General features: G+C 67.4%; 51 protein-coding genes (2 of these 51 cut by a window edge). 28 read left to right on the plus strand and 23 right to left on the minus strand.

What is annotated here, in order from left to right:
- The 3 genes from PKKP23_RS12530 to PKKP23_RS12540 all read left to right on the plus strand — a co-directional run.
- Positions 1–515 carry the 3' portion of an amino acid ABC transporter substrate-binding protein gene (locus PKKP23_RS12530; protein ID WP_017775688.1) on the plus strand. Its footprint begins 265 nt before the window's first position, so the window shows 515 of its 780 coding nt (coding positions 266–780); its start codon lies beyond the left edge, outside the window; it ends in the stop codon at positions 513–515.
- Positions 516–606: 91 nt separating this feature from the next.
- On the plus strand, positions 607–1,281 hold the full coding sequence (locus PKKP23_RS12535) for an amino acid ABC transporter permease (RefSeq protein WP_017775687.1): 675 nt from the start codon (positions 607–609) through the stop codon (positions 1,279–1,281).
- Positions 1,281–2,048, plus strand: coding sequence for an amino acid ABC transporter ATP-binding protein (locus tag PKKP23_RS12540; protein ID WP_126877129.1), 768 nt, complete (start codon positions 1,281–1,283; stop codon positions 2,046–2,048). The genes PKKP23_RS12535 and PKKP23_RS12540 overlap by 1 nt, the downstream gene beginning before the upstream one ends.
- 186 nt (positions 2,049–2,234) lie before the next feature.
- On the opposite strand, the gene PKKP23_RS12545 is transcribed toward PKKP23_RS12540, so the two are convergent.
- Positions 2,235–3,710 carry an RNA polymerase factor sigma-54 gene (locus PKKP23_RS12545; protein WP_026121640.1) on the minus strand — a complete coding sequence of 492 codons (1,476 nt, stop codon included), beginning with the start codon at positions 3,708–3,710 and terminating at the stop codon, positions 2,235–2,237.
- Positions 3,711–4,043: 333 nt separating this feature from the next.
- Here PKKP23_RS12545 and PKKP23_RS12550 point away from each other — a divergent pair, with 333 nt between their 5' ends.
- A complete protein-coding gene (locus PKKP23_RS12550) occupies positions 4,044–4,388 on the plus strand; it encodes a BON domain-containing protein (protein ID WP_126877130.1) in 345 nt (114 codons plus the stop codon).
- A gap of 185 nt (positions 4,389–4,573) precedes the next feature.
- Here the strand turns inward: PKKP23_RS12550 and PKKP23_RS12555 are convergent, their stop codons facing one another.
- The 4 genes from PKKP23_RS12555 to PKKP23_RS12570 all read right to left on the minus strand — a co-directional run bounded on the left by PKKP23_RS12555 (position 4,574) and on the right by PKKP23_RS12570 (position 6,894).
- Positions 4,574–5,014 (minus strand): ferritin-like domain-containing protein, encoded by a 441-nt coding sequence (locus PKKP23_RS12555; protein ID WP_126877131.1) that lies wholly within the window; start codon positions 5,012–5,014, stop codon positions 4,574–4,576.
- A 145-nt stretch (positions 5,015–5,159) separates the two neighbouring features.
- Positions 5,160–5,735 (minus strand): glycine zipper family protein, encoded by a 576-nt coding sequence (locus PKKP23_RS12560; RefSeq protein WP_017775681.1) that lies wholly within the window; start codon positions 5,733–5,735, stop codon positions 5,160–5,162.
- A gap of 247 nt (positions 5,736–5,982) precedes the next feature.
- Complete coding sequence (locus tag PKKP23_RS12565; protein ID WP_126877132.1) at positions 5,983–6,270, minus strand: DUF1488 family protein; 288 nt, start codon at positions 6,268–6,270, stop codon at positions 5,983–5,985.
- A gap of 69 nt (positions 6,271–6,339) precedes the next feature.
- Positions 6,340–6,894 carry a type 1 glutamine amidotransferase domain-containing protein gene (locus PKKP23_RS12570; protein ID WP_126877133.1) on the minus strand — a complete coding sequence of 185 codons (555 nt, stop codon included), beginning with the start codon at positions 6,892–6,894 and terminating at the stop codon, positions 6,340–6,342.
- A 433-nt stretch (positions 6,895–7,327) separates the two neighbouring features.
- Here PKKP23_RS12570 and PKKP23_RS12575 point away from each other — a divergent pair, with 433 nt between their 5' ends.
- Positions 7,328–7,978 carry a superoxide dismutase gene (locus PKKP23_RS12575; protein ID WP_205703006.1) on the plus strand — a complete coding sequence of 217 codons (651 nt, stop codon included), beginning with the start codon at positions 7,328–7,330 and terminating at the stop codon, positions 7,976–7,978.
- 133 nt (positions 7,979–8,111) lie between these two features.
- On the plus strand, positions 8,112–8,393 hold the full coding sequence (locus PKKP23_RS12580) for a hypothetical protein (protein WP_126877135.1): 282 nt from the start codon (positions 8,112–8,114) through the stop codon (positions 8,391–8,393).
- 179 nt (positions 8,394–8,572) lie between these two features.
- Here the strand turns inward: PKKP23_RS12580 and PKKP23_RS12585 are convergent, their stop codons facing one another.
- Positions 8,573–9,637 carry an aldo/keto reductase gene (locus PKKP23_RS12585; RefSeq protein ID WP_126877136.1) on the minus strand — a complete coding sequence of 355 codons (1,065 nt, stop codon included), beginning with the start codon at positions 9,635–9,637 and terminating at the stop codon, positions 8,573–8,575.
- Between the two features lie 455 nt (positions 9,638–10,092).
- Here PKKP23_RS12585 and PKKP23_RS12590 point away from each other — a divergent pair, with 455 nt between their 5' ends.
- The 4 genes from PKKP23_RS12590 (at position 10,093) to PKKP23_RS12605 (ending at position 19,094) form a co-directional block, all read left to right on the plus strand.
- Complete coding sequence (locus PKKP23_RS12590; RefSeq protein ID WP_240658963.1) at positions 10,093–14,916, plus strand: DEAD/DEAH box helicase; 4,824 nt, start codon at positions 10,093–10,095, stop codon at positions 14,914–14,916.
- 260 nt (positions 14,917–15,176) lie between these two features.
- Positions 15,177–16,544, plus strand: coding sequence for an Nramp family divalent metal transporter (locus tag PKKP23_RS12595; RefSeq protein WP_205703005.1), 1,368 nt, complete (start codon positions 15,177–15,179; stop codon positions 16,542–16,544).
- Between the two features lie 175 nt (positions 16,545–16,719).
- On the plus strand, positions 16,720–17,445 hold the full coding sequence (locus PKKP23_RS12600; protein WP_240658965.1) for a DUF3455 domain-containing protein: 726 nt from the start codon (positions 16,720–16,722) through the stop codon (positions 17,443–17,445).
- Positions 17,446–17,963: 518 nt separating this feature from the next.
- Positions 17,964–19,094, plus strand: coding sequence for a response regulator transcription factor (locus PKKP23_RS12605; RefSeq protein WP_240658967.1), 1,131 nt, complete (start codon positions 17,964–17,966; stop codon positions 19,092–19,094).
- Between the two features lie 71 nt (positions 19,095–19,165).
- On the opposite strand, the gene sctC is transcribed toward PKKP23_RS12605, so the two are convergent.
- From sctC to PKKP23_RS12665, 12 genes are all read right to left on the minus strand, one after another.
- The gene (gene sctC, locus PKKP23_RS12610; RefSeq protein ID WP_126877137.1) at positions 19,166–21,028 is read right to left on the minus strand and encodes a type III secretion system outer membrane ring subunit SctC; all 1,863 of its coding nucleotides are present in this window, start codon (positions 21,026–21,028) and stop codon (positions 19,166–19,168) included.
- Between the two features lie 125 nt (positions 21,029–21,153).
- On the minus strand, positions 21,154–22,620 hold the full coding sequence (locus PKKP23_RS12615) for a helix-turn-helix transcriptional regulator (protein WP_126877138.1): 1,467 nt from the start codon (positions 22,618–22,620) through the stop codon (positions 21,154–21,156).
- A 163-nt stretch (positions 22,621–22,783) separates the two neighbouring features.
- The gene (sctT, locus tag PKKP23_RS12620; protein WP_126877139.1) at positions 22,784–23,602 is read right to left on the minus strand and encodes a type III secretion system export apparatus subunit SctT; all 819 of its coding nucleotides are present in this window, start codon (positions 23,600–23,602) and stop codon (positions 22,784–22,786) included.
- Positions 23,599–24,192, minus strand: a complete 594-nt coding sequence (locus tag PKKP23_RS12625; protein WP_233411595.1) for a type III secretion protein — start codon at positions 24,190–24,192, stop codon at positions 23,599–23,601. The genes sctT and PKKP23_RS12625 overlap by 4 nt, the downstream gene beginning before the upstream one ends.
- Before the next feature lie 48 nt (positions 24,193–24,240).
- On the minus strand, positions 24,241–25,623 hold the full coding sequence (sctN, locus tag PKKP23_RS12630) for a type III secretion system ATPase SctN (RefSeq protein WP_275094570.1): 1,383 nt from the start codon (positions 25,621–25,623) through the stop codon (positions 24,241–24,243).
- Positions 25,620–26,480, minus strand: a complete 861-nt coding sequence (gene sctL / locus PKKP23_RS12635) for a type III secretion system stator protein SctL (protein WP_126877140.1) — start codon at positions 26,478–26,480, stop codon at positions 25,620–25,622. The genes sctN and sctL overlap by 4 nt, the downstream gene beginning before the upstream one ends.
- Positions 26,465–27,262 (minus strand): type III secretion protein HrpB4, encoded by a 798-nt coding sequence (locus PKKP23_RS12640; protein ID WP_240658969.1) that lies wholly within the window; start codon positions 27,260–27,262, stop codon positions 26,465–26,467. Before PKKP23_RS12640 ends, sctL begins: the two co-directional genes overlap by 16 nt.
- Before the next feature lie 121 nt (positions 27,263–27,383).
- Positions 27,384–28,250 carry a type III secretion system inner membrane ring lipoprotein SctJ gene (sctJ, locus tag PKKP23_RS12645; protein ID WP_240658971.1) on the minus strand — a complete coding sequence of 289 codons (867 nt, stop codon included), beginning with the start codon at positions 28,248–28,250 and terminating at the stop codon, positions 27,384–27,386.
- Positions 28,251–28,252: 2 nt separating this feature from the next.
- On the minus strand, positions 28,253–28,636 hold the full coding sequence (locus PKKP23_RS12650; RefSeq protein ID WP_017775663.1) for a type III secretion protein HrpB2: 384 nt from the start codon (positions 28,634–28,636) through the stop codon (positions 28,253–28,255).
- 119 nt (positions 28,637–28,755) lie between these two features.
- A complete protein-coding gene (locus PKKP23_RS12655; protein WP_026121634.1) occupies positions 28,756–29,340 on the minus strand; it encodes an HrpB1 family type III secretion system apparatus protein in 585 nt (194 codons plus the stop codon).
- 463 nt (positions 29,341–29,803) lie between these two features.
- Positions 29,804–30,217 (minus strand): hypothetical protein, encoded by a 414-nt coding sequence (locus tag PKKP23_RS12660; RefSeq protein WP_126877142.1) that lies wholly within the window; start codon positions 30,215–30,217, stop codon positions 29,804–29,806.
- 45 nt (positions 30,218–30,262) lie between these two features.
- Complete coding sequence (locus tag PKKP23_RS12665) at positions 30,263–30,829, minus strand: hypothetical protein (RefSeq protein WP_126877143.1); 567 nt, start codon at positions 30,827–30,829, stop codon at positions 30,263–30,265.
- 809 nt (positions 30,830–31,638) lie between these two features.
- Here PKKP23_RS12665 and sctU point away from each other — a divergent pair.
- From sctU to PKKP23_RS12720, 11 genes are all read left to right on the plus strand, one after another.
- Positions 31,639–32,715: a type III secretion system export apparatus subunit SctU gene (gene sctU, locus PKKP23_RS12670; protein WP_017775660.1), complete on the plus strand. Its 1,077-nt coding sequence runs from the start codon at positions 31,639–31,641 to the stop codon at positions 32,713–32,715.
- Positions 32,716–32,733: 18 nt separating this feature from the next.
- Complete coding sequence (locus PKKP23_RS12675; protein ID WP_126877144.1) at positions 32,734–34,908, plus strand: FHIPEP family type III secretion protein; 2,175 nt, start codon at positions 32,734–32,736, stop codon at positions 34,906–34,908.
- A 29-nt stretch (positions 34,909–34,937) separates the two neighbouring features.
- Positions 34,938–35,642 carry a type III secretion system protein SctP gene (gene sctP / locus PKKP23_RS12680; RefSeq protein WP_126877145.1) on the plus strand — a complete coding sequence of 235 codons (705 nt, stop codon included), beginning with the start codon at positions 34,938–34,940 and terminating at the stop codon, positions 35,640–35,642.
- A 111-nt stretch (positions 35,643–35,753) separates the two neighbouring features.
- Positions 35,754–37,277, plus strand: coding sequence for a type III secretion system cytoplasmic ring protein SctQ (gene sctQ / locus PKKP23_RS12685; protein WP_126877146.1), 1,524 nt, complete (start codon positions 35,754–35,756; stop codon positions 37,275–37,277).
- On the plus strand, positions 37,261–37,911 hold the full coding sequence (gene sctR, locus PKKP23_RS12690) for a type III secretion system export apparatus subunit SctR (protein ID WP_017775656.1): 651 nt from the start codon (positions 37,261–37,263) through the stop codon (positions 37,909–37,911). The genes sctQ and sctR overlap by 17 nt, the downstream gene beginning before the upstream one ends.
- Positions 37,912–37,931: 20 nt before the next feature.
- On the plus strand, positions 37,932–38,195 hold the full coding sequence (gene sctS / locus PKKP23_RS12695; RefSeq protein ID WP_017775655.1) for a type III secretion system export apparatus subunit SctS: 264 nt from the start codon (positions 37,932–37,934) through the stop codon (positions 38,193–38,195).
- Entirely contained in the window at positions 38,192–39,328 is a 1,137-nt protein-coding gene (locus tag PKKP23_RS12700) for a hypothetical protein (RefSeq protein ID WP_126877147.1), read from the plus strand. The genes sctS and PKKP23_RS12700 overlap by 4 nt, the downstream gene beginning before the upstream one ends.
- A 235-nt stretch (positions 39,329–39,563) precedes the next feature.
- Positions 39,564–41,003: an FHA domain-containing protein gene (locus tag PKKP23_RS12705; protein WP_126877148.1), complete on the plus strand. Its 1,440-nt coding sequence runs from the start codon at positions 39,564–39,566 to the stop codon at positions 41,001–41,003.
- Between the two features lie 10 nt (positions 41,004–41,013).
- Positions 41,014–41,256: a hypothetical protein gene (locus PKKP23_RS12710; protein ID WP_017775652.1), complete on the plus strand. Its 243-nt coding sequence runs from the start codon at positions 41,014–41,016 to the stop codon at positions 41,254–41,256.
- Positions 41,257–41,401: 145 nt separating this feature from the next.
- On the plus strand, positions 41,402–41,593 hold the full coding sequence (locus tag PKKP23_RS34100) for a hypothetical protein (protein ID WP_126877149.1): 192 nt from the start codon (positions 41,402–41,404) through the stop codon (positions 41,591–41,593).
- 112 nt (positions 41,594–41,705) lie between these two features.
- The gene (locus PKKP23_RS12720; protein ID WP_017775650.1) at positions 41,706–42,170 is read left to right on the plus strand and encodes a CesT family type III secretion system chaperone; all 465 of its coding nucleotides are present in this window, start codon (positions 41,706–41,708) and stop codon (positions 42,168–42,170) included.
- 129 nt (positions 42,171–42,299) lie between these two features.
- On the opposite strand, the gene PKKP23_RS12725 is transcribed toward PKKP23_RS12720, so the two are convergent.
- Positions 42,300–42,899: a hypothetical protein gene (locus tag PKKP23_RS12725; RefSeq protein ID WP_126877150.1), complete on the minus strand. Its 600-nt coding sequence runs from the start codon at positions 42,897–42,899 to the stop codon at positions 42,300–42,302.
- 247 nt (positions 42,900–43,146) lie between these two features.
- Between PKKP23_RS12725 and PKKP23_RS12730 the strand changes: the two genes are divergently transcribed.
- The 3 genes from PKKP23_RS12730 to PKKP23_RS12740 all read left to right on the plus strand — a co-directional run bounded on the left by PKKP23_RS12730 (position 43,147) and on the right by PKKP23_RS12740 (position 46,218).
- Positions 43,147–43,764 carry a GNAT family N-acetyltransferase gene (locus PKKP23_RS12730; RefSeq protein WP_126877151.1) on the plus strand — a complete coding sequence of 206 codons (618 nt, stop codon included), beginning with the start codon at positions 43,147–43,149 and terminating at the stop codon, positions 43,762–43,764.
- Positions 43,765–44,037: 273 nt separating this feature from the next.
- Positions 44,038–44,346 (plus strand): winged helix-turn-helix domain-containing protein, encoded by a 309-nt coding sequence (locus PKKP23_RS12735; RefSeq protein WP_126877152.1) that lies wholly within the window; start codon positions 44,038–44,040, stop codon positions 44,344–44,346.
- A gap of 102 nt (positions 44,347–44,448) precedes the next feature.
- Entirely contained in the window at positions 44,449–46,218 is a 1,770-nt protein-coding gene (locus PKKP23_RS12740; protein WP_161978105.1) for an AAA family ATPase, read from the plus strand.
- Positions 46,219–46,238: 20 nt separating this feature from the next.
- Here PKKP23_RS12740 and PKKP23_RS12745 read toward each other — a convergent pair whose 3' ends face one another.
- The gene (locus PKKP23_RS12745) at positions 46,239–46,901 is read right to left on the minus strand and encodes a glutathione S-transferase (RefSeq protein WP_126877154.1); all 663 of its coding nucleotides are present in this window, start codon (positions 46,899–46,901) and stop codon (positions 46,239–46,241) included.
- 325 nt (positions 46,902–47,226) lie between these two features.
- Between PKKP23_RS12745 and PKKP23_RS12750 the strand changes: the two genes are divergently transcribed.
- On the plus strand, positions 47,227–48,579 hold the full coding sequence (locus PKKP23_RS12750; RefSeq protein WP_126877155.1) for a polyhydroxyalkanoate depolymerase: 1,353 nt from the start codon (positions 47,227–47,229) through the stop codon (positions 48,577–48,579).
- Positions 48,580–48,708: 129 nt separating this feature from the next.
- Here the strand turns inward: PKKP23_RS12750 and PKKP23_RS12755 are convergent, their stop codons facing one another.
- A complete protein-coding gene (locus PKKP23_RS12755; protein WP_126877156.1) occupies positions 48,709–49,149 on the minus strand; it encodes a cupin domain-containing protein in 441 nt (146 codons plus the stop codon).
- Between the two features lie 276 nt (positions 49,150–49,425).
- Here PKKP23_RS12755 and PKKP23_RS12760 point away from each other — a divergent pair, with 276 nt between their 5' ends.
- Both PKKP23_RS12760 and PKKP23_RS12765 read left to right on the plus strand, forming a co-directional pair.
- A complete protein-coding gene (locus PKKP23_RS12760) occupies positions 49,426–52,845 on the plus strand; it encodes an autotransporter (RefSeq protein ID WP_126877157.1) in 3,420 nt (1,139 codons plus the stop codon).
- 144 nt (positions 52,846–52,989) lie between these two features.
- Positions 52,990–53,373 carry a hypothetical protein gene (locus PKKP23_RS12765; protein WP_126877158.1) on the plus strand — a complete coding sequence of 128 codons (384 nt, stop codon included), beginning with the start codon at positions 52,990–52,992 and terminating at the stop codon, positions 53,371–53,373.
- Positions 53,374–53,435: 62 nt separating this feature from the next.
- On the opposite strand, the gene PKKP23_RS12770 is transcribed toward PKKP23_RS12765, so the two are convergent.
- Entirely contained in the window at positions 53,436–54,380 is a 945-nt protein-coding gene (locus PKKP23_RS12770; protein WP_126877159.1) for a hypothetical protein, read from the minus strand.
- A 53-nt stretch (positions 54,381–54,433) separates the two neighbouring features.
- The gene (treA, locus tag PKKP23_RS12775) at positions 54,434–56,176 is read right to left on the minus strand and encodes an alpha,alpha-trehalase TreA (protein ID WP_126877160.1); all 1,743 of its coding nucleotides are present in this window, start codon (positions 56,174–56,176) and stop codon (positions 54,434–54,436) included.
- Between the two features lie 535 nt (positions 56,177–56,711).
- Between treA and pdeR the strand changes: the two genes are divergently transcribed.
- Positions 56,712–56,943, plus strand: partial view of a cyclic di-GMP phosphodiesterase gene (gene pdeR / locus PKKP23_RS12780; protein ID WP_126877161.1) — the start only. It continues 1,772 nt past the right edge of the window; the window shows 232 of its 2,004 coding nt (coding positions 1–232); it begins with the start codon at positions 56,712–56,714; its stop codon lies beyond the right edge, outside the window.

The following is a 56,943-nucleotide window of genomic DNA, read 5'->3' on the forward strand; positions in this document are numbered from 1 at the left end:
TCGATGCAAAGCGCTACGACGCCGTGATCAACGAAGTGTCCGTCACGCCGGCGCGCAAGGAGAAGTACGACTTCTCCGACCCGTACATCGCCTCGCACGCGGCTCTCATCGTGCGTGCCGACAACACCACGATCAAGAGCTTCAAAGACCTGAAGGGCAAGAAGTCGGCCAACACGCTCACCAGCAACTTCGGCAAGATCGCCAAGGACAACGGCGCCGAAGTGGTGCCGGTGCAGGGCTTCAACGAATCGATCGACCTGCTCACCTCGGGCCGCGTGGACGCCACGGTGAACGACAGCCTCTCGTTCCTCGACTTCAAGAAGCACCGCCCGGATGCGAAGGTGAAGATCGTCGCCATCGACGATTCGCCTGACAGCGACAAGTCCGCCATCCTGATCCGCAAGGGCAACCCCGAACTGCAGGCCGCACTGAACAAGGCGCTCGCCGAGCTCAAGGCCGACGGCACCTACCAGAAGATTGCCGACAAGTACTTCGGCAAGGACGTTTCGAAGTAAGCTCCCGACACTGAGCGCATGACGGGCCGTGCCGCCAACGCACGGCCCGTCTGCATTGGAGCAACGAACAAGAGAGGAGCGAATCCGCACCATGCCCGCCACGCTGCACCTGATGGCAGACTCCCTGTGGCCCCTGCTCTACGCGGGGCTCGTCTTCACCGTTCCCCTCACGCTGATCTCGTTCGCACTGGGGCTCGCGCTTGCCTTCGTGGCGGCGCTCGTCCGGCTGTTCGGCCCGAAGTGGGCCGTGGCCGTGGTGCGCTTCTACGTGTGGCTCATTCGCGGCTCGCCGCTGCTCGTGCAGCTCTTCGTGATCTTCTACGGCCTGCCCAACGTGGGCATCGTGTTCGATCCGCTCACGGCGGCCATCATCGGTTTCACGCTCAACGTGGGCGCGTACAACTCCGAAGTGATTCGCGGCGTGATCGAGTCCATTCCGAAGGGCCAGTGGGAAGCCGCCTACTCCATGGGCATGACGCGCAGCCAGGCGCTGCGCCGCGTGATCCTGCCGCAGGCCACGCGTGTGGCGCTGCCGCCGCTGTCGAACTCGTTCATCTCGCTCGTGAAGGACACGTCGCTTGCCGCCGTGCTGACGGTGCCGGAGATTTTCCAGGCCGCGCAGCGCATTGCGTCGGTCACGTACGAGCCGCTCGTGCTCTACACAGAAGCCGCGCTCATCTATCTCGTGTTCAGTTCCGTGCTTTCGTCGGCGCAGGTGCGCCTTGAACGGCGCTTCGGTCAACATGCAGTGTTTCAGGGTCAGTGATGATCAGGCTCGAGAAAATCGAAAAGTATTTCGGCGACCACCAGGTGTTGAAGCCCGTGGACCTCACGCTCGAACAGGGCACGGTGACGGCACTCATCGGACCGTCGGGCAGCGGCAAGAGCACGCTGCTGCGCTGCGTGAACCTGCTCGAAATTCCGGACGCGGGCACGCTCGAAGCCGGCGACGAACGCATCACCTTCACGCGCGGCGGCAAGCCCGCGCGTGAAGCCGTGCTGCGCGTGCGCCGGCGCACCGGCATGGTGTTCCAGAACTTCCAGCTGTTCCCGCATCTGCGCGTGATCGAGAACGTGATGGAAGGCCTTATCACCGTGCAGAAATGGGACCGCGAGCGCGCGCGACAGCGCGCGCTGGACCTGCTCGCGAAGGTCGGGATCGATCACAAGGCGGATGCCTGGCCCATGACGCTCTCGGGCGGGCAGCAACAGCGCGTGGCGATTGCGCGGGCACTGGCGCCCTCGCCCGACGTGCTGCTCTGCGACGAGCCCACGTCGGCGCTCGACCCGGGCCTCGCGGCTGAAGTGGTGGACGTGCTGCGGCAACTCGCGCGCGAAGGCATGACCATGCTGATCGCGACGCACGACCTGCGGCTTGCGGCGTCGATCGCGCGCAGCGTGGTGTTCCTGCAAGGCGGCGTGGTGGTGGAAGCGGGCGCCGCGCGCGACGTCTTCACGCGGCCGCGCGAGGCCGAGACGGCACGTTTCGTCTCGACGCTCACGCAGGGGTTGCCGGAGGAATGGGCGGACTGAGTGCGGATAGAGCGGACTGAGGGCCAACCGAAGCGCCTCTGCCAGCGGCGAAGAGTTGGAGTACGGCCCGGCCGCAAACAACCGCGCAAGCGGCCCTCGTGGGCTCCGCAGACGCCAGGCGCGCCGGCCTCTTGCCCGATAACGCGTTCGCGCAACGCGCCGCGCCTCTAACTCTCCACGTGCCGCCTACAGATTGCGCCGCAAATCCGCCGGCGGCACCTTCATCTGCCGGCGGTACTTGGTGACGGTCCGCCGCGCCACCATCACGCCCTGATCGGCCAGCATCTTCGCGAGCGCCACATCCGACAGCGGCTCGCGCGCGTTTTCCGCCTCGATCATTTCCTTGAGCAGCGCCCGCACGGCGGCCGCCGAACACCGGCCGCCGCTCTCCGTTTCGAGTTCGCGCGGGAAGAAGTGCTTGAACTCGAAGATGCCGCGCGGCGTGGCCATGTACTTGTTGCCCGTAGCGCGCGAAATGGTGGATTCGTGCAGACCCAGTTCCTCGGCAATGTCGCGCAGCACGAGCGGCTTGAGCGCGATTTCGCCGTACTGAAAGAACGCGCGCTGGTGCTGCACGATGCACTCGCCCACGCGCAGGATGGTTTCGAAACGCTTCTGCGCGTTGCGGATCAGCCAGCGCGCTTCCTGCAACTGCTGCGCGAGCGGCGAATGGCTCGACCCGGCCGACTGCGCGAACAACTCCGCATAGAGCCGATGGATGCGCGCACGCGGCAGCACCGCGGGGTTGATCGTCACGACCCACTTGTTGCGCACGGGGCGCACGATCACGTCGGGCACCACGTAGCTGTCTTCGGCGCGGCCGTAGTGATTGCCGGGCTTGGGGTCGAGCTTGCGCACGAGTGCGCAGGCCACGCGCAGCGCGTCGGCATCGCAGCCCAGTTGCTTTTGCAGTTCCGCCTGTTCGCGACGTGCGAGCCGTTCGAGATGGTGAGCCGCGATCTCGCGTGCGATATTGCGGCCCGGCGTCGTGGCCGGCATGGCATCGAGCTGCAGCGTGAGGCATTCGGAGAGCGAGCGCGCGCCGATGCCCGGCCGGTCCAGCGACTGCACGAGCCGCAACGCGATCACGAGTTCGGTTTCGGTGAGCGGCGGCGCGAAGTCCGCCACTGCCGCGAGTTCGTCCAGGTCCTGGCGTAGATAACCATCGTCGTCGAGGGCTTCGATGATGATGCGGGCCGCTTCGCGGTCGCGCGGACCCAGCGGATAGAGACGCAGTGCCTCGTGCAACTGCTCGCGCAGCGTGGGCTGCATGCGAACCCAGTCCGCGGGATCGGAGCCCTGGCCGTCGTCGTCCTGGTTGCTGCGGCGCAGGCCCATGCGCTCGGGCGCGTCGGCCATATAACCGCCAGCCGGTTCGTCCTGCAGGGTGCGCTCGGCGCCCGACTCTTCGGCGACGCCCGGCATGTCGGTGGAAGCCGGCAGCTCGGCGGGCGCCGCGAGCCCGTCCTCGCGGGCGGGGGGCGGCGTGTCGCCGTCTTCGCCTGGCGCGGGCGTGTATTCGAGAAACGGATTGGTGTCGAGCGCGTTGCGCAGCTCCTGCTGGAACTCGAGCGACGACAGCTGCAACAGCCGTACGGATTGCTGCAGCCGGGGCGTGAGGGCGAGGTGTTGTCTTGTACGTAGCTCAATTGAAGGCGGCATGGCAGTCCTGAGTGAGTCATATCGATGACAGGCCTCTTTAAAGCAACTGCTATACCAGTGCAGGCAACGCATTGTTCCGTAAAGCGTTGGCGCGCGCGCGACGGCTGCTAACGTGTGTGCGGCATCGCGCTTTTTACAAACGTCTGGCAAGAAGCGTGCGCCGGTGTGCGGGACGCCGCATCGCGCAGCGCGCCACGGGCGGAAAACGCCAAAGGCACGGGCCGCGCGGCGTTGCGCCGGTAAGGCTTGCTGCGGGCGCATGACATGCCGCGGAGCGGCACGCGGCTTGCGGTAAAGGTGACTGCCAGTTCAGCACTCCGGGAGGAACGCACAATGAAAATCTCTCCAATGATTCAGTCCGTCAGCGTGATCGCCTGTACCGCCTGCGCCCTCTTCGCGCTCGACGTGAGCGCGCAGGAAAGCTCGGCACCGCCCGCAGGTTCCGAAACGATGGGTCAGCGGCTCGACGACGCCACCATCACGACGAAGGTGAAGGCCAGCCTGCTCAGCAAGAACGTGAAGTCTTCGCACATCCACGTGAAGACGCGCGACGGCGTGGTGTGGCTCACAGGCAGCGTGCCTACCTCGGGCGACCGGACGGCTGCGTCCGAAGTCACACAGGGACTCTCGGGGGTGAAGGTGGTGAAAAACGAACTGAAGGTGTCGGCGTCGGATTGATGACGGACGGCGGCACGGGTCGTGGGCTCGATGCCGCTACGTTGCTATGCCGCTGCTCTGCCGCTATCGCCGCCATGCCGATGTCGCCGACACGCCGCTGCCGCCGACACGCCGCTGCCGCCGATGCGGGAAGCTCCACGCGCCGGGTTCCGTGCGGCGAACCGCAGGCTGCCGGTTCGGCTCCGCTAGCTTAACGCCTCATCGCGCAGCGCCCGGATGCGCTCGTGCGTGCGTATCAACACGTCGTAGTGACGTTTGACGATGGGTCGCACGTCGTCGGGCAGGTTGGCCGCGAGCGCGGCCTCGTAACGCTCTTTCGCGACGTCCTCGGCTTTCTCGCATTCGGCGAGGATGCCGCGGTCCGTGCGCCCCCGAATGGAAAGCCGCACGTCGACCCAGCCGCGATGCAACGTGCCGACGAGCGACCCGCCCGTGCCCGGCTTGCCGCCCATGCCCTGAATGGCATCCTGGAGTTCGCGCGCGCCGCGTGCGCAGAGGTCGGCGCGGTCGAGAAACAGGGCCTTGAGTTCGGCGCTCTGCGCGTCTTCGGCGGCCTTGCGAAAACCGCGGTCGCCGTCTTTCGACGTTTCGACGAGATCGTTGAGCACTGCCATGACGTCAGCCATGTGAACGCCTCCTTGCGAGAATGGGCAACGCGCGCCGCCCTTCTCCGATCACCCGAACGCGCCGGCATGGGGCGCACGTGGAGCACGCCCGACGTCCGACTTTGAATGCGCTTTGAACCTGCTTTGGATCTGCTTTGACCCTGCCTCAAACGCGCGAGTCTTGCGCCGTCTGCATGGTTTGCGGCGCGTGCGTGGGATCGAAATCGACCCAGCGGCGCTGCTGCCAGCGGCCGTTTGCACGTTCGATCTCTTCGGCGCCGCCTTCGCGCAAGAGGCGCGCAGCCTCCTGCTGGTTCTCCGCGGTGACGTGCACGGCGAGCAGCACGCCGGAAGGATGCGAGCCGCCGTGCACGGTCTCGCGTCGTTTGCCACCGCCGCTCGTGTGCGACATCGCGCCCGCAAGCGAGCCGACATAGGCGCCCACCCCCGCGGCGGCGATCCAGATGATCACGGGCGCGGCGAACAGGCTGAAAATGGCCACGCCTACCGCGGCCCCGATCACGGACCCGATGACGACGCCCTTGCCCGCGCCCTTCGAGCTTTGCGCGGCCTGCGGGTCGGCGTACTCGTCGCCGCCCACGGGAAAGCGCGCGTGCTGCCCGCCCGGGTTCACGTAAAAGAGCGACACGTCTTCTTCGATGAAGCCGTGGTCGAAAAGCCGCTGGGCGGCAGCCTCGGCGGCGGGAAAGGTGGTGAAACGGCCGGCGACGATCAGTGACATGGCGTCCCCCTTTTGCGCTTGAGCCTGCATTGAGCCTGCATTGAGACGTGCATTAAAGATCTGCATTGAGGCGTGCGTTCAAGGCGTGCATTAAGGCCTGCATTCAAGGCCCGCATTAAGGCCTGCATCCGGGCCCGCATTCGAGCGGGCATCGCAGTCCGCATCGTGAATCGCATGCAGAGATTTACAGCATATGCAATGCCCGGCCGCGCCCCACCCCGTTGTTACCCGCACCGCTAGCACGCACTCAGTTCCGGTCGATGCGAAAGAGCCCGCTGTGCAGTGCAGCGCCCCCGCCGCCGCTCTGTTCGAGCGCGTCGCAGCAGACGCGATGAATCGATTCGCGGCCGCGCTGGAACGCGCCCACCAACTCGGCTTCCAGCACGGAGCGCGCGCCGAAATGGTCTTCGAGCGCCTCGGCCGTCACCGAGCAGACCACCGGCTCGCCGTCCACTTCGGCCACGAACCGCAGCGCCAGGGCGGAACCGTCGAAGACCGGTGCTTCATCGGGAAAACGGATGTTCATCTCGGGCATCTCCGCACGAAGGGGCCGGGTCGGCAATGCACCCGGCGAATGCGCTCATTGAAGACTCACGCTGAAGACTCACGCACGCTGATGCTGCTGCGAGAGCCGGGCGATCAGCGCCTTGTTGAACGCAGGCAGGTCGTCGGGCTTGCGGCTCGTGATGAAGTTGCCGTCTTCCACGACTTCCTTGTCCACCCACGTGGCGCCCGCGTTGCGGATGTCGTCCTGCAGCGAAGGCCAGCTCGTCATGGTGTGGTCCTTCACGATGCCGGCCGACACGGGCAGCCATCCGCCGTGGCAGATCACGGCGACGGGCTTCTTCGCGGCGTCCACGGCTTTCACGAAGGCCTGCGCCTGCGGTATCAGCCGGATCGCATCGCCATTCACCACGCCGCCGGGCAGCACCACGGCGTCGTACTCGTCGGGCTTCGCATTGTCGAAGGTCTTGTCGACGGCGACGCTATCGCCCTTGTCGACGTGCTTGAACCCCTGGATCTTGCCGGCCTTCGCGGAGATCACGTGCACCGTTGCGCCCGCGCCTGCCAGCGCGCGCTGCGGCTCGACCAGTTCTGTCTGCTCGAAACCGTCCATGGCCAGCACGGCCACCTTGCAACCTTGAAGTGTGTCGGACATCAGTCGAACTCCTCAAAGAGTGGGAATACAGATAGAAGCAGCTTGAAGCGGCACCGCACGCGCAACGCCTCTGCAGCGCATGCAGCCTGCCACCGACGTTCAGCAAGGGGTATGCCCGCGGCGCGGCGGAACACGCGAGACCTGGCGCTTATTCCATCGGGCGCGCGAAATATTCCCGAAAAATCGGCAGCGCACAATGGAACAACCCGAGGGAGTCAGCTGTTTTCGGGTGGCGATCCCTATTCGCTCAACCGCCGCTCCACTCCCATTCGAGGTTTCCATGAACGAACAGACGCTCGCGGCACGCCGCGCCTTCCTCACGAAAACCGCCGCCAGCGGGGCCGGGCTCGCGCTCGCCGGAATCGGCAGCGCGGCGGGGCTCGTGGGTACGGCGGGTACGGCCGCCGCGCAGACACCGGGCGGCGCCGCGCATATGGGCGGCACCGCGGTCGCATCGGCAGCATCGGTCATATCGGGCGCATCGCCGCAAACGCTGCCACCGCTGCCTTACGCCGAGAACGCACTGGAGCCCGTGATCTCCGCACAGACCGTTTCGTTTCACTACGGCAAGCACCACCGCAGCTACTTCGACAACCTCGCGAAGCTCACGCCGAACACGCCGTTCGCGGGGCAATCGCTCGAAGCGTTGATCGTCGGCAGCTATGGCGTACCCGAGCACGAGGCCGTGTTCAACAACGCGGCCCAGGCGTGGAATCACAACTTCTACTGGCAGTCGCTGAGCCCGTCGCCGACGCGCCCGTCGGAGGCGCTGAACGCGGCCATCGTGCGCGACTTCGGTTCGGTGGACCAGGTGACGTCGAAGCTCGCCGCCGTGAGCGCCTCGCAGTTCGGCAGCGGCTGGGGCTGGCTCGTGGCCCAGCGCGGCAAGCTCGCCGTCATCAAGACCGCCAACGCGGACACGCCGCTCGCCCACGGACTCGTGCCGCTCCTCACCGTGGACGTCTGGGAGCACGCGTACTACCTGCAATACCAGAACCGCCGGCCCGAGTATCTCGAACACGTCATGGCGAAACTCATCAACTGGGATTTCGCGAGCGCGAACTTCGCGCGCATGAGCGCATGAGCGCATGAGCGCGTAAGCCCGCGAGGCGATGGGTTGCGCGAGGCCACAGCGTATCGATCGAGAGAGACATCCACGAGGAACGGAAAGCACGCGGGCCATGCGTGCTCCCACAAGCCACCAAGGAGCATCCACGATGAAATTTTCGGCGAAACACCGGCACGCGCGGCATCGGTTCAAGGCCACCGTGATGGGCCTGCGCGTGCCGAGCCTGATGAGCGGCGCCGGGGAGCCCGGCGGCTCGGGCAGTTCGGGCGGGTCGGCCAAACAGGGCGGCACGAGCTATTCGAACCGCACGAATACCGCCGGCGCGGCTCAAACGGGCGATGACGAATCGTCTGAACCGGAGCCAGAGCCTGTGCGGTGGTACCGGCGACTGGGGCTGGCGTTCGGGGTGAGCTTTGGGAGCGAGCTTTAGGAGCGAATGACCGGTGCCCACATCCGAAGCCGGCGACGGGCGCCAACGGTCGAAGTCAGCGGCCGGCGCCAACCGTCGACGCCCACATCCGGAGCCGGAAACCAGCGTCGAAGGTCGAAGAAGCCAGCATCCGGTGCGGGCAACCGGCGCCAGGCCGCGAGGCCGCTGTTAAAGACGCATTACTGCCCCGCCACCCCGCGCGGATGCCGCGACTGCGCAATCTGCTCGCGGCGCGGATCGCCCTGGCGCGTGAGCATCCAGCCCGGGTACTCGGCGGGCAGCCTGCTCACTTCGTCGAGCTTCGCGAGTTCGTCGGCCGTGAGTTCCACCTGGGTGGCCGCGATGTTGTCGTCGAGCTGTTCGAGCCGCTTCGCGCCCACGATCACCGTGGTCACCACGCGCTGATGCAGCAGCCAGGCGAGCGCGATCTGCGCGACCGAAACGCCTTTGCTCTGCGCGATGCCGCGCATCGCATCCACGCAGTCCCACGCGCGCTCGCGATTCACGGGCGGAAAGTCGAACGTGGTACGGCGGCTGCCGGCTTCGCCTTGCTGATCGCGTCCGTACTTGCCTGACAGCAGTCCGCCCGCGAGCGGACTCCACACCATCAGGCCCACGCCCTCGCTTTGCAGCATCGGCACGATCTCACGTTCAAGGTCGCGCCCCGCGAGCGTGTAGTACGCCTGCAGCGTCTCGAAGCGCGCGAGGCCCAGGCGCTCCGCAATGCCCAGCGCCTTCGCGATCTGCCACGCGGCCCAGTTCGACACGCCGACATAACGCACGTGGCCCTGCTGCACGAGCGTATCGAGCGCACGTACCGTCTCTTCGATGGGCGTAGCGGGGTCGAAGCCGTGAATCTGGTAGAGGTCGATGTGATCGAGCTGCAAGCGCGTAAGGCTCGCCTTCACGCCGTCGAGGATGTGGTAGCGCGACGCACCGCGCGAATTCGGCCACTCGCCGACCTGGCCGTACACCTTGGTCGCAACCACCACCTTGTCGCGCGGCACCTGGAGGTTTTTCAGCGCCTGCCCCGTGATCTGCTCGGAGCGGCCCTGCGAATAGACGTCGGCGGTATCGATGAAATTGATGCCTGCATCGAGCGCGCGACCAATGAGCCGCTCCGCATCGCCTTGCTGCACTTCTCCAATCTGCTGCCACATGCTGCCTTCGCCGCCGAACGTCATCGTGCCGAGACACAGCTCGGAAACGAACACGCCTGTGCGGCCCAGCTGGTTGTAACGCATCGTAGGACTCCATGGTGGGAGGGAGAGAATGAACAACTGAGGAACAACCCAGGGAGCAACCGAGCATACTGCAGGCCCGCGCGACGCGCAGAGCCGCGGACACGCTGAAAGGCGATGGTCAGGAGACGGTGCGGCAGGCGATGAGCGCGGCATGTGCATCGAGCGCGGGGGGACAGAAGCGGCGAATGCACCAGAAGCATCCGAAGCACCAGAAGCACCAGAAGCACCAGAAGCCTCGAACCACAATAAGCCGCAAGGCGCCCCTGGCAGCCCCTCGCAAAACCTGCGAGACTCTTTTTCGCGTTCCACGCCGCTGATGCGTCCCATGCGCGCCCCATGCCACGCGCTACATTTGCGCGCCGCCACCCCGCGCGCCACACGCCACACGCCGAACGCAAACAAGGGCCATAGCACCGGCATTGGATATCGCGAGCCACACCCCCAACTACGCGACCATGAACTCTCGTCCTGTTCCCGCCGACGTGCTCGCCGGTTTCCACCCCGCGGTGGCCAGCTGGTTTCGCAAGCGCTTCGCTGCGCCCACCGCGGCGCAGGCCGCGGCGTGGCCGCTCATCCGCAGCGGACGCTCCACGCTGGTCGCAGCGCCCACGGGCTCGGGCAAGACGCTCACGGCGTTCCTCTCGGCGATCGACGAACTCGTGCGCGAAGGGCTCGGGAATGCGGCGAAGCATCCGGCTAACGCGACGCAGCCTTCGGCTAAGGCAACGAACCATCCGCCGAAGGCCGCGCCTGCGAAGCCGACCGATCCGGCCGCCAGTCCCGATGCCGCCGAAAACACCGCGGCCGCGGCCCTGCCCGACGCCACACTCGTGCTCTACGTGTCCCCGCTCAAAGCGCTTTCCAACGACATCCGGCTCAACCTCGAAGCGCCGCTCGCCGGCATCGCCGACGAACTCGCGCAGCGCGGCTTGCCGCCCGTGGAAATTCGCACCGCCGTGCGCACCGGCGACACGTCGCAGCAGGAACGCACCGCCGTGCGCAAGCGCGCGCCGCACATCCTCGTCACGACGCCCGAATCGCTCTATGTGCTGCTGGGTTCGGCCTCGGGGCGCGCGATGCTCTCCACGGTGCGCACGGTGATCGTCGACGAGATTCACGCACTGGCCGGCAACAAGCGCGGCTGTCATCTCGCGTTGAGTCTGGAACGCCTCGATGCGCTGTGCGGCCGGCGCCTGCCGCGCATCGGGCTTTCGGCCACGCAAAAGCCCATCACGACCGTGGCGCGTTTTCTGGTGGGCAGCGCGGCGGCGCCCGGGCACGTCGCCGACGCAAGCAGCAAGACGCAGAGCGCTGCAAGCCGCGATACAAGCTGCAATACAAGCCGTGACACAAGCCACGATCCAAGCCGCGGTACAAGCAGTAACACGCCCGCCCAGCGCCACACGGGCCGCCATGCTGCCCGCCGCAGCACAAAAGCCGACGACAGCGACAGCACCGCCACCGCCCTGCCGCTCGACCCCGAAGGGCACCCCATCGACTGCGCCATCGTCGACGTGGGCCACGTGCGCGAGCGCGACCTCGCCATCGAGATTCCGCCCGAGCCGCTCGAAGCCGTCATGGCCAACGACGTCTGGGAGCGCGTCTACGACCGCCTCGCCGAACTCGTTGCGCAGCACCGCACCACGCTCGTGTTCGTGAACACGCGCCGCATGGCTGAGCGCGTGGCGCGCCATCTCACCGACCGCCTCGGCAAAGAAGCCGTCGCCGCGCACCACGGCAGCCTCGCGAAAGAGCACCGTTTCGACGCCGAACAGCGGCTCAAGGCGGGCGCGCTGCGCGTGCTGGTGGCCACGGCGTCGCTGGAGCTGGGCATCGATATCGGCGACGTCGATCTGGTCTGCCAGATCGGCTCGCCGCGCACCATCGCCGCGTTCCTGCAACGCGTGGGCCGCTCGGGCCACCAGGTGGGCGCCGTGCCCAAGGGCCGGCTCTTTCCCACCTCGCGCGACGATCTGATCGAATGCGCCGCGATTCTGGACTGCGTGCGCCGCAACGAACTGGACCGGCTCGTCATGCCGCACGCGCCGCTCGACGTGCTCGCACAGCAGATCGTGGCCGAAGTGGCCGCCGCCGAGTGGAACGAGGACGCGCTGTTCGAACGCCTGCGCCGCGCGGCGCCCTACGCGGCACTTACGCGCGAGCAGTACGACGCGGTGCTGCGCATGCTCGCCGAGGGCTATACGGGCCGCCACGGCGTGCGCGGTGCGTGGCTGCATCGCGATGCCGTCGCCCGCACGCTGCGCGGGCGGCGCGGCAGCCGGCTCGTGGCGCTCACGTCGGGCGGCACGATTCCCGACAACGCCGACTACGCCGTGCTGCTCGAACCGCAAGGCGTCAACATCGGCACCGTGAACGAGGACTTCGCGGTGGAAAGCCTCGCAGGCGACGTGTTTCAGCTGGGCAACGCGTCGTACCGGATTCTGCGTGTGGAGGCGGGCCGCGTGCGCGTGGAAGACGCTCAGGGCCAGCCGCCCAACATCCCGTTCTGGCTGGGCGAGGCGCCGGGGCGCAGCGACGAACTCTCGGCTGCCGTTGCGCGGCTGCGCGAGGAAATCGAGCGGCGGCTCGCCGCAGCGGAGCGTGGAGCGGAAGGCGATGAACGTGGCGAAGGCGATGAAGTCGACGAAGGCGCCGATGGTAGCGAGCGCGCCAATGACGCACACGCCGGCCGCCGCGCCGCCGCGCTCGCGCCCGCCATCGGCTGGCTCGTTTCGACGCTCGGCCTCAGTGAAGGCGCTGCGCGCCAGATCGTCGAATACCTCGCCCGCGCGCGGGCCGCGCTCACCGTGCTGCCCACGCAGCACACGCTCGTCATGGAGCGCTTCTTCGACGAATCGGGCGGCATGCAGCTGGTCATTCACGCGCCGTTCGGCAGCCGCATCAATCGCGCGTGGGGCCTCGCGCTGCGCAAGCGCTTTTGCCGCAGCTTCAACTTCGAACTTCAGGCCGCCGCGACCGAAGACGCGATCATCCTCTCGCTCACCGGTAGCCACAGCTTCGCGCTGGACGAAGTGTGGCGCTATCTGCGGTCCAACTCGGCCGAACACATCCTGATCCAGGCACTGCTCGATGCGCCGCTCTTCGGCGTGCGCTGGCGCTGGAACGCCACCACGTCACTCGCGCTGCCGCGTCAGACGGGCGGGCGCAAGACGCCGCCGCCCATCCAGCGCATGCGCAGCGAAGACCTGCTCGCGGCCGTGTTTCCGGACCAGGTGGCGTGCCTCGAAAACATCGTGGGCGAGCGCGAGTTGCCCGACCATCCGCTCGTGAACCAGACCGTGGACGACTGCCTGCACGACGCCATGGACACCGACGGCTGGCTGCGCCTGCTGCATCGCATGGAGGCGGGCGAAGTGAAGCTCGTGGCGCGCGACCTGCCCGCGCCGTCGCCGCTCGCAGCCGAGATTCTGAGCGCGCGGCCGTATGCGTTCCTCGATGACGCGCCGCTCGAAGAGCGCCGCACGCAGGCCGTGCTGAGCCGCCGCTGGACCGACCCCGAATCCGCCGACGACCTGGGCGCGCTGGACGCCGCCGCCATCGAAAGCGTGGCAGCCGAAGCCTGGCCGCTAGTGCGCAACGCCGACGAGATGCACGAGGCGCTGATGAGCCTTGCCTGCATCAACGAACGCGAGGCTGAAAAAAACGACGGCTGGCCCGCCTGCCTCGCCGCGCTTGCCCAGGCGGGCCGCGCCACGCGCATGAAAGTGGCGCTCGGCGACGCACTTTGGGTGCCCGTGGAACGCCTCACCTGCCTGCAGGCGCTCTACCCGCAGGCACCGTGCGAGCCCGCGCTGCGGCCGCCCGTGGGGCACGATGCGCCGTGGCACGAAGAAGACGCGCTCGTCGAAGTGATCCGCGCGCGGCTCACGGGCTTTGGGCCGCAGCCGGTGCCCGTGATCGCGCGGTCGCTCGCGCTGCCCGCTTCGGCCGTTGCGCTCGCGCTGACGAAGCTCGAAGCCGAAGGCTACGTGATGCGCGGCCGCTTCACGCCCGGCGCCGCCGACGACGAATGGTGCGAGCGGCACCTGCTCGCGCGCATTCATCGCTACACCGTGCGGCGGCTGCGGCGCGAGATCGAACCGGTGCAGCGCCACGACTTCATGCGCTTCCTGTTCGAATGGCAGCACGTAAGCCCTGCCACGCGCGTGGAAGGCCGCGATGCGCTCGCCGCCGTGGTCGATCAGTTCGAAGGCTGGGAAGCCGCGGCAGGCGCGTGGGAAGACGAGATCCTGCCTGCACGCGTGAAGGACTACTCGATCACCTGGCTGGACGAAGTGTGCCGCGCGGGCAAGGTGGTGTGGGCACGGCTCGGCGCGCGCATGCGCACGGCATCGGGCCCCGTGCGCGCGACGCCCGTCGTGCTGCTGCCGCGGCGGCATCTGCTGCACTGGCAAGCGCTGGTCGGCGAGGCGGACGGCGAACTCTCGGCGCGCGCCCAACGCGTGCACGACCTGCTGGCCCAACACGGCGCGATGTTCTTCGACGAACTCGCGCAGCACGCGCATCTGCTGCCGGTGGAACTGGAAAATGCGCTCGGTGAACTCGTGGCCGCGGGGCTCGCGAATGCGGACGGCTTTGCCGGTCTGCGCGCGCTCATCAAGCCCGTGGCGAAGCGCAACGCCTATTACGGCAACCGACGGCCACGCGGCGCGGGCGCGCTGATCGGCGGCATGGAGGACGCAGGGCGCTGGGCGCTGCTGCGCCGGCCGGTGGCCAATGCAGAAAACGCGGCGAACGCTGCAAGCACGGCGCAACGCGAAACCCGGGCCATCGCGCCCGTGGTCCGCAAGCCGCAGACTGAACCCGAGCTGCTCGAACACGTCGCCCTCACGCTGCTGCGCCGCTACGGCGTGGTGTTCTGGCAACTGCTCGCGCGCGAAGCGCCCTGGCTGCCGCCGTGGCGCGACCTGCTGCGCGTGCTGCATCGCCTGGAAGCGCGCGGCCACGTGCGCGGCGGACGCTTCGTGGAAGGCCTTTCCGGCGAACAGTTCGCGCTGCCCGAAGCCATTCCGGTGCTGCGCGAGGTGCGCCGCCATGCCAACGACGGCGTGCTCGTCTGCGTTTCGGCGACGGACCCGCTGAACCTGGTCGGCACCGTGCTGGCCGGCGAGAAGGTGCCCGCGGTGGCCGGCAACCGCGTGCTCTTTCGCGACGGCGTGCCCGTGGCGACGCTGGCGGGCGGCCGCTTCGACTACCTCGGCGACTTCGACCCCACGACGAAGAACCAGATGCGCATGCGGCTCGCGCAGCGGTACTAAAGCAGCGGCATTGAAGCGCAGCATTGAACTCGTGCCGTGCAAACGGCACGTCCGTTTGTTCTTTCTGCATGGCATCGGCGGTCATGAACCTTGACCGGCACCGCTTCGCCGGCCACATCGGCCGCCACGCCTCGCTCCATGCCAGCAAGGCTTCACGCACCCACGCAGAGCGCCGCAAGCAGACTCGCGAGCCGCGCAGGATAATCAGGCACCAGTCTTGCCACTTCGAGGCACATTGAGTTCAAGACGAGGTTCACGCGATGGGCACGCCCGCAGCACCACCCGCACGACCCGCACCACCCGCACGACCCGCACGGCGACCAATCAGGCCAGGCCTCACGCAACGCACGACGCTCGCCATCGGCGAAGCGCTGGGCGGAAGGAGCCGCGGCCTGCGTTCGGTGCTGCTGTTCGCGGGGCCGGCCGTGGTGGCGTCCATCGCGTACATGGACCCCGGCAACTTCGCCACCAACCTGCAAGCCGGCGCACGCTACGGCTATGCGCTGCTCTGGGTGGTGCTCGCGGCGAACGTCATTGCCATGCTGTTCCAGGCGCTCTCCGCGAAGCTCGGCATCGTGACGAACCGCAATCTCGCCGAAATCTCGCGCGACCATTTCCCCCAGCCCGTCGTCTACGCGATGTGGGGCGTAAGCGAAGCGGCCGCCATGGCCACGGACCTTGCCGAATTCCTCGGCGGCGCCATCGGGCTCTCGCTGCTGTTTCATCTGCCGCTGCTCGTCGGCATGGCCATCACAGCCGTCGTAACGTTCGCGATTCTCAGCGCCGGGCGGCGCGGCTTTCGGCCCGTGGAGCTGATCATCGGCGCGTTGATTGCGGCCATTGCGCTCTCGTACGTGGTGGAACTGCTCATCGTGCCCGTCGACCTGCGCGCCGCGGCCCAAGGCGCCTTCGTGCCGCAGTTGCCCGACTCCGGCGCGCTCGCGATTGCGGTGGGCATTCTGGGCGCCACGGTCATGCCGCACGCCATCTATCTGCACTCCGGACTCACGCAGGCCCGCGCCCCCGCCCGTGACGACGCCGGGCGTCGCAAGCTCGTGCGCTTCTCCAACCGCGAGGTGATCGTCGCGCTCTCGCTCGCGGGGCTCGTCAACATGGCGATGGTGATGATGGCGTCGGGTGCGTTCCATGCCGGGCATCGCGACGTGGCCGAGATCGGCGCCGCGTTCCACACGCTGACGCCGCTGTTCGGTGCGGCGGCGGGCGCGGTCTTTCTCGTCTCGCTGCTCGCGTCGGGCATGTCGAGTTCCGCCGTGGGCACGCTCGCCGGGCAAATCATCATGCAGGGCTTCACGGGCTATCGCATTCCCGTGTGGCTGCGCCGCGTCGTGACGATGGCGCCCGCATTCGTAGTGGTGGCGGCCGGCGTGAACGTCACGGACGCCCTCGTCTACAGTCAGGTCGCGCTGAGCTTCGCCCTGCCCGTGCCGATGATCGCGCTCGTGATCTTCACGAGCCGGCGCGCCGTCATGGGGCCGTTCGTCAACAGCCGGTTCATGACGATCGTCGCGACGCTCGCCACCGTCGTGGTGCTCGCACTCAACACGGTTCTGCTGCTGCACGTTTTCGGCGTGCCGGTGCCGGGGCTGCCGCCGCTACCGGCCGCGTGAAGCGATCCATGCCCGCCTCATTGCGCGCGAGCGTTCAAGAGTTCGGGTCGGTCCGCATCCGCAGTGCGCGTTTCGGGTCTCATTCAAGCCATGCGCGCCCGCTCACCCGTCACCTCGCGCGCCCGCAGCCCGTGCCGGGACGTTTCGACGTTTGGCCCGCGCGGACCTTCGCGGCATGACCCGAACTGCGATCACACCGTCGATGAAAAGACCGCCTGCTGCCTGCGAACCCGTTGCCCCGCGCCGCCGTCTGTCGCGCGGCGCGCGCTTCGCCATGCCCGCGTGCTTCGCGTTCATGGCGGCGGCCTGCACCACGCCGCCCACCGCGCAGCTTCCGCCCGCCAACGACACGCTGCCCGAAGCCCTGCGCGCCACGCAAAACGAAGTACTGCAGGACGTGCTGACGGCAGTGGGCGATACGACCTACACGTGCCGGCGCAACGGCGACGCGCTCACCTGGGTCGCGACGGGTTCGGACGCCACGCTCGTGGACCCCGCCCGGCGCAGCGTGGGCACCGTGGCACCGGGCCGCTACTTCGTGGGCTACGACGGCAGTTACGTGGTGGGCGAGGAAGTGGTGGCCGCAAACGCGCTGCCGTGGCAACGGCTCGTCGCCCGCTTCAATGCCGGCGAGAGGCGCGGCGAAGGCCGCTTCGCTCGCACGAGTTCGGTCCAGCGCGTACAGACGACAGGTGGCATGCCGCCCGACCCCGCGTGCGACCAGGAAGGCGTTTCGCTCTTCGTGCCTTATTCGGCCACGTACCTGTTCTATCGCAACGCGGAGCCCACCGCGGGCAACGCCGTGACGACGCCCGTGCCCGCGCCTGGCGTAAGCGTCTCGCACGCCGTGGCGTCGAGCGATGTGCCCGCCAGCGCGAGCGGCGATGCCGCGCGCGAGTGACGGTGCGGCACACGGCAGACTGTCCTCCACGTCTGCCGTTTTTGCAGAACATGGCAATAAGGTGTCAGCAGCAGTTATGCATATCGACTTCGCCACGACGCCACGTTCATGCAAATGGCGCAGGAATGAGCAGCGCAAAGCTCAATAAGCTTAAACGATCCTTTCACATTCGTAATATCTAACGGGAACGCTTGCCCAGCGCGCCTCTCACGGCATGTCAGGTCGAATTGACCGAAAGCTGCATGCAATCGCGCAAAATCTACGTGACGCGATTTTCTATCGATTTTGCGGTTAACTTTGCGCGAATTGCGCTGAAACGCGCATAGGCGTTTTTCGTTACGCCTCTTCAGGTCTTACCAGGGTGACATAAGGCAATCGGTATGAAACAAACCGTTACAGCCTTGAAACACCCGCCGCTCTACCTTCCGATCATTCGCTGCGACGGCTACGGTCTCGATACGGTTTGCATTGCGTGCGAGTGCAGGGGGACGCCGGGCGACAGGACAACCGGAGGAAAAATGAAACTAGCCGTAATGACCAGGAGCACCGCGCTGTTCAGGTTGATCTGTCAGTGTTTCGAGGCCGACGGCGCCACCTGCAGCCAGTTCGCCGACGACGTTACGCTCGCCCGCGCCGTCTATCGCGAAGACTTCAGTGCGATCCTGATCGACGCCGACACCGGCGTGAACCCGCTGCGCCCCGTGCTCGCGCGCCGCGCCTGCTATGCGGACCGCCGTGCGCCGCTCATCGTGGTGGGCGCGCGCAGCGACCGCGCCAGCATTGCCCGCACCTTCGACGCGGGCGCCGACGACGTCGTGCTCTCTCCCATCGATTCGCGCGAACTCGTCTTGCGCGTGCATCTCGCGCTGCGCCGCTTTCAACCCGTCCAGCCTTCGGACGCCGACGACCGCCTGGAGTGCGGCGTCTATCGGCTCGACCGCCGCTCGTGCGTGGTTCACGTGGCGGGCGATACGGTGCGCCTCACGTCACGCGAGTTCGCCACCGCATGGCTCCTGTTCTCGCGTCCCGGCGAATACGTGAGCCGCCGCCAGATTGCGGGCGCGGTGTGGAGCAGTTCGGAAGACATCGTAGGCCGCACGCTCGAGCAGCACATCTACAAGCTGCGCAAGAAGCTCGAACTCAACGGCGCGCACGGCGTGCATCTGCGCACGATGTACGCGCACGGCTACCGCATCGAGCTGGCGGAGACAGCCGTGGCGGAATGCGAAGACGAGGCGCACGAGTTGAACGGCACGGGCGCTGCACGTCACAACGAGGCCACACGCGACACCGCGCGCGAGCCCGAAAACGTGGTGCGCACGGCCACGCCTCGCCATGTCGCCGTGCTTGCCGCAGTCGTGCAGCGCAAGGAAGCCGCCGCGGTGACGAGTGCCGCACCCGCCGACCCGGCCGAATCGCTCGTGCTCGAAGAAGCGTTGCGGCCCCAGGTGCATCCCGCGGGCAGCGCGGCGGCGCTCGATGCACGCCCGTGGTCCGATACCGAAAGCGACGCCTACGTACCGCCCGCCGCCAGCCTCACAGCGTGTGCACAGACGGCTGCGCGTGTGGTGCGCACGCCGTGGGCCGGTACGACGCACACCCCGCACACGCCGCACACGCCACGCACGCCGCGCAGCAGCCGCAACTGAGTCGCCGAAGCGTCGACGCATCAGCAGAAAGACAAGCGGGCGCAGCCGCCCGCTTCCCCTTTCTCTACGCTTCAGAACTCGATGATGCGCGGCGAGAGCAGAAAGAGCCGTTCCATATGGCTGTGCTCGTCGCTGCGATAGCGGAACAGCGCGCCGATGAGCGGAATCTTCGAGAGGCCCGGCACGCCCGACTCGCCGTTCGTCGTGCTGTCCACGCGATAGCCGGCAATCAGCAGACTCTCGCCCTCGCCCACGAACGATTCGGTGTTGATGGTGCTCGTCGTGATGATCGGGATGTTGTCCACCTGCTGGCCCGTGAGCGTGCCGTCTTCGATGTGCACGTTGAGCTTGATGCGCTCCTTGCCGTCTTCGTCCACCACGAGCGGCAGCACGCGCAGCGACACGCCGGTGGAGACCTGATAGAGATCCGCCGACGTGTAGCCCGACACGCGCACGAAGAAGCGCGTCTTGTGGTCCATCACGGCCTCCACGTTGTCGAGCGTCGCCACCTTCGGGCTCGCATCGATGCGCGCGAGGTTGTTGTTCTGCAACGCGTTCACGCGCGCCAGCAGGTAGCGGCCCGCGTTGCCGATCACGGCCGTGAGCGATCCGCCTACCGGCGACGTGTCGATCACCGTGGTGCCGTCCGAGAGCGTGCGCGTATCGAAGGTCGGGTTGATGTTGCCGTTGTAGCCGTTCTGCTGCGTGATGCCGTTACCCGTTTGCAGGTCGATGTGGCTGTTGTGCGCGCGCCAGTCCACGCCGATCTGCTTCAACGCGTCTTCGTCGATCTCGATGATGTGCGCCTCGATCTCCACGAGCCTCGGCTTCACGTCGAGCTGGTCGATCAACGTCTGGTAGAGCGGCAGGCGCTGCGGCAGGTCGCGCACGAGCACGGAGTTCGTGCGCGGGTCCGCAACGATCACGGGCAGGTTGTCCGTGCCGCCCATGGGCGTTGCGCCATAGCCGCTCTGCGAGGCGTTGGCGCCGTATCCGCCATATGCGCCGCCATATGCGCCACCGGCCCCGCCATAGCCCGGCAGCGGCGCGCCACCGCCACCATTACCACCTCCGCCCATGCCCGCGATGAGCCCGCCCAGCGCCGTCGGCGTGCCCCCGCCCGCCATGCCCGGCGGCAGCGGCGGATTGCCCGCGCCTTCATAGCCGCCGCCCGAGGTGCTGCCCGTCACGTCCTGCATGGGTTGCAGACGCTGCATGGTGGGCTGCACGGCGTTGCGCTGGCCGCCTGAGTCGCTGCCACTATCCGAACCGCCGTTGCCCTGCGGGTGGTACATCTTCGCGAGCACGTTCGCCACGCCCGGCACGTTCACCGTATTGCCGTCGATCTGCACCTTGTGGTCCGCGGCCCACGCGTGGTGCAGCGGGAACACGCGCACCATCGACCCGATACGCTGCTCCGCGTTGTCGTCGAGCCGCTTCGCCACGTCGGCCACCATCTGCACGTAGGCGGGCGGGCCGCTCACGAGCGCCGTGCCCTGCTCCGCGTCGAACATGATCGGGAAACGCGGGTTGGAAATGTGCAGCTGATCGAGCGACGCCTTCAGGTCCGACACGCGCGCGTGGTCGAGCTTGATCACCTGGCGCGTCACGCTGTTGGCGTCGCTGATGGACAGCACGTTGCCGTCGTAGAACCAGACGAAGCCGAAGGTGGACGCGAGCGTATCCAAAAAGCGCTGCGGCGACATGTCGAACTGGCCTGTCACCGTGCCGTGCACGTCGCCGGAGATGGTGGCGGGCACGCCCTGCCCCGCGGTGAAGTCGCGCAGCACGTCCTTGAGATCTTTGCCTTCAACCGAAATATGAACCGCCGAATTGCGCCACCGGATGGGCGCCGCATCGGCGCTGAGCCCCGGCATCGCAGTCGCGATGAACACCGCCATCCAGACGGCGCAGACGAGTTTTTTTCTATTCATGGGGACAACGTCGTTCGTTGGGAGGTGGGACGTCTCGACCGCCACGACCGCGCGCGCTGTGACCAGCAGCGGCGCGAACCGTGGAGGGCCATGCCGGGCGCAGTGCGCCTGCGGTGCGAAGGCGGCTAGCGTTCCAGCGTTTCCGAAGGCGCTTCGTGGAATTGCTTGCGGTAGCCGTTCACGAGCGTGGAGCGGTTCTGCACGCCCCACTTGTTGGCGGCAATGAGCACGCTGCGGTCGCTCGTGAACGAGTCGCGCAGCAGCTCGGCGCGAATGCGCTCCATGCGCTGCCGGCGAATCAGCTCCGTAGGCGAGAGCCCGAGGAAGTTCTTGAACGCGCTTTGCAGCGCGCGTTCGGTCACGCCGACTTCGGCGGCCACCTCGCGCACCGAGAGGTCGCGGCGATCGAGGTTTTCCTGCAGATAGCGATACGCGCGCCGGTACTTCGCAGGCAGCCGCGCGCCCACGTCGTCGAGTTGCGCGCCGTGGCGCGGCGCGCGATTCGCGAACGGCACGATGGCCGCAGCGTCGTCGCGCAGACACTGCGCGCAGATCAGCGCGTAGCGGCTGTAGAACTGCATCGATTCGCGCGTGCGGCCCTGGGTCTGGCGCACCTTCGCCACGCAGTAGAGATATTCGAGCTGCCGGTGCCCCGTAGAGGCCGCATAGTCGATGCGATGCAGCGGCTCGAGCATCGTTTCGGCCAGTTGCGGCGACTCGGACGCGAGCGCGGCCAGCACGATCTCCAGCCGCGCCGTGCGCAGGTATTCGTGCAGCCCCGTGTGCTGCGCCCACGTCAGATGCGCAGTAAGCGCGTCCATCGCATTACGGTTGCCGCGCGTAAGCGCACGCAGCTCGCGCAGATAGTCGATGCGCTCGCGCAGCAGCGGCACCCGCACGCGCAGCGCGGCCACTTCGTGCAGATCCGCGGTTTCGGTCACTTCGCCGCTGCCCGGCGTGCGGTCGTCGGTCATGCCCGATTGCCAGTACGCGTGGTCCGAGAGCGCCGCCGCCGAGCGCAGTTCGCGCTGCACGGCGAGATCGAAGCGCAGCGTCGTGATGACGTCGCGCCAGTACGAAGGCTCGCCGTTCACGGCGCCGCCCGCGGACGACGCGGCCATCGCCGCGAGTTCGTCCAGGGCTTCGGCCGCCGCACGCGACTGCCCGAGTTCGTGCAGCGCGCACACGATGCCGAGCCGCGCCTCCATGCGTTGCAGCGGGTCGATGCCGGTCTCGTCCACCACGCGCGCAAAGCACGAGAGCGCCGTGGCAAGCCGGTGCCGGAACAGCGCCTGCCAACCCGCGTTGCGGCACGACGCGGCGCGAATGGCTTCGCGCCGCGTGCGGATCACCTTCTGCGCGCGACGGTACTGCTCTTCGGCTTCGTCGCCGATGCCGAGCGTCATCTGCATGTCCGCGTGCAGTTGCAGCAGGTACGGCATGTCGGTGCTCTGATGCGCGTCTTCCGCCCAGCGGTTGGCCTGTGCGCCCGCCGCGCCGAGATTGCCTTCTAGCACCTTGTCGAGAAAGCCCGCGGGCAGGCGGCGCACGGTAAGCGCAGCGGCAAGCGGGAAATAGGGTGTCAGGAACATCGTGCACTCCTTGTTGAAGGGCCAGCCTGACAGGCGACCATGTGAGCCCAATGTATCGGAGCCCCTCGCCCACATCTTCAACAAATCTTATTGGCGCGCGCGATTTGAGAACTGTTGAGGTTCGATGCGTGATGGGTGGTGGCGCAAGCGGACGCCCGCGGCATCAATGGTGCGGCTGCGCGGCCGCGATGGCGCGCAGTTGTTCGCCGAGGCTCGTGAGCACGAGCTGGTCCTTCACCTGATCGACGAAGATGCCCACCAGCAACGCGAGCATCAGCACCGTCATGGCGCCCTTCACGGGCTGGCTCAAGGTCATGAGGTCGAGCTTCTGCGCCGACTTCGACACGAAGCCGAACGCGAAGTCGATCATGAGCAGGATGAACAGCATGGGCGCGGCGAGCTTCGCGGTGGTCTGCATGAGCGTATCGGTCTGGCGCAGCACGAAGCTTTCGAAGATGTTCGCGGCCACCGGCGTATTCGAGGTCAACGGCCACCAGTGATACGACTCGTAGACCACACCGAGCAGGAACGTCATGCCGCCCAGCGTCCAGAACGCGACGATGGCCACCTGCGAAAGCAGCGCGCCCGTGGGCGTGGACTGCTCCTCGCGCAACGGGTTGGTGACCTGCATGTTGTTGTAGCCCGTGAGGTCGTCCACGTAGGTGCCCGCGCTTTCCGCCACCCAGAACACGGTGGAGGCCGCATAGCCCAGCACGAGCCCGATCACGGCTTCGCGCAGCCCGAGTTCGATCAGATGCACGCCGGAGAGCGTGGTCATGAGCGAGGCCGGCTGGCCGTAGGCCACGAACGTACTGAGCAGCATCGCCACACCGTTGCGCACCACGCCTTGCAGCACGCCGTCGGCCGTGGGCGGAAACATCGACATGATGACGAGGAGCCGCACCGAGCAGATGCCGAGCAGCGTCATGTAGCCAACGAACGTGGTGCCCAGTTGCGGCAGCGCATTGAAGAGGTCGTTCATGCGGGTTCATGCGGGCGGGTGGCGTTGTTGTCGAGCCTGTCGCCCCCGTCGCGGCGCAGGTCGCGGCTCTCGTGCGCTTCGCGCGCGGCCCGTGCCGCCGCGGCGAGGCGTGCGAGCGCGGCTTCTTCGGCTTCCTCGTCGGCGGCGTCGCTCGCGGCTTCGTCGTCGCGGCGGCGCAGCGCCGCAATACGCTCGTTGCAGAGTTCGATGCGCCCGCGGTTGTTCGCAATCGCGCGCACCGCCGTGACGATCTCCTGCTGTTTCGCCTCACAGGCCGCAATGAGCGCGGCCAGATCCGCTTCGAGTACGCGCACGCGGTCGGCCACCACTTCGGCGTAGCGCATGGCCGCGTTGAGATCGGCGAGCGAAAACGCCGCGCTGCCGCCCATCATGTCGCCGATGCTCGCGTGGCATTGCGCCAGCGTTTCGCGCGCCTGCTGCACCTCGGCGGCCTTGCCGTCACGCTGCGCCGCCAGTTGCACAGCCTCCTCGCGCCGTGCCGCGAGCGCGGCGCGCAGCGTCTCCTCCAGCCGCTCGCGGCGTTCGGTGGTGCGCGTGAGGGCAGCGATGCGGCGTCGGTTGGCGGTCATGGCGCTAGGTTCGTTCCTGGGCTTGCTGGCGGCATAAGGCGTAAGGCGTTAGCCGTTCGCGAGCGCGAAGAGTTGCGCGCCGGTCTCGTCGGGCGAGGCGAATTCGTCGGTGCCCTGCGAGAAGAACGCGCGAATCGCGTCGATCTTGCCGATGGCCTCGTCCGCCACGGGATTGCCGCCTGGCTGGTACTCGCCGATCTGCAACAGCATCTCCACTTCGCGGTGCTTCGCCATCAGTTCGCGCAGCCGCGCCGACGCGGCCACGTACTCGCGCGGCACCACCTGGGGCATGACGCGCGAGAGGCTGCCCAGCACGTCGATGGCCGGATACTGATTTTTTGCGGCGATTTCGCGCGAGAGAATCATGTGGCCGTCCAGAATGCCGCGCACTTCTTCGGCAATGGGATCGCTGCCCGATTCGTCTTCGGCCAGCACCGTGTAGAGCGCCGTAATCGACCCGCGCGACCCGCGCGCACCCATGCCCGCGCGCTCCAGCAGGCGCGGCAACTCCGCGAAGATGGACGGCGGAAAGCCGCGCCGCGCGGGCGGCTCGCCCGCGGCGAGGCCGATTTCGCGCTGGGCGCGCGCAAAGCGCGTGAGCGAATCCATCATCAGCAGCACGCGGCAGCCTTCGTCGCGAAAGTGCTCGGCAATCGCGGTGGCCACATAGGCGGCCTTCGCGCGTTCGATGGAAGACCGGTCCGAAGTCGCGCACACCACGACAGAGCGCGCCATGCCTTCCTCGCCCAGAATCAGCTCGATGAACTCGCGCACTTCGCGGCCGCGTTCGCCGATCAGCGCGATCACCGTGACGTCGCACTGCGCGCCGCGCGCGAACATGCCGAGCAGCGTGCTCTTGCCTACGCCCGCAGGCGCGAAGATGCCCATGCGCTGCCCTTCGGCGAGCGTCATCATGGCGTCCACCACGCGCACGCCGGTGGCAAGCGGCGCCTCGATCAGGCGGCGGCTCATGGGGTCGGGCGGGTCCGCGAAAATGGGGCGCTCGCCGCTGGCGTCGATGGGACCGAGCCCGTCGATGGGCCGCCCGAGGCTGTCGATCACGCGCCCCAGCAGCGCCGTGCCGACAGGCACCGAGAGCGGCCGGCCGAGCCCCACCACCTGGGTGGAGCGCGAGACGTCGGCGAGCCGCGAGAACGGCGAGAGCAGCGCAACGTCGCGCGTGAAGCCGATCACCTCGGCGTACTGCAGCAGCGCGCCGTTCGGCGCGCGCAACTCGCACAGCTCGCCGAGCGAGACGTCGAGGCCGCCCACCTTCACGAGCGTGCCGATCACTTCGAGCACCTTGCCCGTGCGCGCAATGCTGCGCGTGGCGAGAATCTCCTGCTCGATGGCGTCGGTCAGACGCTCGACGTCGAGCAGCCGGCGCGAGACCGCAGCGCGGGTAGCCGAGGTGTCCTGGGGCGTGCTCATTGCGGGTCGGGGTCGGGGTCGTGCAGGGCGCGATCTTCGAGGTCAGGCGCGGCTTGTTCTCCTGCATCGGCGTTGCCCGGTTCATCGGACGCCTGCTGCCACGCCAGCCCGTCGATCTCGCCTGCCGAATGCTTGAGCGCGCGCGACACCGCCGAACGCATGGCGCGCAGCTGCGTGGCGAGGCTTGCGTCCACGGCACCGAAGTCCGATTCGCAGATGCAGCTGCCGGGCGCCAGCCGCTTGTCCGCCACCACCGAAAGCGGGAACGGCCGCCCCAGTTCGCGCCAGCGCGACGAAAGCCGCTCGAACGCGACGCAAGCCTTGTCATAGTCGCCAGGACTCACCGCCACGCGCAGATACGTGGCCCCTTCGACGATGCGGTCCACGGTGGCGAGCGCGCGCTCGAACAACTGCTCGGACTGCTGCACGTGCACGATCTGCTCGACCGCGACCGTCACGATTTCGGCCAGGCGCTCGCGCATCTTCAGTTGCGTGCGGCGCTGATCGTCGCCGGCATCGGCCTGGCGCGCCATCCAGTCGGCGAGCGCGCGCGCTTCGCCGTCGCGATAGCCGCGTTGGGCCGCCTCGTCGTATTGCGCGCGGGCGTCGGCAAGAATGGCCGCGGCCTCGTGCTGCGCGGCCTCCATGATGGCCTGCGCTTCGGCCTGTGCCTGCCCGAGCATCGCTTCGCGGTCGGCCGCAAGCTGGGCGTAGCCCGCTTCCAGCGACATCAGCGCGCCGAACGCGGCACGCGGCACCACGTCGCCGTGCACGCCGATGTGCTTCACACCATTCACGCCAGCCTGCACCTCGGCCGGGTTCGGCAGATTGCGGTCGGATCTCAGCCAGATAACCATGCCCACTCCGGAAGCAGTTCGGGAAAGCGCGCGATCAACTGCGGCGTGCCCAACGGATCGGGCTCGCGCGCGGCGGCGTCGAGCCACGGCACAGGCGGCAGCTCGCGCGGCAAGGCGAGGCGCAACAGCGGGCACGGCGCGTCCGCGGGGCCGGCAAGGTTCGCTGAAAGCGCGGCGCCGGCGTCATGGGCTTCGCGCGCCATCAGCGTGTAGCCTTCCAGCGCGAGCGTGTCGGCGTCGAGCGCATCGAGCGCCGGCATCGCGCCGCGCGCGACGAGCCGCGCCGTGTCCGGTGCGTTCGTTGCCGCAGTGCCCGGCGCCTGGGCGAGCAGACGGTCGAGCGGCACGCCGACCCATTGCGCCAGCTGCATGCGGCTGCGCTTGTCGATGAGCCGCCGCACGTCCGCGCGGCGAAACAGCAGCGCGCGCATGCGCAGCACGTTCAGACCGAGCACGGCTGGCAAGGCGTCGAGCACCTGCGGGCCGGGCGTGAACCACGTGTCGAATGCGGGCGGCGGCACGTGAAGTGCGCGGAGCAAGGCGCGCGACGCGGTATCGAGGGCGTTGCGGCGCAGGCCGTGGCCGTTTGTGGCGGCGTGCGGTTCGGCATTCGTGTTGCCGCCCAGCGCCGCGTAGAACGTATCGAGCGCCGCGGGCGCCACGCCCAACGCGCCCGCGAGCCACGACGGATGCGCCCATTGCACCGCCGTGCGCGCGTTGCGCTCCCACGCCGCGAATGCGGCGGCAGCCCGTGCGAAAGGAAAGCCGGTAGAAGCACCCATGACGTGTGCGATATGTGCCCGAATCCCCGCCTGAATCCTGATGGTTCCGGTGGTTGCGTTGGTTCTTCCGTTGGTTCTTCCGCTGGTTCCGCCAGTTCCGGGCGTTTCGATAACCACGCCCTCAGGCCGTGGAAGAAGGGCCCGCGCGCCGCAGCCGCGCGAGCAGCGCATTGACCTTCGCGCCCAGCGCGTCGCCCGTGCCGCCTTTGGGCGAACCGCCGCCCGCCTTGTGCGGTACGCCGCGCTTCATCCAGAGGAAAAGGCCTGCGGCGCCGATCACCAGCACCAGCACGGCGCCCACAATGACGGGCAGCGGCGAATGCGATTGCGGCAGCTTCGAGAGTTCGACCGGGTCCGCCGGCACGGCCGTGACGCTCACCGCGTCGTAGGTCAACCCTTCCACGCTGTGCATGACGAGCGTCTTGATCTGCGGGATGAGCGCGCCCGCGTCCGAATCCGGGCGGTACTTGATGAACACCGACGCCGAAGACGGCTTGATCTGCTGCGCGAGCGGATCGTTGTTCGGCAGCACGATCTGCACGCGCGCGACGATCACGCCGTCGATCTTCGAAAGCGTCGACGAAAGTTCCTGCGAGAGCCCGTAGATGAAGCGCACGCGCTCTTCGGTGGGCGTGGACACGAGCCCGTCCTTCTTGAAGAGACTGCCCAGATCGTCGTACTTGCTGTGCGGCAGGCCGCGCGAGCGCAGCACTTCCACGGCGCGCACGATCTGATTGCTGTCCACGTCGAGCGCCCAGGTCTTGCCGTTGTCGGGCGTCGCCTTCGACGCGTCCACGCCCTGCTCCAGCAACGCCACCAGCATCTCGTTGACGTCTTGCTCCGTGAGATTGCTGTACAGCTCCTTCTGGCAACCGGCCAGCGCCGCACAGAGCGCGAGCGTGGCCACGAGCGCGGCGCCGCGCGCGCTGCGCCGCCTGGGTTCCGGCTGCCGGAGGGATCGTGCCGCGTGGCCCGTCGTGGCGTGCATGGCTACTGGTTCTTCATCAACGTTTCGATAGCGGACTTGGACGAGTCCACCACGCCCATCTTCGCTTCCATGTCGAGCTGCGTGCTCGCCATTTCGAGCGTCATCTTCGTCGTGGCGGCCATGATCTCGTTCATCGACATCTGCGGCGCCTGCTGCGAGAACTGCACGACGTCGTTGACCGACTGCTGGATCTCGGCGTCCTGCGCGGCCACGAGCTTCGACACCACATTGGTGTTCTCGCCGTCCGCGTGCTCGGGCTTCGCCATGCGAGGGTTCTTCATCATCGAACTGAACTTCTCGCCTTGCTGCGCGAGCGACGGGTCGCTCGCCTGCTGGGTGGCCTGCAAGGCGCTTTCCACCTGTTTGGCCGTCACCGATACGCTCATTGCCGCTCTCCTGCGGGAAGGTTGCTTCTACGCCGTTGCAAGTCACGGCATGCGATTGCGTGCGATTACGCGCAACGGCTAGACGTAGAGGCGTGACGCCGTCGCGCGCTCAGGTCCATTCAAGCGCGCAGATAGCCCTGGTAGCCCTGCTGCGCGAGCGGGTCCTGAGGCTGACGCGTGCTCTGCTGAGGGCTCGCCGTGGCGGCGCGCTCTTCCTCTTCGTCGTTGAGCGTGGTGACCGAGAGCGGGATTTCGAGCGGGCCGCCGTTGCGATGCTTGCGCACTGCGTCGAGCAGATCCTCGCGGGCTTCCAGCGCGCGCACGAGCTGTTGCGTGTCGCGGCTCGGGTTGGCCTGCACGGCCTCGGCCGCGCTTTGACGCCAGTTCGGATCGCCCTTCACCGAGAGGCAGAACGCGAGCAGCGCCTTCGCATACGCGAAGTGCGGCGCGTTCTCCACCACGCGCGAAAACACGCGCACGGCGTCGTCCCAGTGGCCGCGGGTCATGTGGATGATGCCCTCGAAGGTGTCGATCTCGGCCACCTTCGGACGCAGCACGCGCAAGGCGTCCAGCACGAGTTCGATGTCGTACGGGTCCGCCTCCACTTTCGGGAAGTTCGAGAGCAGCGCAGTCGAGACGGTCTCGATCAGCCCACCGACGATGTCCGGACTGCAGTTGAGATAGTTCGGCGAGGTCACGCTCATGTCGAAAGGCTCCTGCACAGGGTGAAAGAAGACCACGTTGCGGCGCGACGGGTCGATCCACGACCGCAATGGTTCACGCCCGCCGCAATGGTTCACGCCAACGATACGCAGCGCCGTCCCGCCAGAGCAGCGGCAACGCGAAGCGAGCGCAACGGGTGCGAAGTGTGGACGAAGCGTGGAACAAGCCGGAGGACGAACGGGCGGGGAAAGCGCCATGCAGCGGCGCGACGCGCCGACTACATGGCGCGGACAGCGTGAGATTGTCCGATTGCGCGCTGCTGGGAAATCGGCGGCGCGCGGATGGCGAGCGAGGCTTCGCCAGTGTGTTGCCGGGTCATCGCCAGGCATCAGTAGGTGCTGCGGAGCATGGCGACGAACCAGCGGCGCTCGCCCAATCGGCCGGCCCAGCCTGAAAAACCATCTGGCACAGTCAAAAGAAGCGAGCGCCTTCAATTGCGCCGGTTCAAGCCTGTTCAAATTGCCTGACGCTCACAATAAACCCCTGGGCGCTATCCCCTCCCACTATCACCGTATTTTGAAGCGTCCGGTTCAGGAATACGGTAGACAGACCGTTGATAGCGATAGGGAAACCGCCAATATTGGGCCCGCCTTGAGAGAAGGTTGCAGCGTTACGTCCATCCGCTTCCAGCAGAAAGATATCGCCCGGGGAAGGATGGGACGGGCAGCAAAGATATTTTCTATTGCCCGCCTTGCCGGGAGAATTCAGCTGTAACGTCACGCTCTCAAAGTTGTCACTCGTAACTGGCTTGTTTGTATCCCATTTCGATGGGGTCGTACTGAACAAAAGCAGACCAGTATTGTCGACGGACAGGTACAACGACGGAAGTGCAACATACTGGATCGTAACAGTGGTCATGGAATTCTCCCGGTCGATTTAAAACTTCGTTTGAATCGCGGCGACTCAGGCCATCTGGAATACACCTGTGCCGGTGCCGTAGAACTGGCCGTTGATGTTCGCGGCATATTGCGACGGGTGGACCAAAACGGCCAATACGCGCGGCCCCTCGAGGAGCGTGAGCGTGATCGAGCCGGGATAAATCGACAATTCCAGCGACAGTTGAATGCCTATCAGGTTCTCCGCGTCGGGAACCGTTCCCTGCAGGTAAACATTCGAAATGTCGACATTCGTTCCCGTACCCGTCGCCTGGCCGACGAAGCGCACCGGCGTACCTTGCTGGGGAGCATTCGGCCCGATGTCGGCGGGATATGCCGTGACTTCGACCGTTTCGGTGTGCGGCCCGCAGCCGCACCCACAGCCTTCGAAGGAGAAGTATCCGCAGATGTTCTGCTGGCACCCGCATCCACATAGGGATTGCGGCTGCACCTTCTGATCGAACGCCGCTTGCAGCGACGGCTTCTTGCTGGCCAGCGTTTGCCGGTTCTTGATTGCCTCGTCATAGGCAGCCCGCGATTGCGCGGCGAGCGCCTTGACCTGATCGGGTGCGATTTCTTGAACGGGTGTGTTCATTTCCAGGGTCCTTTATATATTTACGGTATGGAACTGGAGACATCGCACGCCTTCCGGCCGGCCAGCGGATTTACGCTGACGGCGAGGTGTCCCCGGATTAATCCATGAATTGCCGGCCAGATACGGTTTCCCACTCATAAATTGTTAAATAACGCTACATCGCGATAAATCTTATCGAGCACCATTTTCTGAACGCTCTCACGCGTTCATCGCATGGGAGATTTTTAAATTTGACACAAATGAAATAGAGGGATGGATCACTACTTTTTCGCCCTGCTAGAATGTCGGCTCCACGTTTTTCTGCATTTAAGACCAGCTTCCGGAATTCGTGCACCTATCTCTTCTGTCAGGTATTTATTTTCAAATAAGCCATATCGATCGAAAGCCTCAATTGCCAGAACGGTATAGAGCTGCGATCTTCATGGCATGTTTTTGCAAGCCGCATATTCAAAAACCTTTTTTTGTTAAATCCCCCGATTTATTGAAGCTGGAAACGCACGGATCGAGCAGCACGTCAGGACACCATCAGAACACCATTAACGCGCAGTCGTTTTGCAGCGCAACAAAGAACGTTGGGGCCGATCGCCCACCAGGGAGATCGAAAGGGCTGCAAATTCCCAGGCCCCTTCGCTTGCCCGCCAGCCGCTTCGCTTCGCCCGCACCCGCGCCGCATGCAGCCGATATCGTCGAACATCGGCGCACAAGGCGTGCGCCTTTTGCGTATCTCGTGACGCATCCGTCACCCGGCAATCAGTCACCCATCAGTCACCCATTACCCGCGGGGCCTTCGCCGCCCGGGGCACCAGGCGATGAGCGAGGAAAAGACCGAGAAACCCACATCGAAGCGGCTACGCGATGCACGCAAGGACGGCCAGGTCTCGAAGAGCACGGACCTGGTCGATGCCGTCGTGATGGTGGCCGTGGCCGGCACGCTGCTGCTTGCCGCGGGCGTCTTCGCGGGTGCGTTTCGCACCATCGTCACGCTCACGCTCGACTTCGTTTCCGGCGACCACTCGCTGCCCGCGCTCGTGGCGCGCCTCTACAAGATTGGCGGCGAGACCTTGCTCGTGGTCGTGCCCTGCGTTGCCGTGGCCGCTGCCGCGGGCGTGGCCGCGCTGATTCCGCAGGTGGGCTTCCAGATCGCGACCAAGCCGGTGGTGCCCAACATCCAGAACGCGAGCCCGATGGCGGGTTTGAAGCGCATCTTCTCGATGCGCACCATCATCGAACTCGTGAAGATGGTCATCAAGGCCGCCATCGTCGGGGCCGTGATGTGGTTCACGATCCGCTGGATGTTCCCGCTCATGGTGGGCTCGCTCTATCAGCCGCTGCCCGAGCTTTCCACCATGCTCTGGAGCCTGCTCGTGAAGCTCTGCCTGATCGCGGCAGCGGTGTTCGTCGTGATCGGCGCCGCGGACGTCAAGCTGCAAAGCTTCATGTTCATGCGGCGCATGCGCATGTCGAAAGACGAAGTGAAGCGCGAGTACAAGCAGCAGGAAGGCGACCCCAAGATCAAGGGCGAGCGCAAGCGGCTCGCGCGCGAATTGATGACCGCCGCGGCGCCGCAGCAGCGCGTGACGCTCGCCAACGCGATGATCGTGAACCCCACGCACTACGCGGTGGCCATCCGCTACGCGCCCGACGAGCATCCGCTGCCGCTCGTCATCGCCAAGGGTATGGACGAGCAAGCCGCGCAATTGCGGCGCTTCGCGCAGGACGCCAACGTGCCCATCATCGGCAATCCCCCGGTGGCGCGCGCGCTGTACAAGGTCGCGCTCGACGAGCCGATTCCCGAAGAACTGTTCGAAACGGTGGCCGCGATTCTGCGCTGGGTGGACGCGCTCGCCGTGAAGAAGCCCGAAACAGGCAGCGCGCTGCCGAACTGATCCCACGGAGAAAGCCGCATGTTCAAGTCCCTGAAGCTGCCGGCAGGCGGGGAAATCGGCATCGCGATGCTGGTGGTGGCGATCATCTCGCTCATGATCCTGCCGCTGCCGCCCGAGCTGATCGACGTGCTGCTCGCGGTGAACATCACGATCAGCGTGACGCTGCTGATGATCACCATGTACGTGCCGAGCGTGGTGTCGCTCTCGGTGTTCCCCTCGCTGCTGCTTTTCACAACGCTCTACCGGCTCTCGCTCAACATCGCGTCCACGAAGTCGATCCTCTTGCATGCGGACGCGGGCCACATCATCGAAAGCTTCGGCGAACTCGTGGTGGGCGGCAACCTCGTGGTGGGGCTCGTGGTGTTCGTCATCATCACGACAGTGCAGTTCATCGTGATCGCGAAGGGCTCGGAACGCGTGGCCGAAGTGGGCGCGCGGTTCACGCTGGACGCGCTGCCCGGCAAGCAGATGAGCATCGACGCCGACCTGCGCGCGAACATCATCACGCCCGAAGAGGCGCGCAGAAAACGCGCGACGCTCGCCGTGGAAAGCCAGTTGCACGGCGGCATGGACGGCGCCATGAAGTTCGTGAAGGGCGACGCCATTGCGGGGCTCATCATCACGCTCATCAACATCGTGGCGGGCATCGCGGTAGGCGTGGCGTATCACGACATGTCGGCGGGCGAGGCCGCGAACCGGTTCTCGATTCTTTCGGTGGGCGACGCGATGGTTTCGCAGATTCCGTCGCTGCTGCTCTCCGTCGCGGCGGGCATCATGATTACGCGCGTGGCCGACGAGCGCGAGGCGAAGCAGCTTTCGCTCGGCGACGAGATTGGCCGCCAGCTTTCCACGAGCGCCCGCGCGCTCTACTTCGCGAGCCTGCTGCTGGTGGGCTTCGCCGCCGTGCCGGGCTTCCCCACTTCGCTCTTTCTGCTGCTCTCGGGCACGCTCGCGTTCTGCGCGTGGCGGCTCGGCAAGAAGCAGCCCGCGTCGGCCTCGCATGCCACCGAAGCGGTCAACGCCATGCAGCGCGCCGGCTCGAAAGTGGACGTGCCCGCCATTCTGGCGCGCCCGCCGCAGTTCGCCTGCCCGCTCGGCGTGCGCATCGCGCCGGACCTCGTGGCGCGGCTTTCCACCGCGGCGCTCGACACCTCGTTCGAAGCGGAGCGCAGCAAGCTCCAGGAGTATCTGGGCCTGCCCTTCCCCGGCATCACGATGTGGACGAGCGACGCGCTGCCGCCCTCCACCTGCGAGCTGCTGATGCACGACGTGCCGTACTGCTCGTTCGAATTGCCCGCAGGCAAGGTGATGCTGCCGGAGCCGGCGAAGCTGAGAGGGGTGAATGCGACCAATGGTGCGGGCAATGGCGCGACGGACGGCACAGGCCCCGGCCAGGCCACATCGCCGAACGGGCCCACTCCACTCAAAGGCGAACTCACCGCCGCCGACCTCGCCGCGCTGCGCGAACGCGCCGAGCAACGCCCCGGCCTCGACGGCGGCCCCGGCCCCACCTACTGGATCGAAGAAAAAGCGCTGCCCGCGAAGACCCAGGCGTGGCGCGCGGAGCAGGTCATCGCGCATGCGTCGGTCGCGATGCTGCGCCGCCACGCGTCGCTCTTCCTCGGCATTCAGGAAGTGCAGTGGATTCTCGACCAGCAGAACACCGACTACCCGGGCCTCGTCGCCGAGGTGCAGAAGGTGCTGCCGCCGCAGCGCATTGCCGACGTGCTGCGCCGCCTGCTCGAAGAACAGGTGCCCATCCGCAACATTCGCAACATCCTGGAAAGCCTCATCGTGTGGGGCGCGAAAGAGAAGGACATGCTGATGCTCACGGAGTACGTGCGCGGCGACCTCGCGCGCTTTCTCGCGCATCGCGCGGCAGGCGGTGCGCGGCAGCTCCCGGCCGTGCTGTTCGACCTGCCCGTGGAGCAGCACATCCGCCAGGCGATCAAGCAGACGCCCACCGGCAACTTCCTCGCGCTGCCGCCCGACGAGGCCAACTACCTCATCGACAAGATCCAGTCGTTCGTGGGCCAGGTGCCGCGCGAAGGCGTGGCGCTCGTCACGTCGATGGACATTCGCCGCTACGTGCGCCGCATGATCGAGGCGCGGCTCAACTGGCTTTCGGTGTACTCGTACCAGGAGCTGGGTGAGCACGTCGAGCTGCAGCCGCTCGGCCGCGTCACGATCTGACCGCGCATTCAATCGCGCCCACCACGCTCATGGCCCACATCGAGTCCCGACCGCTGCGCATCATTCCAGGCGACGCCGAACCGCAGCCGCTCCCTGACGAAGCCCGCGCGAAACGCTTCGACTACGCCGCGCTCGCGCGCCGCGTGCGCGCGCGAAGACCGCCGGGCCGGGATGCGGGCGCATCGGGCAACACGAGCGCATCAGAAGACCACGACGCGCCCGCGCACAACCGGCTCAGACACGACAACACGCCGGACGACACCCCAGACGACACCCCAGACGACGCAGCAGACAACGCCGGCAGCGCACGCGGTGCCGGTGCAGGCGCGCCGCTTGCCGGCCACAGCAACGCCGCGCCGCCCACGAGCGACGACCTGCTGCCCGAGCGGCTCGCGCACGTCACGCTGCCCATCGTCGATTCGATGTTCCGCACGCAGAGCCACTTCCTCGAACTGGCCACCTCGCTTGCCACCGAAGTGGCCGCCTTCGCGAGCGACCAGGCCATTGGCGACGCGGGCAACTGGGAAGTGCAGATGCCGCTCGACCGCGCCATCCTGCCCGACACCACGCTGTATCTTTCGCTTTCGCGTTTCAGGCTTTCGCTTCGGTTCGATACGCCGGACGCCGATACGAAGCAGCTACTGTTGCACCACAGTGCGCTGCTCGAGCGCGAACTGGACCAGTTGCTGCGCGCGTGGGGCACGCCGCGCGACATCGAGCTTTCGGTCTGGTGAGCGTCACGGCTTCCCTTCTTACCCGTCTCAGTGGTTTCACCCGCTGAGCAGCGGCGCAACCCTCAACCCTCAACGCTCGACGAACGCGCCCGCCTTGCGGGGCCACACTGCATGGGCCATCTGACTGCTGAAATGCCGGCCGGCGAGCCCCACCTGGAGGCAACGCCGCGCACCGCGCACGAGACCGGGCATCCGGCTCGCGCGCGTCACGCGGCGAACCTGCCTGAGAACGTGCCCGACCTGGGGCGCAGCGCAGCGGCAGGCGACGGCACGCAACGCCTGCCGCTGCGCGCCGTCGCCCACCTGGCCGCGCGTGCGTCGCGCGTGCTCTGCGATGCACGCACGCCGGTCGTGCTGGGTCATGGGCTGAGCATCGTGGACTGGCAGGCATCGGTGGAAGGCATCGCGCCGCGCGATCTGTCCGCACAGGCCCTCGCCGCGTCGTTCGAGATGCCCGGCGTGCTCGAACTCGCGCACGCTGCCGGCCCCCTGCACGTAGCGTTCGACCTCGCCGCGCATCCCGCGCTGGCCATCGCCGCGTCGCCTGCGCGTGGGGCCACGTCCGCATCCGCCGACAGCGACCGCGCGTTGCGCGCCGCGATTCTCGGTGTGCTGCTGGAGCCGCTGTTCCAGCGCATTGCCGCGTTAGGCCTCGGCGATCTGCACGTCGTGCGGCTCACACGCGGCCTGCTCGCAAGCGATGCGCAGGCTGCATCGGTGGCGTTGGCCTTCACGCTCGACGGCCGCCGCGTCGCCGCGCAAATCGCGCTCACCCCGGCACTGCTCGCCGTGCTCGAAGAGGCGCACGCCACGCAGATGTCCGCGCTCGCGCGCCGTGGCTTGCCGGCGCTGCTGGACGTTGGCCAGAACGCCGACAAGAACGCGAGCCTTGCGCCCGATGCCGCTGCGGCACTGCGCGCAAGGCTCGGCGAGTTGCGCGTGCCCGGCCGGCTCGTGCTGGGCGCACGCCGTCTTTCCATCGAAACGCTGCGGGCGCTCGCGCCCGGCGACGTGCTGCTGCGCACGTTCACGGCGAGCCTTGCGCCGCTGCTGGCCGCGGCCGCGCGCGCGGCACGAAACGCGGCGACGGCGGACGGCTCCCACGCCGAACCCGGCCAGCACGTCCCGAACTCGGCGCACGCAGCACAGGCCGCATTCACGGACCCGAACGGGCCCGCCAGCCACGACAGCCACGCCGGCCCGGGCGCGCCTCACCCCGCCGGCACTGCCCTCGCGATCGCCGCCTGGGGCACGCCGGGCCTCATCCGTCTGCACGCGCCCGCGCAATTCGACGGGCACACGCTAGTCATCACGAAGGAGCCGACCATGTCCGACGACCTGGACCCCGTGCGCGCCGACGACGCGCTCGCCGACGATCAAGCGCAGAACCCGATCGAAATCGGCGAGCTGGATCTGCCGGTCCAGTTCGAAGTGGATACCGTCGCGCTGCCGCTTTCGCAGCTCTGCGCGTTGCGGCCGGGCTACGTGCTCGAACTTCCGACGCCCGTGGCCGACGCGCAGTTGAAGCTCGTCACGCACGGCCAGACCATCGGCTACGGCGAACTCGTCACGGTGGGCGAACACCTCGGCATCCGGATTCTGCGCATGGCGCACGGCGATGGTCCAGTTCAGTGACATCACCGGGCTGCTGCTCGTCGTCGTTGCGATCAGCCTCTTGCCTTTCGTCGCGATGGTGGTCACCTCCTACGCCAAGATCGTGGTCGTGCTGGGCCTCCTGCGCAACGCGCTGGGCGTGCAGCAGGTGCCGCCCAACATGGTGCTCAACGGCATCGCGATACTCGTGTCGCTCTACGTGATGGCGCCCGTGGGCATGCAGGCCGCGCACACACTGGAAGGCGAGCAGATTTCGGGGCAACCGTCGCAGGCGCTCATTCAGGCGTTCGGCGCGGCGCGCGAGCCGTTTCGCAGCTTCCTGCAGAAACACGCGAACGAACGCGAGAAGCGTTTTTTCATCCGCTCCGCGAACGTGGTGTGGCCCAAAGACGCCGCGAGCAGCCTGCACGAAAACGACCTGATCGTGCTTGCGCCCGCGTTCACGCTGAGCGAGCTCACGGACGCGTTCAAGATCGGCTTTCTGCTCTACATCGCGTTCATCGTGGTGGACCTCATCATCGCCAACGTGCTGCTCGCGATGGGCTTGAACCAGGTGCAGCCCACCAACGTCGCCATTCCGTTCAAGCTGCTGCTCTTCGTGGTGATGGACGGATGGTCCACGCTCATTCACGGCCTCGTGCTCACCTACAAGTAGCGCAACGCGGGAAAAAGCTCATGGACGTCGATACGCTCGTTCGCTTCACTACGCAGGGCATGCTGCTGTGCATGTACGTGTCGCTGCCCATCGTGATCGTGGCCGCGGTGGTGGGCCTTGGCGTGTCGTTCCTGCAGGCCATCACGTCGATGCAGGACCAGACGCTCTCGCACGGCGTGAAGCTCGTCGCGGTGACGGTGGCCATCGTGATTGCCGCGCCGTTTTCGGCGGCCGCGATCCTGCATTTCGCCAACGAGATCATGCAGACGGCGGTGCCGCAATGACCCGCATCGGCGGACCACCGCAGACGCCGCAACCTGCGCAGACGTCGTCGATCAACCAGGCGCAGACGAACGCCACGCCGAGCTCGAACGACAGCAGTTCGGCACGCTTCGCGGTGCAGTATCGCGACACGACCTTCGGCTACCAGGCCCAGCCGCAAGGCCCCACGCGCAGCCAGCTGCGTGCGCGCAAGCTCGCGGATTCGCTCGCGCGCAAACGACGCGCGGAACGCCGGACGCGCCGCAACGTGAGCGGCGGCTCCGACGACATCGACGACGGCGGCCACGCGCCCGAAGAACACCGCCGCGTGACGCGCGACGGCGGCGGAGGGGGCAGCGGAAGCGGCCAGCAACATCATGGCGACGGCGACGGTCATGGCGAAGCGGCGGCGGATCTGCCCGCCGTGAAGAGCCGCCCAGGCGCCACGGTGCCGCCGCTCGCGCAAGGCGCGCTGCAAGGCATCGCAGCCGCGGCGCCGAACGAGCGCGCGCGCGAGAACGCGGTACTCGATGCCTTCAGCGATACGTTGCTCGATTTGCGTCAGCGCATGAGCGCGAACCCTCAGGCGCCGCTCGATGCGCGCATTCACGAAGCCATGCTCGATCTGCTCGCCGTGCAGCGCGCCTACGGCCCGTTCTCGCCGGCCACGCTGGGGGCGGCGCGGCAGCGGTTGATCGAGGCGAGCGAGCGGCAGCCAGGCGGCGGGCGAACGGCTGGCGCCGTTGCGCCGATGGGCGCGAGTTCGCCTCGGACGGGCGTGGCCGCGCACGCCGCTTTGGGCACGGCATTACGCGCGGCGCCGGGCGCCTTGCCGGCGAGCGGCGCGGCGCTTGATTCGTCGGTTCGTGGCCCCGGTATTGGCCCCGCTGTTGGCCCCGCTGTTGGCCCCGGTATTGGCCCCGCTGTTAGCCCGGCCATCAGCTCCCCAGCCAGCCCGCCTTCCGCCGAGCTTCCGGCATCCGCCAATGGCGATGCTGCGCAAACGCTGCTCGCCGACCGCGTCGGCCGCTTCAATCTGCTGCTCGGGCTGCTGATTTTCAGCGCATCGCGGCCCACCACTTCCACGCGCCTCGCCCATCAGACCGACACGCTACAGGTGCTGCGCGGCGGCATGCTCGCGCGTCGGCGCGGGTGAGTACATCCGGGCATACCTGAACGCAAACGAGCGCCACCGAGCCGAGCGTGGGTCGCGCGCCGTCGCCTGCCCCACGGCGCATGAAAAGCGGCACATGCCCAATCGATTCGCCTCGCCGCTGAGCGCTTCGCATCGCGGGCCGGCGCGCCATATCAGGCGGCTAGAGTAGCGTCAGACGCGTGCGCCACCGTGCACGCATTTGCCTCACGCTTACAGGGTCGGGTCCGTCCACACGATGAAACTGCTGCGTATCCTGACGGGTGTTCATGCAGGCGCCGAGCTGCGTCTGAGTCCGGGCACGCACCGCATCGGTCCGGACGACGACGCCGACATCCGCATCTCCGACTGGCGCGGCGCCGACGTGCTGCTCGCCGTCGACGCGGACGGCGTGGTGAGCGCGCGGCGCGTCGCCGCCGAAACAGCGGAAGCGGCGGAAGCGGTCGAGGTGGAAGGCGGTGCGGCCGGCGCGAGCGCCGGTGAAACCGGCGGGTTCGAAACCGGCGGCACGCGTGGCGCGAACCCGGCGTCAAACCTGGCCGCAGACCCAGCGACTGGCGCCACGCTCGCCGACGCCAGCAGCCCCATCGACCCGGGCACCGTGTTGCTCGTCGACTTCGTGCCCATGCAGTTCGGCGAGACCGTGCTGTGCGTAGGCTGGTCCGATGCGGCGTGGCCAAGCGACCTCGATCTGCTCTCCACGCTGCTCATCAAGCCCAGCGAGGAACGCCGCGAGGCGGAACGCTCGCGCCGCCGCAAGATTGCGGGCATCGCGCTCGCCTGCGCGATGCTGGGTGCCGTGATCGTGATCGGCTCCGTGCTGATGACCACGATGGTGAGCCGCGCCGCGCTGCCTCACGACGCGGGCGGCCTCGCGCAGCGGGTCAACGACACGCTCGCCGCCGCGCACCAGAACGAGTTGCGTGCGCACGCCGAGGGCAACACGGTGCTCGTCACCGGCATGGTGGCGACGCCCGAGGACGACGTCGCGGTACGCCGCCTGCTTTCGCGCTTTTCGCAGACGTCGATCTATCGACGCTACGACGTGGCGCAGAACGACGTGCACAGCATCGAAGATTCGCTCGGCGTACGCGGCGCCCGCGTCGCGTACGCGGGCAACGGTGCGTTCGACGTGACAGGCAGCGTGTCGAATCCAGCCGATCTCGACGCCGCCATCGCGCGCGTGCGCCACGATCTGAGCGAGAACGTGCGCGCCATTCGCAGCCACGTGACGCAGTCCACGGAGAACCAGCCGCTGCCGCCGTCGTTTTCGATGCTGATGACCTCGGACACGGTGCGCTACGCGGAAACGCCGGACGGCGTGAAGCACATCTATGCCCAGCCCGATCCGCCGGATGCTGCCTCGGACACGGCCGCCGCCAGTGCAGACGGCGCCGGCGGCGCCCCGGGCGCGGCCGCCGCGCAGGCGAACAGCGCGAGCGGCGTGCCGCCCACCGTGACCACCGGCGCGGCGACGGGCGTGATGGAACCGGCGCCGGGCCCGGACGCGGCTTCAGGGGCCGCAGCAGCAGGCTCCGGAGCCGCCGCATCGAATACCACATCCAATACCACATCGAATACCGCTCCGAATAGCGCTTCGCATGCGGCATTGAGCGCCGCCTCGAACAGCGCTTCGAGCACCGCCGCTGCAAGCCGCCCCACCCCGCATATCCCGTAGGAGAGACGACATGTACGAACCCCTGCAAGCCTGCGCCGCCGACTTCAACGATCTGCAGAAGACGCTGGCCGACCCGAACGGCGGCCCGCGCATCGCGGCGATTCGCACGGCGCTGGATGCCACCGCGAAGAACATCAGCGAAACGGTGGGCGCCACGGCGACCGACCGCGACAACCTCGGCAAGCTCTATCGCGGCATGCTGGCGGCGAGCCGCATCGTCGCGCACCTGCAGGAAAAACGCGGCGCTGCGTAAGACACACGCGGCGCAGCTACCGGCACACCGCGGGCGCAACACGGCACGCGGCGCCGGGCACGAGGCTTTTCCGGCACAGCAGCACGGCTGCGCTGCTGCCGCCGTGCCGGAAGGCAATCTTGTCACTTCAACGAGGAGTAACGATATGGCTCAAATGCTCACCGGCGCCCTTGGCAGCGCCTCCACGATGGGCGAGATGCAAGGCATCACCGACCAGATGAACCAGATGACGCTCGCATCGGCGCAAATGCAGCTGCAACAGTCCATGGCGTCGTCGCTCGCGAACGTCACGAAGAGCGGCGCAAGCAACGTGAAGGACGCGTCGCGCGCAGGCTGACGGGCGGCTTAGCCACCCCAGCTTCGCAAACTGCATCACCGGCCGGTACGCGCCGCCGCTCGCGACGCACGCCGGCCGCTCTTCGTTTCCGCTTCGCCTCTTTCGGCTGCCTGTGAACCTGAATCCATCGGAGCGCTACGCGCAACTTGTCGAGGACCTGTGCCGCACCGTCGGACTCGCCGATGCGGCCCACGTGCTGCGCACGCGGTCCATCGAAGTGGAAGGATTCGACGTGCGCCTCGAACACTTCGAGAACGACCTCGAAGCGCTCTACGCGAATTTTCACTACGGCGCGGTCACGGCGGGGCGCACGCTCACGGTGTTCCGCCTGATGCTCGAAGCGAACCTGCTGATCTACGCGCAGGACCAGGCGCAACTCGGGCTCGACACCGACACGGGCGGCATCGTGCTCGTGCTGCGCGTGCCGATGACGCCGGACGTGGACGGCGCCGTACTCGCCGATCTGCTCGCGCACTATGCGGAGCACGGACGCTACTGGCGCCAGAACATCATCGAATCGACGGACGAGATGTTCGAGGGCGTGGTGGCGGGCGAATATATGTGGCTGAGGGCGTGACGGTTCTTAGGCGCGCCTTGGCGCCGGCGCTTATGTCGCCTGCTTACGTTGCCCGCTTATGCCGCCTCTCAGGCGATCTCCTGTGCGGCTTCTTCTGCATCATCGTACGAGCCTCTTGAGCAGCCCCTTCTACGCGGCCTTTGACGCCTCCACGACCATCTCCACACCCTTCTCGATGATCTTCGAGAGAGCCTGCGTGCAGTGCTCGCTCAGTTGCCGGCGCGCCTCCGCGAGCTTGTGCAGCGCCGCCATCTCGTGCAGTCCCGCAGGCTGCTCCGTCTTGCCCGCGGCCTGAGCGCCGTCGGCCGTGGGCGTGTCTTCGTGCGGCGGCGTCAGCACCTCTTCGAGCGGCGGCGGCGGTTCGTGGGTGCTCGAATGCGTGCTGTCGGTCACGGGCTTCGCCACGCTGCCCTTGGGCCGCAGCGCGAGCGCGGCGCGCTTCGCCTGTGCATCGTCGAGGCCGCGTTTGCGCAGCGAGGGCGCGGCGCCGATAGCCGTCACGCCCGACGCCCCCGCGGCGAAAGTAGCCTTCCGGTGCTTGCCGTGCGTCGCGCCCGTCGAGTCCAGTCCTGCCAGCTGCGCGCCAGGCACGGCCTGCGCGGAGGGAGGCAACACCGTGCCCGTGAGCGTGCCCGGCTGCTTCGAACTCGCCGGCTCGGGTTTCGCAGAGCCCGGCGTGATCGGGATGGAGCCTGGCAAGGACGTGGAGACGCCGTCGAGTTTCGTCATCGGATGGAACCTCGTTCGTTCTGGGCGGATCGGGCCGCGCTCGCGCACGACCCGGCACAGCAGACAGATAACGCAAGCCGCCCATTCGCACGCACAGGTTCACGAAGCACTCGACCGCAGGACGAACCGCGTGAACGCGCGGCAGCACGCCCCTTGCGCTTCGTCCCCCGCCGCCTGCGTTCGCACCACGGCGTGGCACGCGGCGCAGCGAGGGACATAATCGACTGCCCATCCGGTGGAGTTCACGATGCTGCAGTTCCGTCCGCCCGAACGGTTCGAGACCGACACGCTGCTGCTGCGCGCGCCCGAAAGCCGCGACGCGCAGGCGCTGTTCGAAGAAATGCTCGGCGACGAGGAAACCACGCGCTACATGCGCATGCCGCGCCATCGCACGCGCGAGGAGACGCTCGCCTACATCGAGGCCGTGCGCGCCGACTGGGAAAGCGGCAGCGCGTTCCGCTGGGTGATGGAGCACAAGGAAACCGGGCTGCTTGCCGGCGAGATCCAGATGCAGGCGACGCTGCCGCGCGTCGAAGTGGGCTTCATGATCAGCCGGCCAGGGCCGGCACGCCGGCGGCGCGCGTCGCTCGACGCGCTTCGCAAGCTGCTTCACTGGACCATTGCCCAGCCGAGCGTGTTGCGCATCTTCGCGTACTGCGCCGTGGACGGCAACGCGCACAGCGGGATGGAGCGGCTCGGCTTCACGCTCGAAGGCCGGCTCGTGAATCACGAGTGCCGGCCGAACCTCGGCCTCGCCGCCGGCGACAGCTACCTCTACGCGATGACGCGCCCCGTCGCTGCGCCGCCGCAAGCCGATGCGGCCACGGACTGGCTCGCGCGAAGCATTGACTGGGAGCTGGCCTGAGCGATACCTCGCGCGGGCAGCGGACAAAACGGCGCGTACGAGATGGCGCAGTGCAGCGATGCGCGCCATGCGCGGCGCATCGCTGCAACGCGCCTCGCCGTGGGGGCGTTCTTGCCCATCCGCCTGCAACGCAATAAGCTTGCGGCATTTTGATCGAACCCGGACGTCTCAAGACGGCGGCCGGCGCATAAAGGCGCAACCCGGCGCGTTACCCCACACGCGCTGCGCGAGCCCCGGCACGACCCGGGCCGCCCTTCACGATGGAGAGCCACGATGTCGTTACCACGACCTACGGGGCCGGTCTTTGCATTCAACCGTTACCGGCTGTCGCCGCACCCTCCCCGCCTCACCGCCGACGGCATGCCCGTCGAGATCGGCGCCCGCGCGCTCGAACTGCTGTGCGCGCTCGTGGAAGCCGAGGGCCGGCCGGTATCGCTTGCGCGGCTCGGCGAGCGCGGCTGGCCCTCGGATTCCGCACGCGCAGGCGTGGACAACAACACCGTGCAGGCCCAGGTGTCCGCGCTGCGCCGTGCACTGGGTGCCGACCGCGATCTCGTCGTAACCGTGCCCGGCTTCGGCTAACGGCTCGCCGCGCCGGTCCGAACGATCGAAACCGATGCGGCGCAAGACGATGCGGTAGCGCATGGCGCGCAGCAGCCGCTGCGCGCCGGCGAAGAAACCGCTTTGGCGGAACCCGCGCATGCGCTGCGCGTGCCCACGCGTCTCACGCCGTTCGTGGGCCGCCACGCGGAACTCTCCGAATTGCTCGGCCTCGTGCCCGCTACGCGCATCGTCACGCTGGCGGGTGCGCCCGGTATCGGCAAAACGCGGCTCGCGCGCGAGGTGGCGCGCCGGCTCGGGGCGCACTTCCCCGACGGCGTGCTCTCCGTCACGTTGCCGCGCGACGCGCAGGGCGAAGGCCTGGCCGAAACCGTGGCGCTCGCAATAGGCATTGCGCCCGAACCCGGCATTGCGCCCGAACCCGGCATTGCGCCCGAGCCCGGCATTGCCGCATTCGAACGGCTCGTCGCGGCGCTCGCCACGCGGCGCCTCCTGCTGATCGTGGATTGCAGCGAGCAGTTGAGCGAGCCGGCCGGCTGGCTCGTGGATACGCTCGTGGCCGCGACGTCGGTGCACGTCATTGCGACGAGCCTTGCCCCGCTCTTTCTCGCCGGCGAGCAGGTCGTGCCGCTCGGCCCGCTGCGCACGCCGGAACGCCTCGACGTGGGGCCCGTCGATGCGCCCGAGTTCGACGCGCTGCGCCTGCTGTTCGCGCGAATCGCCACGCTGCCCGGCACGCCCTTCGCAGCGCACCCCGCCGACACGCGCCGCAGCCGCAGCGCAATGAGCGCCCTCGCGCTCTTCGACGCGGGACGCCTCGCCGCCGACACGCTCGCGGCCGCCGCGCTGATCGCGAGGCGCCTCGACGGCGTGCCGCTCGCGCTGGAACTCGCGGCCGCGGCCATCGCGCGGCGCGCGCGCACGCGCTTCACGCTCGACGCCGCGCTGATCGCGTTCGCCCGCGCGTTGGACGACCTCATGGTGCACCGTGCGGGCGCGCTCTACGTGCCGGTATCGCGCGCCGCGCCGCTTGCCGCCGTGCTCGATCTCGCGGTAGCGGAACTGGAGGACGTGCCGCGCCAGTGCCTCATGCGCCTCGCCGTTTTTCCCGGGGAGTTCTCGCGCTGCTCGGCCGTGCGCCTGCTGGCCGAATGCGCGGCGCCGAACCGCGTGGTCCTGGGCACCCCCCTGGGCAACGCCATCGACAACCCCGTCGCCACACGCGCCGACTTCGACGTGGACACGCATGTGGCCGATCTGATCGAAGCGGGCTTCGTCGAGCAGATCGACGACGAAACCGGCCCGACCTTGCGCCTGCCCGCGCCCGTGCGCGCCTTCGCGCTCGACGCGCTCTGGCAAGGCGGCGAATTCTCGCGCGCCGCCGCGGCCCATGCGCAGTCGCTGGTGCCGCGGCTCGCGGCACGGCGCGATCGCGTGGCCGACACGCGCCACGCCGTACTGGACCGCAACGACGTTGCGGACTTGCGCAGCGCGTTCGACTGGGCCATTCACGCGGACCGCTTCGATCTCGTGCTCGCGCTCGTGGAAGGCTCCGAGCCGCTCTGGCGTGCGCTCGGCCTCACGCACGAATACGTGCGCACCATTCGCGCGGCCGTGGCGCGCGCCGAAGACGCTTCGCCGCGCCGCGTGCGCGACGAGATGCGCCTGTACGCGGCCCTCGCGCGAACGCTGCCGCTCGTGCAGGCGCCGCTCGACGAAGTCGCGGCCGCCTGGCAACAGGCCTACGACCTCGCCAATGCCTGCGCCGACAACACCGGACGCCAGCACGCGCTGATCGGGCTGATCGTGTGCTCGGCGAAGGCGGGCGAGATCGAGCGCGCGGCGGACTTGCAGGCGCGGTATGACGAGATTTCGCAGGGCAAGGAGCGATAGAACAAAGCGCCGGTCTTGCGTTAAAACTCCATATCGAGTTCGTCGATGTCTTCGGTCTCCGCTTTCGCGATCCCGATCCACCCGACCACGAACGGTTGCGCGAGCACGCGCATGCAGTACTCCGCAATGTCCTTGTCGAGCTTCACGTCGTAGGTCAGAAAGCGGGTGACGACGGGTGCGTACATCGCGTCGGCCATGCCGATCTCCTCGCCGAAGAGCCACGGGCCGCCGTAGCCGGCCAGGCACTCACGCCAGATCGCGAGCACGCGTTCGATATCGTCCTGCGCACGCGACCAGATACGAAAGCCCGGGAAATAGCCGCGCAGATTCATCGGTAGCGCCGAGCGTAGTGCGCTGAAACCCGAATGCATCTCGCCGCAGATGGAGCGGCAGTGCGCGCGTGCCTTGCGTTCGCGTGGCAGCAGGCCTGCGTCGGGACGAATCTCGTTGAGGTACTCACCAATGGCGAGCGTGTCCCATACCTTGATGCCGTCGTGTTCGAGGCACGGCACGAGAATGGATGGCGAAAGCAGCAGCAGTTCGGCCCGCGCGGCGGCGTCGATGGGCACCGTCACTGTCTCGAATTCGAGCCCCGAAAGCTTCGCGAGCAGCCAGCCCCGCAGCGACCACGACGAGTAGTTGTAGCTGCTGACCGTCAATGTCGTCTTCGCGGTTTTGGCCATAGGGGTCTCCGTTTCGTTCGGTGCGTGCATGCACCGGGAGCTGTCCGGCAAGGTGCCGGCCGCACTCGAACGGCACCACACGCACCAGGATGCTGCGCAAAACGAACCGCCTGCGCGGCGAGCACGAATGCCTGCGATGGTGCAAGCACCATGCCAATCGGCATCGAAGAAACGCGGCCTCGGGGCGGGCCTGCGCAGCGCGTGCCGATTCCCCACACGCACCGCCCACTACCGCCCCCACTGCCGCCCCCACTACTGCCCCCCTGCCGCCCACTGGCACACGTATTGCCTTTGCACCACGGGCCTGCCCCACCGCGCACACGCCATGAATCTGCTTGCCTACCCGTCGTACCAAGCCATCGCCGACCTCACGCGGCCGCTGCGCGCCTGGGCGTCGTTCGCACGCGCCGCCTGCGACACATGGCCGATGCTCGCGGCCACGCCGTACGGGCGCACCTTCACCGCGCTGTGCGAACTGATCGAGGTGGCGGGTCTCACGCATCGCCGCCCGCGCTTCGGCATCGATACCGTCGAGGTGGGCGGCGAACGCGTTGCCGTCGTGGAAGAGGTGGCGAAGCGCACGCCGTTCGGCTCGCTGCTGCACTTTCGCAAGGAAACGGCCGCACCGCAGCCGCGCGTGCTGATCGTCGCGCCCATGTCGGGCCACTTCGCCACGCTCTTGCGCGGCACGGTGCGCACCATGCTCGCGGACCACGACGTCTACATCACGGACTGGCACAACCCGCGCGACATCCCGCTTTCCGCGGGGCGTTTCGGCTTCGACGAATACGTCGAACATCTCGTCTCGTTCATTCATCGCATCGGCCCGGACTCGCACCTCGTGGCCATCTGCCAGCCCACCGTCGCCGCGCTCGCCGCAGTCTCGCTGATGGCGGCTACCGACGATCCCGCGCAACCGGCCAGCATGACGCTGATGGCCGGGCCTATCGACTGCCGGGTCAATCCCACGCGCGTGAACGACCTTGCCAACAGCAAGCCGATCGAATGGTTCGAGAAGCATCTCATCGGCGTAGTGCCGCCGGGCTTCGCGGGCGCGCAGCGACGCGTGTATCCGGGCTTCGTGCAGCTCACCGCGTTCATGTCGATGAACATGGAGCGGCACGCCACCTCGTTTTCCGACCTGTATTTCGAGCGCGCGAAAGGCGATGCCGCGAAGGCCGACCAGATTCGCGCGTTCTACGACGAATACTTCGCGACCACGGACCTTACGGCCGAGTTCTATCTGGAGACGGTCGCCACGGTGTTCCAGCAATACGCGTTGCCGCGCGGCGAACTGAAGGTGGGCGGGCGGCTCGTGGAACCGGCTGCGATTCGCCGCACAGCGCTGCTCACGGTGGAAGGCGAGAAGGACGATATCTGTTCCGTGGGCCAGACGGTGGCCGCGCAGGAACTCTGCTCGCAATTGCGTCCGTATATGAAGACGCATCACGTTCAGACCGGTGTGGGGCACTACGGCGTGTTCAACGGACGCAAGTGGGAAACGCAGATCTATCCGCTGGTGCGTGCCACGATCCACGACAACGAGCCGCGCGCGAGTCGCCTCGCCTCGAGTGCAGACGGCACCGCCGGGCAATTCGTGAGCCTGCATGCGCTCATCGAGGCGCAGGCACTCACGAAGGCCGCGCTCGCGAAAGCGGCGGCCTCGTCGTCCACCTGAGCGTAGTCCATCTGAGCGTCGCCCACCCGAGTTCGAGCCTGGGTTCGAGCGCACCGCCGCCTGCGCATAACGAGGCAAGCGTGACGCGCTAACCGTCGCGCGCCGGCACGCACCGCTGACCGCGTTGTCCTACGACGTCGCGGCGGCGCTCGCCCACGGCGTGGGCGCGGGTACCTCGCACGGCCCTTCCACGTCGATCGATTTGAAGTCTGCGGGACTCACGATCTCGAGGTACTCCATGTCTTCGGAGTAGTCGAACAGGTAGTGCACGATGCCGGGTGCCTGATGCACGCAGTCGCCCGCCGCCACGAGCGTTTCCTTGTCGCCGTACATGAAGCGCGCCCAGCCCTTCAGCATGATGACGATGTGGAAGTCCGCTTCGTGACGATGCCAGCCCGTGCCCTGCTCCGGCGCGTGGTTGGCCTTCACGAGTTGCGCGATCACCTTGCCGCCGGTCGCCTGCGCAATGCCGAGATCGCGATAGAGGAAGAAATCGCGCAGGCCCTCGCCTTCGAACGGCGTCTCCTGCGGCCTGACGTGCGAAAACCGGGTGGTGAGCTGAGAGGTCATGGCACGGCTCCCGTGAGTAGGAGCGCGCGAATCAAGCATTTCCCGTTCCATTGCGCATTCGAAGCGAAGGTCGTGCACGGTGCCCGCGAAACCCGCGCCGCCACGGGCGCATTCCCAAAGCGTGAACACGCATGCGCCGCGCGCTTCCGCGCATGCCCTCCCGTTACAGTGCACTTCGCCCCGCGAGCGCCCTTTTCGCACCATGCTGCGGCGTGTCACATTCGGCGACCATAGTGCAAGCCGGTTTCGTTTGCTGCGCTGCGACGCACCGCTTCCATGCCCGAACACAGCCGGATCAATCTGCCGCCCGCGCCGGGCTTCGTCGAAACGGCGCCGGGGTCCTCACCCACCTCGCCCACATCGCCCTCCGCCGCAGGTGCAACGCCGGCAACGGGCAATGCCCCGGCTCAACCGCCCAGCACCGCGCCTTCGCATCAACTCGAAGGCCCGCAGCCCGCCGTGCCGCATGGTGTGCTGGACCGGCTCAAGTCCACGATGGCGCGCAAGATGGATACGTTGCGCGCGCGCCGCTTCGACGTCGGCACGGCGATCTATCAGCAAAGCACGCACGGCAAGACCTCGGGGCCCGAGAACTATGTGCAGGGCACGAAGCGCTACGCGACGACCCAGCCGCCGCGGCACGCCCGTGTGGGCGGCTCGATGCTCGCGAGTACCGACGGTCTCGTGACGGGCGCCATCGGCCGCACGGTGTCGAAGCCCGCTGCTTCTAACGCGCAGACTTCAGGCGCTCCTGCCCAACTGCGCGTGCCCGCGCCGCCTCCGCTCGACGCCTGCACCACGCGCGAGCGCCTGCTCGATTACGTGCACGGTCAGTTCGCGTGTCCGCCCGACCGGCTGCTCGACGTCCCCGGCCTCGCAAGCCGGCTCTACGCCCTCACGCCGCAGCCCGATCCGCCCACGCCCGCGAGCGCCGCCGAAGCCGCCACGCGCGGCGCACTGATGGCCCAGGCGCTGCGCCAGGCAGGCGTCACGGACATCGACGGTGCACATCTCGCGCTCGAACGCGTGGGCATGCTCGACTTCAACGCACCGCACACGGCGCGCTCGACGAGCGCCGCGGACCGGCAAGCCTGGCTCGTCGCACGCACGCTCGCGCGCTCGGGCGAAGGCTTCGCCGCGCTCGACGCATTGCGCAGCGCCGTGGGCCAACCCTTCGCCGGCGACCCGCAGCGCACAGCCACGCGCGTGCTGCTGCAAGCCACGGACGCGCTCGACCCGCACCCGCCCGGCACGGGTTATCCGCGCCACAGCGATCCGTCGCCGGCCGCCGTTGCCGAAAGCGTTGGACTCGCCGAAGGCACGGGTCCGCTCGATGCCTCCGTGCCCGGCCCCGACGCGCTCGCGAAGCGCGCCTTCGATGCCGCGGCCACGCATCTCGAACACGGCCGCGATGCACTCACGCCGGACCAGAAAGGCGCGTTCTTCGCGTGGCGCCAGGGCTTCACCGCGGATGGCCGCGGCAGCGATCTCTCGCAGGCCCGCGAGCGTTTGAACAAGTTCTCCGCGAAGACGATCAACCGCGTCGGCGAAAACCGCTGGAAGACGCTGCTGCCGCGCATGTTCGCCGCGAAGCGCGCGTCGCCGCTCTCCGCGCTCACCTTCGGCACGCAAGGTCTGCCGCGCAAGACCGTGGAGCAGGAGCGCGCCGCGCTCGCCAGGGGCATGGGCGCCGCGCGCACGGCGCTCGCACAGCACGACGCAATGCAGCCGGCCACCGCGTTCACGCACGCGCGGCCCGCGCAATCGCTCGTGGAACTCGCGGCGCTCGACGTGTGGCTCGAACGCGGCGGCTTTGCGCGCGGCCGCATGGACGATGACGCGCTCGGCGCCGTGGCCCAACGCGCCGCGCAAATGTGCGACGGCCTGACCGAAGCGGACGTGCCCTCCGCCGAAACGCTCGCGAGCGTGAAAGCAGACGTGGCGCGCTGGCAGTCGATGCCGCCGGACCAGCTCGCGAAAACGAAGCCGTTCAGCAGGATCGCGAAGCAACGCTTCGACATCGAGCGGCTCGCCGTGTGGGGCAAGGTGGCCCACGTAGGCGCCGAATCGGACTTCTGGAACGAGGTGGATACGCTGCGCACGCTCGCCGATCCCGCCCAGGACAAGCGCCCCGCGAACACCGTGGACGACGTGCACGACACGCTCAAAGACGTGGTGGCGAACCTGCAGTCGGGCGCGAAACTGCGGCTCACGGACGGCGGGCGCCAGGGCGTGAGCACGCGCGGCCTCAATGCAACCGTGCACGCGTTCACGCACGGCCACGGCATTCCGGTCTCGCCGCGCATCGACGTGCGCGCCTCGCGTACGCGCGAGGCCGTGGTGGAGGTGAGCCGCGCGACGCACGGCGTGGAGATGTTCGTCGGCACCGCGCACAGCCGGCAGCAGCATTACGGCGCGGGCGTGCTGGTGGGCTACGACTTCGACGTGGGCGTGACGTCGCTGCGCGCGGGCGTGGTGGCAAGCGCCATCCTCCATTCGCAAGACCTGCAGGAGCCGCGCGGCGTGTCGCTGCGCGTGGCGCGCCGCGTGAAGCCCGACGGCTCGGGCTACGACGACGACGCGATGCGCGCCAAGCTCGGCACGATCGTGGACCACGTGTTCCACGAAGCCACGCTCGAACACAACGACGGCTCGAACGGCGTGTGGAACCGCCTCGCGCAACAGTATTTCGACGACCCCGACGTCTCCGTGAGCTGGACCGACGGCCAGCAGAAAACCACGCGCCGCGGCGTGACGGTGGATGCCACGGCCATGTTCAAGGCCGCAAGCCTTGGCGCCGATACCGAGACCGACCCCGTCACGGGCAAGCACGCGAAGCAGCTTTCGGTGAGCGTGGGGCCGACCCTGGGCGCAGGTTGGGAACACTCGAAGCAGTCCGTCGATTCGGTGGAACGCACGGGACGCATGCAGGTGGAACAGCACCGCGTGGGACTCGGCTCGCGCTGGCAGCTGCGTGGCGGCTTCAAGCCGAGCTTTTCGCATCCGCTCGATCCGAACAGCCATTCGAGCATCGGTATGTTCTCGCTCGACGCGCCCATGGGCACGATGACGCTCGGCGACAAGAACCGCTCCGCGAAGCTGCAACTCGTGCGCGAAGACGGCAAGCTGAACCACCGCGCGTGCATGCTCGACGTCGAATACCTCGACGCGAAGCACTACACCGAAGCGCTCGACGCAGGGCGACCCGAATTGATCGACCTGTTCGCCGCGCAAGAGGTGGCGCAGCGCAACAAGGCGGGCACCGCGTCGTCCAGCGGCCCGCTCGACGACCCTCGCGTGGCGGCCGGCAAGCGCATCGACCAGCATCTCGCCGACGTGCGCAAGAACCAGCGCCCCAACCTCACGTACATGCACCGCTTTCGCCTGCGCGAGGGCGCGGCCTTGCGCATCGATGCGAACACGGCGGCGCTCGCGCAGTCGGGCGGCGACGCGCGGCTGCGCGCGCAGGTAGAAGCACGCAACGCCGAGATTCTGGGCGACCCCGATTCGTGGATGCCGATCGAACTCAAGGTGAAAGAACGCAGCACGGACACGCGCAGCGTGGGACTCAACGTGCTCGCGCAGTTGCATACCCGCACGAGTGCGACGGGCGACCGCGAGATCGTGACCGAGAACGTTTCGTTCGACGTGCTCGAAGCATTGGACCGGCGGCAGCCACCGCAGCTGGGCGCGTAGCGAGGGCGAGCGCCTTGCCGGCGTGAACGGGTTCCGGGTGAGCGAACGCGGCGCGCACGAAGCGAAGCGCGCGGTTTGCATGAGGGGTGCGGCCTACTTATCATCGACGGTCCAGACGGCTCTTTCGATCATCACCCCGGCCCGATGAAATCACGCCTCAGCCCGTTGCCGAACCCCGCTCGCTTCGCGCTGCGCATCGCCTGCGCTGCGGCGCTCGCCGTCACGTGCGCGGGCGCCGCGCATGCGGACGATTACACCGACGGCATCTGCAAAGGCCAGGCCCGTTCCGCCCAGGCGATCGCGCAGGCGCGCGACTCGGGCATATCGAAAGACGACGAACTGCAACGCATCCGCCTCGCAGCACAGCAGATGCCCTACGACTCGCGCATGCTCGCGTTGACGGAGTTGCCTCAACTCGTCGAGGCGCTATACGGCAAGTATGCAAACGTGCCCGCGACGCAGATGTACCCCAGGTATCTCGACTGGTGTCGCCAGCAGATCGCGAAGCAGCACGCGCCGGCCAAATAGACGGACGCGGGTGGATGTGCAGGTTCATTCATTGCGCACACACCGGCCCGCAACCTCGGCAGTCACACCACGGTGCCCTGCACGACTCTCGGCATGGGCCGCTGCATCGGTTGCTGCCACATGCCGTTCAGGTCGGGGCCATACGGCCCCTGCGCGGGAAACCCGTGCGCGTTGTACATGCAGCCGTAGCCAGGCTGCGCGAAGCGCTGACGCCGCGACACGGCGTAGCCAATGGCGCCCGCCAGCAGCGACGACACGCCGGCCGTGACGAGCGGCGCGAGTCCGAAGCCCAGCATCCCCATGCCAAACGACGAGCCCATCCCGAGCCCGCCCGCGCCGAGCGCTCCAACACCGCCGGCCGCCAGCGCAAACATCGCGTCCGACATCAGGCGGGTGCCGGTCATCGTCGCAAAAGAGGCGCCGTATGAGGTTCCATACGAGGATCCATACGAGGAACCGTAGGGCGAGCCGTAGCGCACGGACCACGGCGCAGGCCGCACGAACGACGCGTACGGCGTGCCGTAGCCGCCCTGCGGCGGCCAGCCCGTCGATATGCGCGTACGCAGCGGACGCGCGAAGCTGAAGAAGCGTGTCTTCAGCGCGCTCGCCTGCTCGCGGGCTTTGCCGATGCCCGCCTCGCCCGCGCGCTTCGTGGCACGAAAGAGCGTGCGCAGCTTTTCGTCCGCGCGCCGGATGCCGTCGGCTGCGCGATTTCCGCCGATGCCACCCATACCACCGACACCACCGACACGGGAAGCGCCGTCCGGGTGAGGCGCGGCGCCCGTCAGCCCGGTGTTGGGCACGGCACCGGCGCGCGGCCCGCTGTTGGGCGCCGCTCCACCGCGCGGCGAGTCGCCCGTCAACGCACCCAGTACCGCGTGCCGCGCCGCCCCCGTAGACGGCGGTGGCGCGGTGCGCGGTGTTGCCGGCTGCGCCTGCGCGGTTTCGTCCGTGCCGCCCGTCGTGATCGGGCCGCGCGGTACGCTGCCCATGCGATCGATCGTCATGAGGCCTTTTCCTCCTTTCCGCCTACGCTTTTCGAAGTCACGAAGTCACGCTGTCATTGCCCCGGCGCGTACAGGTCGAGCAGTTTCAACGTCACGCCGTTGGTCCAGCCAAAGCCGTCCTGCAGCGGATACTCGCCGCCGCCTCCACCGCCCGTGCCCGCGCCTTCCACCACATACTTCTCCACGAGCTTCTGCTGGGACGCGTACACGCCCTTCACATCGGAGAGAAACCGCAGACCGATCTGCTGCGCGGTATCCGATGCGCCATAGCGCTTCATGCCCTGAATCGCGATCCATTGCAACGGCGCCCAGCCATTCGGCGCGTCCCATTGCTGGCCGGTGTTCCAGGTCGTCGTCACGAGTCCGCCCGGTTGCACGAGCACGTTGCGTGCGGCCTGAATGGTCTTCTGCGCGCGGTCCGGCCACGCAGCGCCTGCGAAAAGCGGATACAGCATCGCCGCCGTCTGGTTGTCGCGCGGCTTGCCAAGCTGCCAATCGTAATCGCCGTAGTAACCTTTCGGATTCCAGAGGTAATGGTTGATACCGATGGCCCGCTTCGCTGCGCGTCCCACAAACTCGCCCACGCAGCGGAAATCGAGCGACTCGCCGCAGCCACGCGCAATCGTGAGTTCGAGATGGAACATCAGGCTGTTCAGGTCCACGGGCACGATCGAGGTGGTGCGGACCGTGGCGAGCGTCTGGTTGTCGCCGAACCAGCGCGAGCTGAAGTCCCAGCCGCTCTCGGCCGTGGCGCGCAGATTGCGGTAGACGTCGCTCGCGGGGCGGCCCGTTGCCTGCTGCGCGGTCTGCACGTCTTCCAGATACGACTCGTCGCGCGGCGTATCCAGTTCGTCCCAGTAACGGTTGAGCACGGTGTGGTCGGGCATCACCACCACGTTGCGCGTGGCTGTGCCGGGCACCGTGCCGGTCTCGCCCTGCATCCAGTACGCGTACTCCTTGCGCAGTTGCGGCAGGTACTTCTGGTAGACCTTGCCGCCCTCCTGGTTCGCCGCGAGTTCCACCATGTACGAAAAGAACGGCGGCTGCGAGCGGTCCAGGTAGTAGGTGCGATTGCCGTTCGGAATGTGGCCGAAGGTGTCGATCATGTAGGCGAAGTTGTCGAGCATGTTGTCGACCAGATCCTCATGGCCCGACTCCTGGAGCCCCAGCATCGTGAAATAGGTGTCCCAGTAGTAGCCCTCGCGAAAGCGGCCGCCCGGCACCACGTACGGCTTCGGCATCGGAATCAGCGAGCTGTACGGCGGCGCGCTGGTGGTGGTGCGCGTGAGCGCCGGCCACAGCCAGTCGATGTGTTCGCGCAGCGTCTGGTTCGCAGGCGGCGTAATCACGGGCTCGCTGGGCGGCGTGAAGTACTGGTTCACGAAAGCCGCGAGCGAAAAGCCCGGCTGGTTCTTCTGCTGCTCGTAGGCCTGCACGATGGCGGCCGGCGCGGCGTTCGGCGTGGCATCGACGAAAGTCTTCTGGTCGGGGTAGATCTGCGCCGTCTGCACCGCGACGAAGAGGTCGCCATAGAGCTGATCCGGCGGCGGGGGCAGCGGCTGGCCCACCTGGGTGTCGGCAAAGGCGACGCCTGCTGCCGTCGCAAACGCAAGCAGGCCGGCGGCCGCCAGGGCGCGAGGCACGGCGTGCATCGAAATGCATTGCATAACGAACGATCGTGCCATCGCTCCACGTGCGGCGGCGCTTCTGTGCGCAGGCGCGCGCGCGGCATCGCGGCTTTCTGCTTCAGTCGTGGCGATGCCCGACGGGGAACGGACGTGCGACGGTGTGCTCATGTCTCCTCCTTGCTGGGTAGACAACCGGACCGGTCTCCGTCGCGCGCTCTTTCGGTTGTTCCGTGGGCGTTATTTGTTTGCGATATTGGGCGTTATGCGAATAGCGCGCTTTTTCGCCTCGCGAGCATCGCACGGGGGCGCCGCGGGCCGCAATCGCCCGCGGCGCGATGGTCCGAAACGATGTGCAGCCATGCGAAGCAAGTCGTATTGGCGGAGTGAGGGAGCGAAAAGAAGCAAGAGGCAGCCGCAAAAATCGCTCCTGTGACTTGCGTCATCCCCGTGCCGCAGACTTCGCGTGTCGCGAAGATCGCGGTTCGCGTATTGCTTATGGCAAGAAAACCGCATGAAATAAGGGCCCAGCGCCCTTCAGGCATGCGAAATGGATGCCGATACCACGGCGGGGCCATAACAAGCGCGCGCTTCGCTACAATCGAAGCAGTCGACGCAAGCTCGGCGTTATCCGCGCACCCGCACCGCAACTCGCACTTCAACGCTGTTTCGACGCAGGTCATCTGGATTTCCGCGACGGGGACTTATGAACGACGACCAATCCGACTCATTGCTGTACGCCCGCTTCGGCACGACGAGCCCTTGCTGGCGGCTCTCGGGCGACAGCAACGCGCTGGAGCTCACGCCCGAAACCGGGCCTGGGCCCGCCGACGTCGCCATTGCGCTCTCGGGGCATCAGGCGGCGCAGATCCGCCAGCTCACCGGCGTCACCTCTCACCTCACACTCGAGCTGCGGCTCTTCGGCGAGCCCGTGCGGA

Source organism: Paraburkholderia kururiensis JCM 10599 = LMG 19447 (assembly GCF_003986935.1).
GTDB lineage: Bacteria > Pseudomonadota > Gammaproteobacteria > Burkholderiales > Burkholderiaceae > Paraburkholderia > Paraburkholderia kururiensis.

Coding starts and splice junctions, on each gene's coding strand:
- PKKP23_RS12535 (WP_017775687.1), top strand. CDS start 607: ATGCCCGCCACGCTGCACCTGATGGCAGACTCCCTGTGGCCCCTGCTC.
- PKKP23_RS12540 (WP_126877129.1), top strand. CDS start 1,281: ATGATCAGGCTCGAGAAAATCGAAAAGTATTTCGGCGACCACCAGGTG.
- PKKP23_RS12545 (WP_026121640.1), bottom strand. CDS start 3,710: ATGCCGCCTTCAATTGAGCTACGTACAAGACAACACCTCGCCCTCACG.
- PKKP23_RS12550 (WP_126877130.1), top strand. CDS start 4,044: ATGAAAATCTCTCCAATGATTCAGTCCGTCAGCGTGATCGCCTGTACC.
- PKKP23_RS12555 (WP_126877131.1), bottom strand. CDS start 5,014: ATGGCTGACGTCATGGCAGTGCTCAACGATCTCGTCGAAACGTCGAAA.
- PKKP23_RS12560 (WP_017775681.1), bottom strand. CDS start 5,735: ATGTCACTGATCGTCGCCGGCCGTTTCACCACCTTTCCCGCCGCCGAG.
- PKKP23_RS12565 (WP_126877132.1), bottom strand. CDS start 6,270: ATGCCCGAGATGAACATCCGTTTTCCCGATGAAGCACCGGTCTTCGAC.
- PKKP23_RS12570 (WP_126877133.1), bottom strand. CDS start 6,894: ATGTCCGACACACTTCAAGGTTGCAAGGTGGCCGTGCTGGCCATGGAC.
- PKKP23_RS12575 (WP_205703006.1), top strand. CDS start 7,328: ATGGGCGGCACCGCGGTCGCATCGGCAGCATCGGTCATATCGGGCGCA.
- PKKP23_RS12580 (WP_126877135.1), top strand. CDS start 8,112: ATGAAATTTTCGGCGAAACACCGGCACGCGCGGCATCGGTTCAAGGCC.
- PKKP23_RS12585 (WP_126877136.1), bottom strand. CDS start 9,637: ATGCGTTACAACCAGCTGGGCCGCACAGGCGTGTTCGTTTCCGAGCTG.
- PKKP23_RS12590 (WP_240658963.1), top strand. CDS start 10,093: ATGAACTCTCGTCCTGTTCCCGCCGACGTGCTCGCCGGTTTCCACCCC.
- PKKP23_RS12595 (WP_205703005.1), top strand. CDS start 15,177: ATGGGCACGCCCGCAGCACCACCCGCACGACCCGCACCACCCGCACGA.
- PKKP23_RS12600 (WP_240658965.1), top strand. CDS start 16,720: ATGACCCGAACTGCGATCACACCGTCGATGAAAAGACCGCCTGCTGCC.
- PKKP23_RS12605 (WP_240658967.1), top strand. CDS start 17,964: ATGAAACTAGCCGTAATGACCAGGAGCACCGCGCTGTTCAGGTTGATC.
- sctC (WP_126877137.1), bottom strand. CDS start 21,028: ATGAATAGAAAAAAACTCGTCTGCGCCGTCTGGATGGCGGTGTTCATC.
- PKKP23_RS12615 (WP_126877138.1), bottom strand. CDS start 22,620: ATGTTCCTGACACCCTATTTCCCGCTTGCCGCTGCGCTTACCGTGCGC.
- sctT (WP_126877139.1), bottom strand. CDS start 23,602: ATGAACGACCTCTTCAATGCGCTGCCGCAACTGGGCACCACGTTCGTT.
- PKKP23_RS12625 (WP_233411595.1), bottom strand. CDS start 24,192: ATGACCGCCAACCGACGCCGCATCGCTGCCCTCACGCGCACCACCGAA.
- sctN (WP_275094570.1), bottom strand. CDS start 25,623: ATGAGCACGCCCCAGGACACCTCGGCTACCCGCGCTGCGGTCTCGCGC.
- sctL (WP_126877140.1), bottom strand. CDS start 26,480: ATGGTTATCTGGCTGAGATCCGACCGCAATCTGCCGAACCCGGCCGAG.
- PKKP23_RS12640 (WP_240658969.1), bottom strand. CDS start 27,262: ATGGGTGCTTCTACCGGCTTTCCTTTCGCACGGGCTGCCGCCGCATTC.
- sctJ (WP_240658971.1), bottom strand. CDS start 28,250: ATGCACGCCACGACGGGCCACGCGGCACGATCCCTCCGGCAGCCGGAA.
- PKKP23_RS12650 (WP_017775663.1), bottom strand. CDS start 28,636: ATGAGCGTATCGGTGACGGCCAAACAGGTGGAAAGCGCCTTGCAGGCC.
- PKKP23_RS12655 (WP_026121634.1), bottom strand. CDS start 29,340: ATGAGCGTGACCTCGCCGAACTATCTCAACTGCAGTCCGGACATCGTC.
- PKKP23_RS12660 (WP_126877142.1), bottom strand. CDS start 30,217: ATGACCACTGTTACGATCCAGTATGTTGCACTTCCGTCGTTGTACCTG.
- PKKP23_RS12665 (WP_126877143.1), bottom strand. CDS start 30,829: ATGAACACACCCGTTCAAGAAATCGCACCCGATCAGGTCAAGGCGCTC.
- sctU (WP_017775660.1), top strand. CDS start 31,639: ATGAGCGAGGAAAAGACCGAGAAACCCACATCGAAGCGGCTACGCGAT.
- PKKP23_RS12675 (WP_126877144.1), top strand. CDS start 32,734: ATGTTCAAGTCCCTGAAGCTGCCGGCAGGCGGGGAAATCGGCATCGCG.
- sctP (WP_126877145.1), top strand. CDS start 34,938: ATGGCCCACATCGAGTCCCGACCGCTGCGCATCATTCCAGGCGACGCC.
- sctQ (WP_126877146.1), top strand. CDS start 35,754: ATGGGCCATCTGACTGCTGAAATGCCGGCCGGCGAGCCCCACCTGGAG.
- sctR (WP_017775656.1), top strand. CDS start 37,261: ATGGTCCAGTTCAGTGACATCACCGGGCTGCTGCTCGTCGTCGTTGCG.
- sctS (WP_017775655.1), top strand. CDS start 37,932: ATGGACGTCGATACGCTCGTTCGCTTCACTACGCAGGGCATGCTGCTG.
- PKKP23_RS12700 (WP_126877147.1), top strand. CDS start 38,192: ATGACCCGCATCGGCGGACCACCGCAGACGCCGCAACCTGCGCAGACG.
- PKKP23_RS12705 (WP_126877148.1), top strand. CDS start 39,564: ATGAAACTGCTGCGTATCCTGACGGGTGTTCATGCAGGCGCCGAGCTG.
- PKKP23_RS12710 (WP_017775652.1), top strand. CDS start 41,014: ATGTACGAACCCCTGCAAGCCTGCGCCGCCGACTTCAACGATCTGCAG.
- PKKP23_RS34100 (WP_126877149.1), top strand. CDS start 41,402: ATGGCTCAAATGCTCACCGGCGCCCTTGGCAGCGCCTCCACGATGGGC.
- PKKP23_RS12725 (WP_126877150.1), bottom strand. CDS start 42,899: ATGACGAAACTCGACGGCGTCTCCACGTCCTTGCCAGGCTCCATCCCG.
- PKKP23_RS12730 (WP_126877151.1), top strand. CDS start 43,147: ATGCTGCAGTTCCGTCCGCCCGAACGGTTCGAGACCGACACGCTGCTG.
- PKKP23_RS12735 (WP_126877152.1), top strand. CDS start 44,038: ATGTCGTTACCACGACCTACGGGGCCGGTCTTTGCATTCAACCGTTAC.
- PKKP23_RS12745 (WP_126877154.1), bottom strand. CDS start 46,901: ATGGCCAAAACCGCGAAGACGACATTGACGGTCAGCAGCTACAACTAC.
- PKKP23_RS12750 (WP_126877155.1), top strand. CDS start 47,227: ATGAATCTGCTTGCCTACCCGTCGTACCAAGCCATCGCCGACCTCACG.
- PKKP23_RS12755 (WP_126877156.1), bottom strand. CDS start 49,149: ATGACCTCTCAGCTCACCACCCGGTTTTCGCACGTCAGGCCGCAGGAG.
- PKKP23_RS12760 (WP_126877157.1), top strand. CDS start 49,426: ATGCCCGAACACAGCCGGATCAATCTGCCGCCCGCGCCGGGCTTCGTC.
- PKKP23_RS12765 (WP_126877158.1), top strand. CDS start 52,990: ATGAAATCACGCCTCAGCCCGTTGCCGAACCCCGCTCGCTTCGCGCTG.
- PKKP23_RS12770 (WP_126877159.1), bottom strand. CDS start 54,380: ATGACGATCGATCGCATGGGCAGCGTACCGCGCGGCCCGATCACGACG.
- treA (WP_126877160.1), bottom strand. CDS start 56,176: ATGAGCACACCGTCGCACGTCCGTTCCCCGTCGGGCATCGCCACGACT.